The sequence below is a fragment of the Aquimonas sp. genome (assembly GCF_044377145.1).
In the GTDB taxonomy this organism is placed as follows: domain Bacteria; phylum Pseudomonadota; class Gammaproteobacteria; order Xanthomonadales; family Xanthomonadaceae; genus Aquimonas.
Map to the genome: position 1 here is coordinate 57,672 of NZ_JBILJQ010000005.1, position 56,071 is coordinate 113,742.

Consider the following 56,071-nt stretch of genomic DNA (forward strand, 5'->3'; position numbering starts at 1 on the left):
CCCGCGAACACCCAGGCCGTTTGCACCAGACCAATCAGGAACTGTGCGAGTGCGCCGTTGAAGTCCGGGCGCGGCGCGTCGAGACGCAGAACCGGACTGGTATCGATGTCTGCCGTCAGTTCATGGGGCGCGATCAGCCGCGACTGGTTGCGAGAGTCGCGCACTGGAATCCAGCGGTCGGTGAGCAGGTTCATGCAGATCCCCCTGTTGCGAGTTGCCCTTGTAGGGCGACGTAATCTCAATTCCTGAGAATGCTGAATCAGTCAACTGTGAGTCCCGCAGTCGAGCTATACCGCCAGCGCGTCTTTCGCCCCGCACTGTCTTTGGATTGGAACACCCAGCCATGTGTGTCGGGGATCAAGGGCACCAACATCGACCACTTGCCTTTGTCCGGCAGCTCGAGACACGTCCTTTCCACTGCCGCACGGTCTGCTGTGGACAGAACGAGTTCACCGACCATCCGGGCCGGCAACCGAAGGCTGCTGGCCTCCCAAGCGTGGTAGGTCTGCGAGTGAGCTGGCTGCAAGTTGGCGCCTTCCCATCGGGCGAATCTCAACGTGCAGCTCGGCTCCCCCAAGCGCGTCTCTGCACCCGCGCTCCACTCGTCCAGGGCCTCAACGCTGGGGCCGAAGTCATCCGACCACCAGTCGCCAAAGTCGCCGCAGCTATAGCCCTGGGCGCGCTTGAGCTGCCGGCTGTGCGCGTGGTTGGTGTCGGCCCAGTCCCTGCCCTCTTGCTGATCGCTTATGGCGCGCAGCCCTGCAGGGATATCGTCCTGCGCGGCTTCGCCAAACACGCCTTCGATCAGGTCGCGGGCATCCTCGGGCATGCAGAAAGCGCCACGCTGCAACAGGCGCGCGCTCAGCCAGATTTGCCCGGTGTTGGCGTAGACGAAGGACGAGCCTCGCGAGAAGGCGCTGTGCCACGTGGCATCGGGGTTCTCGGTCCAGCGGGGCCCGTACACGATCATGCGTGCACCGCCGCGCTGATCAGGCCCGTCAATACGATCGCCCTTGGCATCGCGCCGGTGTCGCTGCAGGCGGCCAGCGCGCTGAACCAGACGATCGATCGGTGCGAGATCACCGATCAGCAGGTCGAAGCAGACATCCAGCGATTGCTCGATCACCTGGGTGCCGATGACCAACCGCCCGCGACGCTGATCGGCTGTGCTGTCTGGCCCGAAGCCTTCAAGGATCTCTTCCTCGATGCGCAAGCGGTCGCCGAGGGTGAAACGCGCGTGGAACAGGCTCAGCCGATCGCTTGTTAGCTCGCTTGAGAAGCGCCGCCAGGCATCGATAGCCTCACGAACGGTGTTACGGATCCAGCATACGCAACGCCCCGCCTGCAGCGCCGCACGTATCTCGGCGTCCACGGCAGCGCAGTCGTCGAGGTAGTCGATCTCGACGCGCCGACGCACGCTGGGCCGGGTGTCTACGTGCACCTCCAGCGGAATGGTTGAACCCGCTCGGGTAGCCAGCGGGTAGTCCGCCGCCTGCAGCGGCACGGCCTTGAGCCCAAGGCCGCGTTCATACGCGCGCACCAGGGCCTGCCGCATGTGGCGGGGCAGCGTAGCAGAGAGCAGGATCGCGCTGCCGCCTGCCGCTGCATGGAATTCAAGCAGGCACTCCAGCAGGCGCTGCATGTAGGGGTCGCAGGCATGTACCTCATCAACGATCAGTACCTTTCGGAACAGTCCGAGCAGCCGCAACGACTGGTGCTTTGCATGCAGCACCGCCAGCAGCGCCTGATCGATGGTGCCCACACCCACCTGGGCCAGCAGCGACTTCTTGTTGCTGTCAGCCAGCCACGCCGCACAGCGGGCACTGGCGGTGTCTGCTTCCTCCAGCCCGTCGGCTTCAACCACGCCACCGGCGAGGATGCTGGTGGTGTAGGCCTCCACCAGATCACGCTGCCCATGCGCAAGCGTCAGGCTGGGTCGGCTACCGGGCTTGAACAGGCGCGGACTGATCTGCTGGATTCGGCGGTACATCGCATTGGTGGTCGCCATGGTGGGCAGCCCCATGAACACCCCATCCGCCTGCCCGACTGACATCAGGCGGTGCGCCAATACCAGCGCCGCCTCGGTCTTGCCTGCGCCCGTTACGTCTTCCAATAGGTAGAGCTGCGGGCCCTCAAGCATCTCCACCCGTTCTGCCCAGGCCTGCAGCGGCGTGGGCTGAAGCACGTCAGTGCCGGCTCGGGGCCAGTCGAAAAGCTCAGCCAGCGAGTGCGGCGACGCGCTTGGGCATGGCTGCAGCCCGGATCGCTCCAACGCCGTCTGGGCGATTGTCTGCGCCCGCGTCCAGTAGCCCGACATGGGCATCGGCTCAGCGTGGTAGGTGAAGTGCGCAGTGTTTGAGCCCAGCCAATCAGACAGCACGGCAAGGCCGGCCAGCCACCACGACAGCTCCCGCCCCGTGTCTTCAAGCGCCTCGGGGCCAAGTGCGAGAACCCGCGCCAGCCGATCATCTGGCAGCAGTAGTTGTCGCACCTGCCTGATGTAGTCGGCAGCGGCGACTTCGTCGGCGAGTTTGAAGTGCTGATCGCGGTGGATCGTACGCGCCTGCGGCGGCTGACCGTGGTGGCCGGTGACTGCGGCCACCCAGGGCGCGAACGCCCGCCGCCACAGGCTGCGCTCATCGCCTAGGCCGAGCGCGTCCTGGCGAACCAGCAGCGAATCCTTCCAGAGGAAGTCACCAAGGGTGTCGTGACGCACGGTGTACGCGAGCGTGGCGCTGCGCTGCTGCAGACGATTGAGCAGATCGGGGCGAAGGTTCTGGAAGGTGGTCGCGAACTTGCCGAGATCGTGCAGCGCATGCCAGAAGCACAGCCAATCCAGGGTGAGATCGGGCGCGAGATGCATTCTGTCTGCGAACAACCTGAGCAAGCGCGGGTGCGCCTGGAGATAGGTTCGAGCCATCGCCGCCACGTCGAGCGAGTGGTACGGCAGGGGATGCCAGTTGTGCGAATCTGGCAATCGAGGATCTGCCTTGCCCCAGTAGTGAAATGGGTCCACAGCGCTTCTTTCCTGAGCGAGGTGAGCTTGAGCAGTTGCCTGAGACGCAGGTGTGGTCAATGTCTCAGGCCTGTGGTGCCCGTGTCAGCGCGGCGTGCTTGATTCTGCAAGGTGATGCGCCAGGAGCAGCGCTGAAAAACACCCGCGTACTTGCCAAGGTCGTGCCAGCGCCCGGCAAGCTCTGCCAGCGCTTGCGCGCCGAAGCAGGCGCCGAACGTGCCGGCGCGGGAGGCAACGCCATCGAGATGGTCGACCAGCGCTTGGAAGCGCCAAGCGCCTGACTCGGTTTGGCTGGCCCTTGCGTACACAGTCACCGCAGTTCCCCCGCTTCGACGTGCCCCAGAGGGGGCGCATTCGTTCGACCATACGGGGTTCGACCCGGTGCTGCTGCTGCTAGATGTTACAGGCTGGTCTGTGGCGTTGCTGGCGCCGGATCTGCGGGCTCCGCGGTGCTCGGTGTCGGATGCGCTGCGCTTGTCCGACCGACCCGGGGCCGAGTCGCTGGGTGTTGGATGCGCTGCGCTCATCCGACCCACGCGAGCAGGGCTGGGTTGCGCAGGTATGTGCCTGCGTCTGCTGGAACCCAAAAGAAACGGGGCCTGCTTGCGCAGGCCCCGCTTGTTCACCGATCGAACCCTGGGGAGGGTGTGGGTCGGATGTGCTTACAGGCTGTAGTACAGCTGGTACTCCAGCGGGTGGGTGGCTGCGCGGAACTTGGTGACTTCCTGCATTTTCAGGGCGATGTAGCCGTCGATGAAGTCGTCGCTCATCACGCCACCGGCCTTGAGGAAGTCGCGGTCCTTGTCGAGTGCTTCCAGCGCCTGGTCGAGGCTGTGGCAAACGGTGGGGAAGTTCTTCTCTTCCTCGGGCGGCAGGTCGTAGAGGTCCTTGTCGCTGGGCTCGCCCGGGTCGATCTTGTTCAGTACGCCGTCCAGGCCGGCCATCATCAGCGCAGCAAAGGTCAGGTAGCCGGAGTTCATCGGATCCGGGAAGCGCATTTCGATGCGGCGCGCTTTCGGGTTGCTGACGAAGGGAATGCGGCAGCTGGCCGAGCGGTTGCTGGCCGAATAGGCGAGCATCACCGGAGCCTCGTAGCCGGGCACCAGACGCTTGTAGCTGTTGGTGGTGGAGTTGGCGAAGGCGTTGATGGCGCGGGCGTGCTTGAACACGCCGCCGATGTACCACAGCGCCATCTGCGACAGGCCGGCATAGCCGTCGCCGCTGAACAGGTTGACGCCGCCCTTGGCCAACGACTGGTGTACGTGCATGCCGCTGCCGTTGTCGCCGACGATCGGCTTGGGCATGAAGGTGGCGGTCTTGCCGTTGCGGTGGGCAACGTTCTTGACGATGTACTTCAGCATCGTCAGTTCGTCGGCCTTCTTCACCAGGGTGTTGAACTTGGCGCCGATCTCGCACTGGCCGGGGCCGGCGACTTCGTGGTGATGCACTTCGACTTCAATCCCGACCTGCTCCAGCAGGCGGCACATTTCGGCGCGGATGTCCTGCAGCGAATCGACCGGCGAAACGGGGAAGTAGCCGCCCTTGACGCCGGAGCGGTGGCCAGAGTTGCCGCCGTCGTACTTGCGCCCGCTGTTCCAGGCTGCTTCTTCGGAGTCGACCTCGAACATCGCGCCGCTCATGTCGTTCTTGTAGCGAACGGAGTCGAAGATGAAAAACTCGGGCTCGGGGCCGAAGAAAGCGGTGTCGGCCAGGCCGGTCGACTTCAGATAGGCCTCGGCGCGCTTGGCCACGCCGCGCGGGTCGCGGGTATAGCCCTGCATGGTCTTGGGGTCGAGGATGTCGCAGATCAGCACCATCGTCGGGTCCGCGGTGAATGGATCGATGTAGGCGGTGCTCGGATCCGGCAGCAGGACCATGTCGGATTCGTTGATGCCACGCCAACCCGGGATGGAGCTGCCGTCGAACATTTTGCCGTCCTCGAACAGGGCGGGTTCGAGCACGCGCACCGGGAAGGTGACGTGGTGCTGAACGCCACGCACGTCGGTGAAGCGCAGATCGATCCACTCGATCTCGTTGTCCTGGGCCAGCTTCTGTACCTGTTCGAACGACATGAAACGCTCCGCGGGTTGGGGGTGTGCTGCGGTTGCAGCAATCATCGTGCCAACCGGAGCACGGGCTCAAGCCTTTGCTTTATTTGCATATTCCGGTGCGGCCCCGAGGGCGCCGCACCGATTCGGGGATGACCTGCGCGCGTTTCGCACCACCCAGGTGCTTTCGATCAGCCGACGCTACGGGTGTACCAGCCCTCACCGCGGCGGATCATCGTTACCAGCCACAGCATCACCGGTACTTCCACCAGCACGCCCACTACCGTGGCCAAGGCCGCGCCCGAGTGCAGGCCGAACAGGCTGATCGCCACTGCGACCGCCAGCTCGAAAAAGTTGCTGGTGCCGATCAGGGTCGAGGGCCCGGCCACGCAGTAGGGCACCTTCAGCCGATGGTTCAGGCCGAAGGCGATGGCGGCGATCAGATAGGCCTGCAGCACGATCGGCACCGCCAGCATCACGATGATCAAGGGCTGGGCCAGGATCTGGCCGCCCTGGAAACCGAACAGCAGCACCAGGGTTGCGAGCAGGGCGAGTATCGACAGCGGGTTCAAGCGGGCCAGTGTGCTGGCAAGACGCGCTTCACCGCCGCTGGCCAACAGCCAGCGCCGCCAGATCTGCGCGACCAGCACCGGAATCAGGATGTACAGGCCGACTGAGAGCAGCAAGGTCGCCCAGGGCACGCTGATCGCCGAGACCCCGAGCAGCAGGGCGACGATCGGTGCGAACGCCACCACCATCACCGCATCATTGAGCGCGACCTGGCTCAGGGTGAAGTTGGGTTCGCCATCGACCAGGTTCGACCACACGAACACCATCGCGGTGCAGGGTGCGGCGCCGAGCAGGATCAAACCTGCGACGTAGCTGTCGAGCTGGTCGGCCGGCAGCCAGGCGGCAAACAGTCCGTAGATGAACAACCAGCCCAGGGCCGCCATGGTGAAGGGCTTGATCAACCAGTTCACCGCCAGGGTGACGCCGATGCCACGGGCCTGGCGGCCCACTTCACCCATCCGCGCGAAGTCGATCTTCAGCAGCATCGGGATGATCATCAGCCAGATCAGCGCCGCCACCGGCAGGTTGACGTGCTCGACCTCCATCGCCACCAGCGCAGTGAACGCGCCGGGCATCAGCTCGCCGAGGCCGATGCCGACAATGATGCAAAGCGCCACCCACAGGCTGAGATAGCGGCCGAACAGATCGAGCCCGGGCCGCGCTGCGGTGACGGTGCTCATGCGGGTGTGCCGAGTTCGGTCAGCAGGGTTTTGACCCGCTGCGAGATGTCGTCGCGCACTGCGCGGTAGGCGTCATCTTCCATGTGCTTGGGGTCCTGCAGGGCCCAGTCTTCGCGCCGCTTGGCCGGCACCCACGGGCAGGAATCGCCGCAGCCCATGGTGACCACGGCATCGAAGTCGATGCCGTCGATCTCCTCCAGTGATTTCGATCGGTGGCCGCTCAGGTCGTAGCCCACTTCGCCCATGAACCGTGCCGCCTTCGGGTTGATGACGCCAGAGGGCTTGGAGCCGGCGCTGTAGGCCTCGATGTGCTCACCGCCGTGAATGCGCGCAAAGGCCTCGGCCATCTGGCTGCGGTTGGCGTTTTCGACACAGACGAACAGAACTTTGACGGTCATGGCTCAGGCTTCCGGGGCGGTGCGGGGTGGGCAGCTGGCCGCGACGGGGCTGCAGTCGGCGCCGGCGCAGCAGTTTTCGGTGAGGTAGGCGAGCAGGGCGTTCATCTGTTCAAAGTCGGCGCCAAGTTGGATGTGGCGGCCATCGCGCTGATCACGCACCAGGCCGGCCGCGCGCAGCTGGTTCAGATGCGCGCTCAGGGTCGGGCCGGGAATGCCGAGTCGATCACGCAGATCGCCCACGCCCAGCCCGACCGGCCCGGCCTGAACCAGGGCGCGGAAGGCTGCGAGGCGGTGCTCCTGGCTGAGTGCGCGCAGGCAATCGAGGGCGGCGTCGGTGTTCATATGTTTCATATTTTGAGAATTATCGAATGGTAGCTGCAAACAATGACGGCCGGACAGCTGCCTGTCCGGCCGTGAGCGCTGGCTGGGGTGGGAGCCCTGCTCCGAAGCGTTGCTGCGATGCCCTACGGCAACATCGCAACACCTCGAAGCAGCTGCGCTTGGCCATCCTTGGCCGCGGTCGTCGCACCCTCCATGGGCTTCGACCGAAAAGACCAACAGCTCCGGGGCTGTTGATCCGCAAGCCGTCCTGGCCTGCGGTGGGGTGCTCTAGCGGACGCTGAACGGGCTGCAGCGCATGCTCGGCACGTAGCGGCGCGTTTGCGCATATCCGCTGCTGGTGCCGTAGCCGATGCCGAAATCACGTGCGCGGTAGCGCTCGTGCGATTCAGTGTCCGAAGCGACCGGATGACGCAGGGCCTCGGCTGTGACCGGCAGCGAGCGCTGGGGGCTGGGCGGGTGGGCGCTGTTCATGGGTGTCTCCGTGATGTGGTGTGCTGGTAAACTACCACACCAGAGTGGAAACACATAGGCCGAAAGTCCCGGACGCTGCGGAACTCGGATTTCATTGGGTTTCGATTCAGGCAGGCGCCGCGGTGGCGCGCGCAGCCACAGGCTCGCAAAAGCGCGGTATTGGCGGCTTCAGCCGTGTCTACACGGCCAACAGGGTGCGCAAGTGGGGTGCCGCAAGGACTTCAGCCGACGCCGAGGCGCCTGGCCAGCGCGCGCGCGCGGCGGGCGCGGCTGATGACGCCGGTTACCAGATGACGCGGCTGGATCGGCTTGGTGAAGAAGTCGTCGCCGCCGGCGGCGAGCACATCGAAACGCACGTCCTGCTCGTGATCACCCGACAGGAACACGATCGACAGCAGCTCGCTGCCCGGCAGGGCGCGGATGCGCGAGGCGATTTCGATGCCGTCGATGCCGGGCATGTACAGGTCGAGCAGGACCACTTCGGGCTGGAACTCCTGCACCGCCTCGATCGCCAGATCCGGGTCCATGCAGGCCCGCGTCTGTACGTTCTGGCTGCGCAGGACGGCCTCGCAAAACAGAATCTGACTGCGGTCGTCATCGACGATCAGCACCCGGAACGGCCGCGCCTGACCCGGCTGCAGGGCCTCGGCGACCCGCGTGGCCAGCGCCTCCACACCGTCGGCATGGCGAATCACGTCGTCGGCGCCGGCGCGCAGGGCGAACATGCGCTCGTTCGGGTCGGCGTTGCGGGTCAGCACCAGCAAGGCGATTCGGCGATCCTCGCTGCGGTAGGTGTGGCCGAAGGCGCGCGCGCGGCGTGCGTATTCGGGCAGCTCGGAGGCATCGATCAACACCGCATCGACGGCGCCGCTGACCGGCGACTCAAGAGCCAGCTCGACGTTGTCGCGGGTCTGCACCTCGATGCCGGAATCGTGCAGACGCTCCGCCAGCAGCGGGCCAAGCGTCGCGTCGTGACTGATCAGCAGCAGGATCGGGCATACCTCGGACAGGGCCGGTGCAGGCTCAACGGTCAAGGGCAACAGATCGAGCGGCACGCCGGGTGCGAGGTCTTCGCACAATCGGCGTAGCCGCTGACGCTGGCCCGCATCGGGCTGACGCCCCTCTTCCGCGAACGAACACAGGTAGACCGACAGCGCGATCGCGTGCTCACACAGCTCGGCGTCGCCCTCACTGTCGGCCGCGTGTACCAGTTCGTCCAGCTGCTCGTGCAGGTCGAGCGCGCGCTTGGGTTCCCAGTTTCCAAGCAGCACACGGCCAAAATCCTGCACCCACGCGGCAACCCGCCCGGCCGTCGAGGACGCCGGATTCGGGCTGATGTCGAATGGAAGTTGAGGCGCCGAAGACATGGATTGATCCGCAAGCGTGCAACGCCACTGTGGACGGCTGCACCGGTGGGTGAGTTTCGCGAAGTCTAGCAAGGACTTCCGTGTGCCCGGTCGGCGAATTGCCCGCCGGGCCGCATGCGGGGATGCCTGCACACCGTGTGCCACCCGTTCAGCTGGCAGGGAACAAACCCGCCGGCCGCACCCGCATGCTTGCGCGTCCGCGCCACGCGCCATCCCAATACTGGAGAACCCTGATGAGCCAACCGATCCGTGTCCTTCTCTGGATCCTCGGCGTGCTGATCCTGCTGGCGCTGGTGGCCGCCGGGCTGATGCAGCCTCTCAGTGCGGCATTCGGCGCCACGCCGGTGTTCAACGGGGTGATCGTCGCGGTGTTCGTGGTCGGCCTGGCGGTGAACCTCGCCCAGGTGTTGCGCCTGCAGCGCGAGGTGAAGTGGATCGAGAGCCTGCGGCGCTCCGGCCCCGACCGCGCCGCACAGGGCACGCCGGTGCTGCTGGCGCCGATGGCGAAGATGTTCGGCAAGAACGAGCGCAAGCCGCAGAGTTTCTCCACCGCCTCCACCCGCACCATCCTCGACAGCGTCTATCTGCGCCTTGAGGAACAGCGCGATCTATCGCGCTATCTGATCGGCCTGCTGATCTTCCTCGGCCTGCTCGGCACCTTCTGGGGCCTGCTGATCACCATTGGCTCGGTCAGCGAGATCATCGGCGGGCTGTCCGGTGGCAGTGATGCGGCGGCGATGTTCGAGACCCTGAAGACCAGCCTGCAGCGTCCGCTGTCGGGCATGGCCACCAGCTTCTCGACCTCGCTGTTCGGCCTCGCCGGTTCGCTGGTGCTCGGCCTGACCGACCTGCTGACCGGCCGCGCCGCCAACCGCTTCTACAACGAACTCGAAGAATGGCTGTCCGGCATGACCCGGCTGTCGGCCGGTGGCATCGGCAGCGGTGAAGGCGACACCAGCGTGCCGGCCTATGTGCAGGCGCTGCTGGAGCAGACCGCCGATGGCCTGGAGCGGATGCAGCGTGCCATCGTCGAAAGCGAACGCGAGCGTCGCAGCGCCAATGAACAGATGGTCGAGCTCAGCACCCATCTGGCGCGGCTGGCCGAGACCCAGACCGAACTTCGCGGCGCGCTGAAAGCGCTGGGCCAGAACAATGGCCTGAACGAGGACCTGCGCGCCGAGTTCCGTCTGCTAGGACGCACCATCGCGGCGGCCTCGGAGCCGCGTCGAGGCGGCGCATGAGTACGCTTGCCGCGCGCCGCCGCCGCGGCGTCGACTTCTGGCCCGGCTTCGTCGATGCGCTGTCGGCCCTGCTGATGGTGCTGGTGTTCCTACTGCTTGTTTTCAGCGTTGGCCAGTTCGCCCTGACCGACGCACTGTCGGGCCGCGACCGCGCGCTCGACGCGCTCAACCGCGAACTTGCAGAACTCGCCAGCGCGCTGTCGATGGAGCGCGGTGCGAAAACCCAGGCGCTGACCGAAGTCGGTGAGCTTTCAGCCAGTCTGTCGACCAGCGAGTCCGCACGCGCCCAGCTGCAGCTCGACCTCGACAGCACACGCACCACCCTGACCGACAGCGAACAGCAGCGCGCGCAGCTGACCGCCGACGTCAACGCCCTCGCTGAGCTGAAACGCCAACTTGAGGCTGAGCTGGCCTCGCGACTGGCCGAGCTGGAACAGAATACCGAGCGGCTGGTGGTGCAGACCGATCTGTCGGCCAAAGCTGCGGCGCAGGCCGAGCTGCTGAACCGCCAGCTGCTTGCCCTGCGCGAGCAGATGGAGCGCATCGAAGCGGCGCTGGCGACTGCGGAAACCACCGGCAAGCAGAAGGACGTCGAGATCGCCGAACTCGGTGCCCGCCTGAATCTGGCCTTGGCTGACCGCGTCAACGAGCTGACGCGCTACCGCTCGGAGTTCTTCGGCAAACTGCGCGCTGCGCTCGGTAATCGCGCCGATATCCAGATCGTCGGTGACCGCTTCGTGGTGCCTTCGGAGCTGCTGTTCCCAAGCGCCTCCGCCGAACTCAATCTGGCCGGCAGCGATCAACTGATGCGGCTGGCCGCAACGCTGAAGGAAGTCACCGCACAGATTCCCGCCGACATCGACTGGGTACTGCGCATCGACGGCCACACCGACCGCCGCCCGATCAGCACCGGCCGCTTCCCGTCGAACTGGGAGCTGTCCTCGGCACGCGCGATCGCGATCGTGAAGTTCCTGACCAATGCCGGCATCGCCCCGCAGCGCCTGGCCGCCAACGGCTTCGGCGAACACCACCCGCTGGACCCGGGCGGTAGTGAAGAGGCCTTGGCGCGCAATCGGCGGATCGAGATTCAGCTGACGAATCGGTAGCGGTGCGGTTTCGGGATTCGGGATTCGGGATTCGGGATTGCCGAGGGTAGGCAAGTAGAGGCGGTGCGATGCTTGGGTCGTTGAAGGACGCTGGCCGCGGCGCTCGATCCCGCCGCGCATTGCTCCGAATCCCGAATCCCGAATCCCGGCCCTTCAAACCTGCAGCGGCCCGAATTTGCCGGCCTGGTAATCCGCAATCGCCTGGTGGATCTCATGCGCATGGTTCATCACGAACGGGCCGTGCTGGACGATCGGCTCGCGCAGCGGCCGTCCCGCCACCAGAATCAGGCGTGCAGCCGACTCGGGCGCTGCGACCTCCACGGTGTCGCCCTCCGACAGCAGAGCCATCACATCGGTGCTGACCGGCTGCCCGGCCAGCGCGGCCTTGCCTTCGAACACATAGGCGAATGCGGTATGTCCGCTGGGCACGGGCACGCTCAGGCTCGCTCCGGCCGGTAGCGCGATATCGAGATACAGCGGCGAGGTCGCCGCGGCATCGACCGGGCCCTTCACGCTGGCGAACTCGCCTGCCAGCACGCGAACCTTGGCGCCGGCCAGCGGCTCGAATTCGGGGATACGCTCGGGCGCGATGTCCTGGTAGCGCGGCGCCGTCATTTTGTCGCGCGCCGGCAGGTTGATCCACAGCTGGAAGCCCGACATACGGCCTTCCTCCTGCTCGGGCATTTCGGAGTGGATCAAGCCACGACCGGCGGTCATCCACTGCACAGATCCCGAGGTCAGCAGGCCTTCGTTGCCCTGGTTGTCGCGGTGACGCATCCGGCCTTCGAGCATGTAGGTGACGGTCTCGAAGCCGCGATGCGGATGGTTGGGGAAGCCCGCGATGTAGTCAGCAGCCTGTTCCGAACCGAAGTGGTCCAGCATCAGGAACGGGTCGAGATTGCGCAGCTCGGGAATACCGATCACCCGGGTCAGCCGCACGCCGGCGCCATCGGACGTCGGCATGCCGCGGACCAAACGGGTGACACGACGGGGCTGGCTCATGTGCGGTCTCCTGTGGAATCGGTGGAAGACCGCAAAGATGGATGTCGGCCGCGGCGGCGACAAGGCGCATGGATGCAACGCTGCGTTGTGCGCCCCGCCCTGCGCTGCGTGCCAGAGAAAGGCTGAGTGCTGCAGGCGCCTTCATCGGCACGCCCAAGGGGCTCGGCATGGATGCCCTGATCCGGCCGTCACACCCGCATCGTCCGCGCCCATCCTCAGGGTTGGATCTGCGCTAGCGAAACGCGATCTGGCCCATGCGTGCTGCCGCCTCGTGGTACTCCGCCTGCAGCTTGAGCACCAGCGCATGCGTGGACAGCACCGAGTCGATGCCACCGACGCCCTGCCCCGCGCCCCAGATGTCCTTCCAGGCCTTGGCATCGGTGTTGCCGCCCGAGCCGAAATCCATCGTGGTCTTGTCGGCTTCGGGCAGGTTGTCGGGATCGAAACCGGCGCGGGCGATGCTGGGCTTGAGGTAATTGCCCTTGACCCCGGTGAACAGCGAGCTGTAGACGATGTCTTCGGCGCGGGTATCGACCAGCATCTGCTTGTAGTCGTCGACCGCACGCGCCTCGCTGGTGGCGATGAAACGGGTGCCGAAGTAGGCAAGATCGGCCCCGAGCGCCTGCGCGGCGAAGATGTCTGCGCCACTGGCCATCGCACCGGACAGTAGGATCGTGCCGGGATAGAACTGCCGAATCTCACGGATCAGCGCGAACGGGCTCAAGGGCCCGGCGTGGCCACCGGCGCCGGCGCACACTGCGATCAAGCCGTCGACGCCTTGGGCAGCGGCCTTCTCCGCGTGGCGGCGACTGATCACATCATGGAAGACCACGCCGCCGTAGCTGTGCACCGCCGCCACCACTTCCGCCGGCGGCGACAGGCTGGTAATCACCACCGGCGCCTTGTGCTTCACCACCAGGGCGATGTCATCGGCCAGCCGATTGTTGCTGGCGTGCACGATCAGGTTGACCGCGAACGGGGCGATTGGATCAGCCACGGTCGCCGTGGCATGGGCGGCGGCGAGCTCCTCGCTGAGCTGGGTCAGCCACTCGTCCAGTTGCGCCAGCGGCCGTGCGTTCAGCGAGGGAAAGCTGCCAACCACGCCGGCTTTGCACTGTGCCGCAACCAGCTCGGGGCCGGAGACGATGAACATCGGGGCGCCCACCAGGGGCAGTCGGAGGCGGCCTTCGAGCACGGCGGGAATGGGCATGCGGTTCTCCTTCGCAACATTGAGTGAGCCCGTGTGGCTGCCGCAAGGAGTGTCGGGCAGGCTCGGGCCGGGTGGTTGGCGTGTCTGGCGTTCTAGTCCAGACGCTCAAGAAAGTCCTCGACGGCGGCGTTGAAGGCGTCGTTGTCGTCACCCGCAACCATGTGGCCAGCCCCGCGGACATCGACGAATTCGGCCGAGGGAATCAGCCGCAGAAAGTCCTGCACGCCCTGCTCGCTGACCATCTCGCTGCGCGCGCCGCGCACCAGCAGAGTTGGCACTCGCACGGCCGCGGCGGCGGCTTCGAAACGGGTGATTGCCGGTTCGGGATCGGGCACGCGTTCACCGGCCAACAGCTGCGGATCCCAGTGCCAGCGCAGGCGGCCGTCGCTGCCCTCGCGCAGGTTCTTACGCAGGCCGCTGCTGGAACCGGGCCGCGTGCGGTGCGGCAGATAGGCTGAGACCGCCGCGGCGGCCTCGTCCAGATTTGCAAAGCCATCCGGGTGGGCCAGCATGAAGCGCACGATCTGCATCACACCCTCGCGTTCCAGCCGCGGCACCACGTCGACCAGCACCAAGGCGCGCAGCGGCAGCAACGGTGCTTCGCCGGCCACCAGCAGGGCGGTCAGGCCACCGAGCGAGGCCCCGACCAAAGCAGGCGGTTGTTCCTGTGTGGCGATCACGGCACGCAAGTCAGCGACGAAGGCATCGAAACCGTAGTCACCGTCCGGCGCCCACTGGCTGTCGCCGTGGCCGCGCAGATCAAGGCTGATCACGCGCCGACCCGCTCCGACCAGGTCGGCTGCAGCGTGACGCCAGGCGTGCCGGGTCTGTCCACCACCGTGCAGGAGCAGGATCGGCGTGCCGTGCTCAGGGCCACCAATGCTTGCGGCGAGCTGCAGGCCCAGCGCGCCGGCGAATTTCTGGGTTTCCATCCGCGCATGCTCGGGCCTGCGCCACGGCCCGTCAATACGCCAAGGTATGGAATCGCCTCAGTTGGGCAGGTCGCGGAACACCGCAGGCGACTGCATGCGCGCCACTGAGCTGCTTCGCAGCAGCACGTAGTAGCCACCGTTGATCGCGGCATATGCGGAACACTGCGGCGGGTTCGACAGCGGCCAGTTGATCACCCCAGCGATCACCCGATCGAAGGCAGGCACCAGCATCCGTTCGCACCAGTAGGTTTCAATCTTGAGCAGGTTGGCATCCTGGACGGTCATTGGCACCCGCACGCCATTGATCTGGACCTGACGCACGGTGGCATCGCGCCACAGCAGGTTGTCGTTGGGCAGAACATCCTGGCCGCGCTCGTTCGAATCAAGGCTGGTCCGCACGGTCTGACGCTGGCGAAACTGCCGGAATACATCGCGGCTCGGGCTGATGATGCGCACCCCGCCGCCGCCGGTAGCCAATCGCACCTCGGCGCGCCCGTAGGCTGCGAGTACACCGCCTGCATCGCGGCTGCGCGACAGGTGTGGCGCCATGCCCTGGGCGAGGCCTATCCGCATGCGGTCGACGCGAGCGTTGTAAAGCGCGCCCTGCTGGGCGGCCTCGAAGGTAGCGGCATCGAGAATCGCTCGCGCCCGATACAGCATGCTCAGCTCGAACACCCCGCCGACCAGCAGGCCGAATACCGGCAGGATGATGATCATTTCGACCAGCGAAGCACCACTGTGCAAGCGCCTGCCAAAACCACGACGACCTTGGTCTGCGTTCATCTCAATGCCCCTCCGTAACCTCGGCGGCGGTACTGCCGACCACACGGCGTCGGAACGCCTCCAGCTGGGCGGCCTGGGTTGGATCCTTGACGAACTGGACGCTCTGTTCGAGCGTGTCGGACGACATTTTTACATAGGTCAAGGCCAGATTGTTCCAGCAGCGAGCATCCTCGGGGCTGTACTTGATGCACTCGCGGAAGCTCAGTGCAGCAGCATCCAGCTCACTGTTGCGCAGTTGGGTGTTGCCGAGGCGCAGCAGCGCATGCGAGGAACGCGGATGCGCCCTGAGCAGGCGCCGATAGAGCTGCTCGGCATCCAGCAATCGACCTTCGGCATAGGCCTGGTCAGCCCGCTCCTGCAGCTCGATCAAGCTGTCTTCGCCCACAGTGGCGGCCGCGGAGATTGGTGCGGATTGATCTCGCGCCGGTGCGGCAGCGCAGCCAACCAGTGCAGCAGCAAAGCCAAGCACAAGCAGCCGCACCGAAAGCAGCAGGGGACGGTTCATTGGGGGCTCCTGAATTCCAGACGGTCGCCCACACTCAGGCCCGCACTCTCGATTGCGCCAACACACACCTCCAGCGTGGTGTCGGCGCGCGGACACATCCGTGCCTGCAGCGGCTTGACTCGCGCGCACAGTCGGATGACCTCGCCCCTGTTGATGAACACCAGATCCAGCGAATAGCGCATGCCGAACATGTGCACCGCCGAGCAACGGTCGAACCACAGACCCGAATCCGCAGCAAGCGGGGCCGTGCCGAGCAGTCCGCGCGCGCGCGCCGCAAATCCGACCGGCCGACGCACCCGGGCGAACAGGACACCCCGCTGCGGGCAGCGGACCTCGCCGTGCTGGTAGGCGAACATGCCTAGACCTCGTACAGAAACTTCATCGCAATCGGAAAGCCGAGCACGATGAAGGTGGTGGGAAAGATGAAGGCCACCAGCGGAAACACCAGCTTCACCGGCGCTTCGAGCGCCAGCTTTTCGGCGCGCTGGAAGCGCTCTACGCGGCGCTGGTCGGCCTGGATCCGCAGGGTTTGTCCAAGGCTTGCGCCGGTTCGCTCAGCCTGCGCCAGCGCCGATGCAAAAGAATGGATCTCACGGATGTCGAGCCGGTCCGCCATGGCGCGCACTGCATCCATTCGCGACATGCCAGCTTTGACATCACGCAGCACCTTCTGCAGCTCGACCCGCAGCGGCCCATCCGGGCCCTTGTCCACCGCTTGGGCAAATGCGCCCGACAGGTTCATGCCGGCCTCGACCGCCATGGTGATGAAGTCCAGAAACATCGGCAGCGCGCGGATGATTTTCTTCTCGCGGTGCTTGCGCAGGTCATTGACCTTCATCAGCGGGAAGACCCAGCCGAGCAGCACCGCCAGCAGCACATAGAGGACATTGACCTCGCCCAGCAGCCAGGCGCACAGCAGGGCAGCGAGGCCAAAGCCCAGCGCGGAGACGAAGCGCAGGGCGATCATCTGCACCGGCGTCATCATGTATTCCATGCCGGCCTTGCGCATTTTCAGGCGGGTCTGTTCCACCTGTTCAACCGGCACGTAGTCGCCAAACTGCTGCACCAGCAGGTTGACCATGGGCCAGATCAGACGCAGCAGAGGCGGCAAGGGATCGAGGAAGGTTCGATCGTCCTCGCGGATCGAGCGACGGATGTTGCGCAAGGAGACCGCAGCCACGATCACGGCCAGAGCGGTCAACAGGGCGATGAGGGCGCTCATGGGATTCTCACACGTCGATGTTGACGATCTTGCGGATGAAGAAATAGCCGACCGACAGCACGATGATGACGACGGAAACGGTGATCCAGCCGAACACTTCGGTAAACATCCTGCCCATATGGGTCGGCTCCATGTAGTACAGCACGCCACCGAGAAAGATCGGCAGCAGGGTCATCACCATGCCCTGCATCCGCCCCTGCGCCGTGAGCGCGCGGATCTTGCCTTCCATTTCCAGCTTGCGACGCAGCGTATCGGCGAGACGCTCGAGCGTTTCGGCGAGGTTGCCGCCGATCTCGCGTGAGATACGCATGCCGGCGACCACCAGTCGAAGCTCTTCGCTGGGCACGCGGCCCAGCAGGCTCGCCAACGCATCTTCGTAGCTCACACCCACCCGCACTTCGCGCAGGAACAGGCCCCATTCCTGACTGATCGGACCGCGGGTCTCCGCCACCAGAATCTCGATCGCCTGCACCACGCTGGCGCCAGCTTTCATCGCACCCGCCATTGACTGCAGGGCCTCGGGCAGTTGGGTCACGAACTGCTGCAGACGGCGAGCTTTGAGCACGCGAAAGATCACGCCTGGCACGAACCCGGCGATCACCGCGACGATCAGCGCAAGCACGAACAGCCCACTGAACGCCCAGACAATCAGCAGCGCAAAGGCGATCAGGGCAAGATTGATCCGGTACAGCGCGTTCGGATCGATGAACAGGAACAGGTCCCGCATCGAGGCGGTGGCGCTGGTGGTGAACACCTTCTGGTAATCGGTGGCAGCACTGCGGAACGCGCGCACGCCAAGCAGGCCGAGCAGCATGCAGCAGATTGCGAAGCCAACACTGATCAGCAGGGTCATCCCTGATCCTCGGCTTTCTCGAAGATGGTGAGATCGACACGCTCGCCACGCGCGCGCAGCTTTTCGTAGAACTCCGGCACCAGCCCGGTGGGCTCGAAGCAACCCTGCACTCTGCCGCGTTCGTCATATCCGGTCTGCCGAAACCGGAAAATCTCCGCCAGCTGGACGCGACCACCTTCGACGCCAGTGACCTCCGCGATGGACGTCACCTTGCGCTGGCCGCAGGAAAAGCGAGTCTGCTGAACAATGAGATTCACGGCGGAAGCGATCTGTTCACGGATGGCGATCGAGGGCAAATCCATGCCCGCCATCATCACCATCACCTCAAGGCGCGCGACGCAGTCACGTGGGGAGTTGGAGTGGGCCGTGGTCAAGCTACCGTCATGGCCGGTGTTCATGGCCTGCAGCATGTCGAGCGCTTCGCCGCCACGACACTCGCCGACGACGATCCGGTCTGGCCGCATGCGCAGGCAGTTCTTCACAAGGTCGCGGATCCTGACCTCGCCTTTGCCCTCCTGGTTGGGCGGGCGCGCTTCCAGCGACACCAGGTTGGGCTGTGGCAACTGCAGTTCCGCGGCATCTTCGACGGTGACCACGCGCTCGTTGAAGGGAATGAAGCCCGCCAGCACGTTCAGCAGAGTTGTCTTGCCTGACCCGGTTCCCCCGGAAATCACCGCATTGCGTTTGGCCAGCACTGCCGTGCGAAGCACGGTGGCCATGGCATCACTCATGGACCCGAAGCCCACCAGTCGCTCGATGGTCAGGCGCTCCTTCATGAACTTTCGGATGGTGATGCACGGCCCCTTCAGAGCCAGCGGCGGGATCACCGCGTTGACTCGGGATCCATCTCGGAGTCGTGCGTCGACCATCGGCGAGCTTTCGTCGATGCGCCGGCCCAGCGGACTGACGATGCGCTCGATCGCGGCCAGCACGGCCTGATCGTCGGTAAAGGTGACCTTGGATTTCTCTAGACGACCCGCGCGCTCATAAAAGATCTGGTCCGCCGCGTTCACCATGATCTCGCTGACGTCGTCATCGTCGATCAGCTCTTCGAGCGGGCCGAGCCCGACGGCCTCGTCGACAACCTGCTTCTTGAGGGCGGGACGGGACAGCTCCCGTGGCAGGTCGGTCTGCGCCTGCAGGATCTGATCCAGCAGATCTTCGGTCGCCTTGCGCAGGGCCTCGTGCGACATCTGGTTGACGGCCAGACGACGCAGGTCCATCTGCTCCAGCAGGGTCTTGTGCAGGCGTCGTCGCCATTCGACGGTGAGCGCCGAGATGCGCGCCGCTTCCGGACCTTCGGCGTCAACCTCTGTGTCGGCTTCAGCATGCGCAACCGGCTGGGGCGCCGATTGGGGCGATGGTCTGGTCGTGTGCGCAGCGACCGCTGCGGGCTGTTTGGGCGCTGAGACCGCAGCCGGTGCGATGACGGGCGTCAACGGCGGGCGGGCATCGGCTTCGTTGGCCGGCACATAGCGATTGGTCGGCGGCTTGATCCGGATCAGATAGCCGTGAATTTCGATCACGTCGTCGCCGGACAAAGGCCCGAAACTCTGCACGCGATTGCCGTTGACGCGCGTGCCTGCGCCGGTACCGTGGTCCTCGACGAACACATCGGCGCCCACCAGACGCAGACTTGCGTGGCGTTTGCCGACCTGCCATCCGTGCAGAACGATGTTGTTGTCCGAAGACTTGCCGATCCGGCACAGCTCTTCCGAGACCAGCTCATTGCTGATCAAGGTGCCTTTCACCGTGGAGACGCTGATCTGATACACGCAGTTACTCCGCCAGGGCGCCTTCGAGGATCTGCTGTTCGACCAGACCGCGGAGTCGACGCGTGGTCTCCTCGACGCGCTCGCCGGGCTTGTCCGCGTTTTCGACGATCATCGGCGTGACCATCACCACCATCTCGGTCTTGCGGTCCTGGAAGTTTCTGGACTTGAACAACTCGCCCAGCACCGGGATCTGTGAGAGCCCGGGAACGCCGTTCATGTTGCGCACTTCGTCGGCTGAGACCAGACCCGAGATGATCATGGTTTCGCCGGACTTGAGCGTGACCGTCGACTCGGTTTCGCGCTTCAGCAGGCCGGGCACGTCGGCGATGATGTTGGCACGGTCGATCGTGCTGATCTCGGCCTTGACAACGGTTTGGATATTGCCGGCGAGATCGGCCGTCGGCTGGATCTCAAAGCGGATGCCGTAGGGCTTGAACTCCACACCCGGTTGGCCGAACTGGCCGATCACCGGATACGGAAACTCACCGCCGGCGAAGAACACTGCAGGCTCACCGCTGCGGGTGCTGAGGTTGGGTTCGGCCAGGGTGGTGGCCTCGTTGTCGAGCTTCAACATGTCGACGGCGGAGAAGATACGGGTCGTCCAGCCTGCGTAGGCGAACCAGCGCGCGTCGTCCACCCGGATGTTCTGAACCATTTCGCCGAGCCCGTTCGGGACGACCCGGAACCGGGTATTGGCGATCGCGGCACCGGTGCTGCCAATCGAGGGGCCGGCGAAGCTTGCATCCCAGTTGAGGCCAATCCGGCGGCTGGATTCGCGGTTGACTTCAAGTATCCGCAGCGCGACGCGCACCATCGGCGCGGCGGTGAAGCGGGTGGTTCGGACCAAGGACACGGCGTTGGGGAAATCCCGGAGGGCGAGCTGGTAGCGGTTGAATTCCGATTCGGCGACCTCGCCTTCGACAATCATGACGCCATCCACCTCACGCACGCTGACCCCGCTGAAACTGCTCATCACCAGTTCGATGGGTGCGGTGGCCGGTTCGATCAGCGCGACCACGCCTGGAATCTGGGCGATCAGGCTGCGTACCGCGTCCAGCTGGCTGCGCGGTACCCGGCCATCGGCGACCACCACGCCATTGATGGCGCGCACCCGCGCTTCCGGGAACTCCGCCAGCAGCGCACTGACGGTTCCAACCACCACCGCGATATCACGCGGGTGGATGGTGACCGAGTACTGCAGTTCGCGCCCATCGCGCAGCCACACCCGCAGGTCCGTGGTGCCGGGCTCGATGCCCACCAGCAACAGACGACCACCCTCGAGCATAGATGAACCGAGCGAGCGGTCATTGCCCACCACCAGACGCTCGACCTCGCCGATTTGCATCAGCTTGACGCCACCGGCATGCAGCTCCAGGTATTCAGTGGCCAGCGCCTGCGTAGAAACCACCAGACTCAGGGCCAGCGCAGCCAGAATCCGCAAAAATCCATTGCCACGACCACGATCAAACACCTAGCACTCCCCCAATGGTTAGCTGCACCCCAGCAGCAGCCGCAGCGCTGCCAGGTTTGAATCAGTTTGCGGTGGACGGCTCAGCAGATGCCGCTTCAGGCTCGCCCGCGGCCGCATCGGGTGCCGGTGGCGTGGCTGCAGTCGGCAGTCTGCGTTCGGTTCGACCCGCGACCACACGGCTACTGGGCTGCAGTGTCCCACCCTGGCTTTGCGAGCCGGAGAAGTACTCGTAGCCATCACTGCGGCCGCCGCCCAGAACTCCGTCCGCGCTCAGCGTCGAGGCCTGCAGCGGGCCCTCGTCACTGCGATTGCGCAGCAGCACCACCACGCTGCCCATGTCCTTGGCCAGCAGCAGCTGCGTCGCCTGCTCGGCCGACACGCCGACCGTCACGGTCGAGTACATATTGTCAGGATCATCTTCACCTGCAGGCAGGTCAGCGTCACGCGTCGCCAAAGGCGTTTGTCCGGTGGCCAGCACGCGCACGTTTTCAACCAGGGGCACCAGTTGCTGGCGCGCGCCCTCCGAGCCACTGCCGCCTTCCAGCACCAGCAGCAGATCGATTCGATCGCCGAAGGTCAGCATGCCGTCGTTCGATTTGATCGAATCGACAGGCAAGGTGATCGCGCGCTCGCCCTCCTCCAGCAAGTCCGAAAAGCGTTCGGCGTTGATGCCGGAGGCGAAATGGGCCAGCAGCGGCTCACCGGGGGACATCGGCGCCAGCAAAACACGATTGGCGAAGCTATCGAACTGGCTCGGGTCGACTGCACTCATTGAAAGGTGGCCGATCGGCACCGAAGCGACCGCCATGTTCTCGCCCGAGATCACCGCGCCCGCGGCAAGCTCGACGGTTGCCACCACCACGTCGCGGCGCTGCTCCTGCTGACCGAGCAACTCATCGGCCAGCGCCTTCTCGCGCGATTCGAGGTAGTAAGAGCTCGCCATGAACGCCACCGCACCCAGCACAACGGCGCCGACCAGCAAGCCCCAGCTCTGTCCGACCGTCGTGATTTTCTGCTTGACATTCATGGTGTAGCGAATCCTTGTGCCGGGCCCGGATCAGGCCCAGTCGATGCGATGGGAACAGACTGCCTTACTCGTAAGGCGGCGGCGTGAATTGAAGCACCCAAGAGCTACAGACAATGCGCTAGGCGGCAGTCCGTGAGCCCGGCGAAGTGCTCTGCGGTGCAGCGTGCGCTGGGTCGAACAGCCTCAAAAACCAAGACACACCTGGTTGCCCAGCCTTCGGCACGGCCCTTCAGCCCGCGGCCTCGTCGGAACGCACACTATCGAAACCTGGGCAATCCGGCTGCGTAGGCGAAGTTCCCGAAAACGGACCTGATCACATCGATCAGGGTCACGATCAGGGGGCGACCATCGAACGGTGTGACATCGGGCATCGGAACCAATAGGGCTGCCACGATGGCAGCGCCAACAATCGCGTACTCGGTTGAGCTGAAACCCGCCTGCCGTCGCCTGCTCATCGTTCTTCCCAGACCGCAATGGTGCGCGTGACGCCGTCGACGCGGGTGACGGCAAGCTGCAGACGATCGTTGCCGCGGGCAGCACTCAGCGCGCCATCGCCCGAGCGCACCATCGCGGCTTCCTCGACCCGCCAGCCGCGTCCATCCAGCGCCCGGATATACTGCTCAAGGTTCTGCTGAACAGAATGCGTGTTGCTGACGGTAATGGTGCGGCTGTTCCAGCCCGCTTCGTTGGCCTCCAGAACACTCTCGACACTGGTCGAGCCAAGCCGGGGGAAGTCGCGCAGCAGGGTTTCGGGCTGCACGCCATTGCCCTCCAAGAGGTCGGTCACTGCCAGTTGGCCGGCGGTTTCAGCGCCCTGGCGTGTGAGCTGCACGGTGTAGATCAGACCGCGCGTCTCGTCCACATGGGTCAGCAATCGCGATTCGCCAAGGTTCACTTCGGTATAGCCCGGCTCACGCGCATTGCCGGTGCCCCACTGCCGCCGATAGAACGCCAGCACGTCCTCCACGGTTCGCGTGGTTCTGAGATCCCAGCTCGACATGCGCACGCCGTTGAGTCGCATATTCAAGCCGACCTGGCTGATGTCGGCATCGGGGGGCGCAGGGAAGGTGTCGAACGGCCCGGCGGAGGCGGCAACCGAAAAGCAGACGCCGAGCAAGAGGGTCAGGATGCGGTTCATTGGTAGCGCCCCAGTCGATGTGCGGGCGTGCGTTCGGTGTCGACCTTGCCGAACTCCAGATCATCGATCTCCCTGGCGATAAACAGCCAGCTGATGATGTTGAGCGCGCTTTCGACGCCTTGGTTGTTCAGAAGCTGCGTCGGCAACAACGCTCGGGCCTGTGCGGCGGCATGCTCGCGCCGCGCCACATTCCAACCGTCTGCGAGCAGCAACAGCTGACGCGGGCTGCCATTCTCTCGGTCCAAGCGCAGATCGATCGGAGTGTCGGTGTTGTTGACGCTGCGCATGAACTCGTCGTAATGACCCAAGTCTTCGAGGTTGGTCTCAAGGCGAGTGGTGTAGAGGCTGCGGGTTTCCACCTCGAACGGGGTCAGATCTGTGAGCGTCCGCATTACCTGGCCCTGAGTGTTGGCGGCAAGGCCCGACAGCGCGCCTCGGGTTTGCGGCGTTGATCCATAGACCGGCCGCTCATCGTTGTTGCTGCGGCTGACCATCCACGGCCGGTAGCCACGCTGTTGAGCCGTGTGGTTCACCGCTGTCGGTCGGTACAGGATGAAATCTTGCGGGTTCTCCTGTGCGCGGGTGCGGTTGCGATCGTCGCTGCGAATCAGCGCTCGACTCTGGCCGAACACGCGCGACTGGACCTCAATGGCGAGGTCGTTGGACGACTTCACCGCCGGCACATCGACGAAGCGCGGACGCGACTCGTGCCAAACGGTCCGCTCCCAGGCCGCATAGCGAAGCCCTTGCTCGTACTTGTGCTGACCCGCGATCATCTTGCCCAGCACGGGCGTGAGCAGAAGTGCCGGCGCGAGCACGAAGGCAGCAACGATCACGAACTCCACCAGTGAGGCGCCACGCATGCGACCACGAATCGTGTGCAGGGTGCTCACAGTTCCACCCCCACGGCGGCCAAGGCCAGTGTGCGCTCGGCCAATGTCGGCGGCAGCAGCCTCACCTGCCAATACGGGTTGTAGAGATCACCGAAATCGCGCCTGCGTCCAGCGTCGGTTCCACGCAGGTCCACCCGGCTACCGCTGGAGCGGAAGCTTGGGTCGTGATCGCGAGAGAAGTACACGCCCGCCTTGGCCAGCGAGGCCATTCGGTCTCCGACCATGCCGCCACGCTCCTGGCTATTGATCAAGGGCGTCACCGTTCCGCCCGCCGCGACAATCGTCCTTTCCCAGCTGCCGACATCGCCGCTGCCTTTGGTGAGCAGAATCTTTACGTTCAGATCGTCTTGCGGCACGCGTCCACGATCACGCAGGTCGAAGAAGGGGCGTAGGCCGCCGCTGCGCTGCAGGTTGTTGTTGCCGTAGCGGGTCTGGGCGATGTTAGCGTTCATCGGCATTTCACGAACCCCATCGCCCCACACGTACTGGTTCTCGCGACGGCTGTTCCATTGGTTGCGATAGAAATAGGTGTTGCCAGTGGTCAGCGCATGCGCGGCGCCATAGCCGAAGGGCAGCGTCTCCCTCCAGGAGCCCCAGCGGAAGCGACGAAAATTCCAGGTCCGCGTCTCGACGCCAACCACATCCATTGCCGTCCAGTTGAAATTGAAGTTCCGGTCGTTGCTCGGATTGGGCATCAGATCGGAGCCACCGAATTTGCGCACGCGGAACTGCGCCGGCCACAGCCAGGAGACTTCGAACCAGCTGTAGGTGCGACGGCGAGTGAAGCCGTCGCGGCTTTCCTCGGTAACGGTGCGGAACTCTTCCATCCGCTCGCGCGCTCGCCGATCGTTGGTATTGAGGCGGTTCTTGGGCGGCGGCGAGATCAACACCTGTTTGTTGCCCCAGGCATTGAAGAATGAAGTCCACATCGCCGTATTGGTGATCACCGATGAAGTATTGATGCTGGGGTCCGAGCCGGACACGACATCTTCGAGCGCGGCCTGCCCCAGACCCAGGGTGAGTCCATGATGGGCGATCTGCGCCGCAGAAATGGCGGTGAGAACGGCCTCTTCAGCTGCCACCAGAATCGGGGTGATCGCCGCAATCGCTTCGTCGAAGATACGGGTGGTCTGCTCGATGATCTGGCCGAGTACACGGATCACCGCGCCCACGTATGGAATTGCCTGCAGCGGCGTCGTGACTCGATTGAAATTCTGCCCCGCGTTGCGAAGCATCTTGGTCCAGGACGCGAGACCGACGACCTGCGCCACGGCAACTTGGTTGGCCACCATCGCGCGATTCGTGTAGGCCTTGAAGTTCATGTCGCGGGCCACGGCCTGGGCGACGCTGTAAGCTGCGGAATCGGACACCGTTTGCAGCCGGACCTTGTCCGTTGTCATCAGTCCGGTGTTGTACATGCCCACACCGGCCAGCGAGAGCACTCCGAACAGAATGATCGTCAGCATGGTGGCGTGGCCGCGCTCGCGGTTGGATGTGCGCATGGCCGACCTCATTGACTCGTTCACAGCGTTGCCCGCGGACAGGATTCGCGAATCCGGTCTTGGGGCGCTCGGGCAGAAGGCATTCTCATCGATCCAAACGGCCACCCAAGCAGGCAGGCCGAACCACGGTTGCCCGGCGAGGCTGCGCACGCGTAGGCCAGAACCAGCTGGCGTTGCAAAACGAGCAGCGCAGGCGAGCGGACGCGACACGACCACTCTTTCGAGAGGCGATGATTAGACCGACACGGTTACAGATTCTCGGCGTAGCTGCCGCGAGGCGGGGCTTGGGCCCACAACCTCGCGGCATCCGCCTACTGACTTAGTTGACAGCGTTGCTGCCAGCCTTGTCGTAGTTACCCAGCGTCGTCGTCTTGTGGGTGTCGTTGGCGACGCTGGCAGCGGTCTGCGCAGCGGCCTTCGCGTTGCCAATCTGGGCGTTGGCGGAGGTACCACTCATTTCCTGAGCCATACCGGCGACCTGGCTGCGGACCGTGCCGCCGAACAGGCTGGTCACGGCGATGGCAGCGATCGCAATCAGGGCGACGATGATGATGTACTCGGTCATGCCCTGACCGAACATACGCTTGCTTGAACGGAAACCGATGATCTTGCTCATTTGAGACTCCCCTACCGAAGTTGATGTGGCTTTTGGAGTCGACGTGCATCCGTGCAGTCGACGATAGTGCGTGGGCAGCGTCGCTGCTCACGGGATGGATTACAGACGCTTTGCTTGTTGTCGCTTGAGTTTGCCTGCCGATTCCTCTTGCTCACCCCCAGGTGAAGCGCACCGCCGGCGAGGCTGCTGTAGTCAACCATGGGAATACAACGGTTGCGTTACAGTTGGTTGGAATCTAGCCGATGTCACGCAGCGTGACAAGTGCTTGGCTGTGCCTGAAAAGTGTTTCTGTTGATACCTTCATCGCGTGAGCAAGACGCAAGAGCTGCGGCTACAGAAGACTCAGGCATCCGCCGACACGCTAACCCCGGCTCTGCAGAAGCTGCGCCGGCTCTGCACGCGCGCGATGCAAGGACCCGGCAGTCAAGCGCAGTTCGAAACGCTGCGCTTCGTTCAAGCCTTCAGACTTGAGCTGCTGAACGAGCTCGAGCTCCAGACCCTGCTCTCCCTCGCTGCCGTACGCGGCAAGCAGGGCAACATGTGCCAACAGGCGCCGCTCGGAGATCGCAAGGTCGGCCGTCGCCAGGCCCTCGACGAGCGCCAGATCGGAACGCAGGTTCACCCAATCACGCCGCGCCAGGGACGCGAGAACACGCTGAATCGGTGCAACTGCCGCCGGCAAGCTTGCCTCCTCGCAGCGCAACCAATCGGACGCTGACCACAGTGCCAGCAGACGCTCAGGCGGCAGGAACGCCGCGGTCTGGTTGTAGGCCTCGATCAGCATCCGATTGACCGCCACCGGCGTCGCCGAGTGCAGACATTCAGAACCCAATCCACGCAAACGCTCCCCCAGCCCCAGCCAGCGCAGATCCTGCGGCTCATCGCGGCGCGGGCCAGCGGGGGACTCTCCGTTCAAGGCAGCCGCCAACTCCTCGGCATAGCGGCGGTCGTGCACCAACTGCATGCCAACCTTTGGATCGCGCGAGGCGTCGGCGCCGTTGCTGACGTGCGCAGCGGGATCTGCTGACTGAAGCACCCCCATCGGGCTCCTGTACAGACCCAGCACCAGCTCGGCGCGCGCGTGCATGTAGCGATCACGCGGGGCCCAGTGAGCAAGGATCGGCTGGAAATCGGAGTTGACCGGGCCCGCATCGAGATCGAGCAGGGGCCGGATCCGGCTGCGGTCGGCCAGCTTGCGTTCGCGCAGATCCTGGATTGTCCTGATTCCTGACAGATCGGCCAGTGCGCGCAGCTCCGGCTGCAGCAGAAAGCTGCTGTCAAGCTCGGGCAGGGCTCCGGTCGGAGATGCCACGATGATGATGTCGCTGTTGTTGCTGAGGTACAGCGCGTAGTCGTCGAACTCACCGTCGAGCGCGCGCAGCACGGTCAGCAGGGTGGCATCTGAGATTTCATAGGCTTGCACCCATTGCACCAGCAGTCCGTCGGGTTTCAGATGGCGCTTGACGAACGCATAGAACTCGATCGAGAACAGCTTGGCGACGCCGGCCACCCACGGGTTGGAGGGTTCGGAGACGATGATGTCGTAGCGCGCCGCCTGGCCGGAAAAGTACGCGCGAGCGTCGTCGATGACGATCTTGGAGCGTGGGTCGTCAAACGCGGCCGCGACCCGCGACCCGAAACCGCGCGCGGCATCGACCATGCGCGGCTCGATTTCAACCGTAGTGATGCTGGACAGGCGCGGATCGCTGGCGAAAACGTGGGTGGTCAGACCGGAGCCGAAGCCGATGTTGGCGACCTCGCGTGCCTGCGGGTTCGCGGCCAGCCCCAGCAGCGCCGCGATGATCATGGTCGGCTCATCCGGGGTGGGCGACAGCGCGGGATCCATGTTCAACGAGGCGTCAGGCTTGCCGTTGGTAGCGATGGTCAGGGTCTTGTTCGGAATGCCGTGCAGGGCGATCGACGCCGTCTTTCCATCGGCCTGGTAGAGCACGCTGCGGCTGGCATCGAGTTCCGCAACGCGGGTCCGATACACGCCCGAGTGCAGGCGCATCGGATCGAATTTCGCGCTCAGCAGTACCACCACGATGGCGCCAATGGAGACTGCGGTGGCCAGCGCCAGTCGCCGCGGCAGCTGTCGGCCGCGCGCCATCCACAGCAGCAGCAGACCGAGCACCAGATCGATCGAGGCGGCGAACACCATGCCGAGTTTCAGCCCCATCGCCGGCATCGCGAAGTGGACCATGCAGATGACCCCGATGATCGCACCCAGAGTATTGATGGCATACGCGTGGCCGATCGCGCGTTCGCCCGCGCCACGGCGCAGCAGCACGAAAGTCAGCACCGGCAGGGTCATGCCGGCAAAGAAGGCCGCAGGCAGCATGATTGCGATGGCGACACTGGCCGTCGCGAGGTTGTAGAACAAATAGCCGCTGGCCGTGGGTGCCAGCGTGTCCAAGGTGCCGCTGACCAACAGAAACGCGTGGTCGTAGAGGGGCAGCGTCGCCAGCGCCGCGAGGCCCATGGCAAGCTGGATATAGCCGGCATAGCGCATCGGGTCCGCCACCTGGTCCAGCCGGCCACGCACGTACAGACCGCCGAGGGCGAGGCCGCCGATAAAGGCGGCCAGCATCAGTTCGAACGCGTGCTGGCTGGTGCCCAAGGCCAGTGACAGCATGCGGATCCAGCCCACCTCGTACATGAAGGATGAGAGCCCGGTCAGACCGGCGATCAGCAGGACCGCCAGTGCCACGGGATCGCGTCCGCTTCGCGCTGGCGCTTCGGCAGCTGAGGCCCCGAGTTCCTGCAGGGTGGGTGCATTCTCGACCGACCGTGCCGGCACCCGGGCAAACCAGACGCCCGCGAGAATCAACAAGTTGAGGATGCCCGCCAAGCCCATCGCACCCGGCAAGCCACCGGCCGGCACCAGCACAAAGGTGGCGAGCAGAGCACCGGCCGCGGCGCCGATCGAGTTGTAGAAGTACAGACCTCCAAGCACCGCACCCGCCCGCTGCGGCATCCAGCGCATCAATCCCGCACTCATGATCGGGAAGGTCATGCCGAGCAGAATGGTCTGCGGCAGGATCAGAGCGGCTGCAACCACCCAGCGCGAGATTCCAACCGCCTCAGGCGAGCCCAGCGAGGGCAGCCACTCGCTGTACAACCAGGCGCTGACCAGCAGGAACAAGGCATGGAAGGCGACGCCGACAAGACCGACGATGCCCTCAATCAGCCCATAGGCGAGCAGCAGATTGCGGATACGCCCGACGAAATGTGCCGCCAGCCAGGCGCCGGTGGCCATGCCGCCCATGAAGATCGACAACACCAGCGATTGCGCGTAGGCAGAACTGCCCAGCAGCAGGCTCAGGTACTGGCTCCACAGCGACTGGTAGATCAGTCCGGAAACGCCGGAGGCGACGAAGAAGATCAGCATCCAGTACAGGCGCTGCGGCTGCTCGGGCCGGGTCAGGGGGGGCGCTGCAACGACGTCGACTGAACTCATGCGTTGACCTCAAACCGGTGGGCACCACGCGTCGCGCCACATGGCTGCGGCGGCTCGCGGATCGGAAATCACGGCGACTGCGCTCAGCGCACCCCTGCACGCGGGCGAGTCGCAGCCGGATAGCAATGCCGCGGCACATGACTTGCACGCGGCGGCGATGATTCTAGCCCGGAAAGATTGCATCCAGCGGTGCGCGGACCAGATCCGCTCGCTGCGCCAGCGCGAACTGGCGGACTACCTAAGCACCTGCCGCGCGCGCTCGGGACCGCGTCAGCCGCGGCTGACGACCGGGTGTTCGGAGGCGCGATGTCCCACCCACAGCAGGGCGGGCGCGAGCAGGGCGGCCTGGATCGGCCAGGCCAGATAGCGAAACTCGGCACTACCAGAGACGAACACCAGCGGCAAGGCATACGCCAAGGACGACGCTGCGACAGCCGCCGCCAATGCGGCATGCGGCTGATCGCGCAAACAACCGGGAACAGCGGCGATAGCTGTCCCCGCGGCCAGCAACAAGTACAGCCAGCCCATGAAGAATGGCCCGTCGGTATTGCGCATGCCCCAATCGATCCAGGCCTGTCGCCAGGCATTGGGCACCTGTTCGATCGACGGATTACCCTCCATCGCGACAAAGCCCATCATCAGCACCTGATGGTCTGGCAAGGCGGCGTTGTCGAACCCGAACAGCAGCGCAGCCAAGCGCAGGCGATGCGCGAAGTACGGACCAGGATGCTCCAGGGGAAGGCGAAACCAGGCTTGACGCAGCTCAAGGACGTTCTCGTCGGGAAAGTCCTGCCACAAGGTGTGGCTCAGCTGACCGCTCAGGAAGAGTGTGGTGTTTGTCCACTCGTTGAAATGCGGGCGCATCGCCTCAACCCGCGCGCCCGGCAGCTGGAACGGCTTGGGTATGTGCATCTCGCTTTCGACCAGAGAGACCGCGGCCATGTCCCACAGCGCGACGACGGACCACACTGCCTGCGGGTTCTTGACGCCCTCGCCAAGGTTCGGCAGTTGCGCCAGCGCGTGCAAACCGAGTGCCATCACCGTTGCAACCGGCACTGCAATCAGGCCTGGTGAAAACGGGCCTGCTGAAAACGGGCCTCGTGCCAACGCGCCAGGCGGTGGCCGCCGTGTGGCCACACGCGGCAACTGCGTCAGGCTGCGCCAGACAATCCATGTCAGTAGCGGCAGTGCACCGGTCACCGCGTTGTGACGACATGCGCAGGCGAGCAGCAACAGCAGCAGGGCTGCGATCCGCAATCGCCAGCTGGGATGCCGGAGGTCCAGACACAGCATCCACACCGCCAGCGCAAACGCGCCGAGCATCGGGATGTCCTTGAAGATGTGGGCGCTGAGCAGCAGCAGCGGCGGCCACAGACCGATCGCGAGCACCAGCAACGCACGCAGCCCCCAGTGCACATTGAGACTTGCTGCGATGCCGGCCAGACCGGCCCAGATCATGCCCTGCTGCAGCACCAGCATCGAGCCGGGTCCGCTCCAATGGGGCTCGATCCAATGCCATAACAAGGTCAGCAACGGCGGGTGCGTGGAATCGAAAGCGCCAGTCCGCGCCTGCTTCCATTGATACGCCCCGTCCCAGCTCAACCAGCCGGGTGCGAACAAGCACACGGCCAGCGAGAAACCCAGCGCAGCCATCGCCCAGGGCGCGGCCGCACGCGCATTCACGGCCGGTGCTCCCGGCCCAGGTAGTCCTCACTCTGCATCTCGATCAGCCGACTGCAGGTGCGCTCGAATTCATGGCGTAAGCGCTGGCCGACGTACAGATCCAGAATCGGCACCGCGGCGGCGACCACCAGGTTCACGGCGCGGTCGTAGAACTCGTCTACCAGGTGAACAAATCGGCGCGCGGCATTGTCGAGTGGAAGGTCGAGTTGCGGCAGGCCGGACAGCAGCACGGTGTGGAAGTCGCGCGCGATCTCGATGTAGTCATCCACCGCGCGTGGGCCTTCGCAGAGGGCGGCGAAATCGAACCAGGCCACGCCCTCGGCATGGCGGCGACACGGGATCTCGCGGCCATTGATGCGCAGCGGCCCGGCGCCCTGTTCGGCTTCGACGCTGAGCTTTGCGTACAGCGATTCGAGTTCGCGGTCGGCATCGCTGCCATCCGGGACCAGCCAGGTCCGGCACTGGCGCAGATTGCGCAGGCGGTAGTCGGTGCTGCTGGCCATTTCGTGCACCGCGCAGTGCGACTTCAGCTGCGCGATCGCCGGCAAAAAGCGCTCACGCTGCAGGCCCTCGCGATACAGATTATCGGGCGGGGTGTTGGAGGTGGTGACCAGGCACACGCCGCGCGCGAACAGGTGGTGCAGCAGGCGGCCCAGGATCATCGCGTCACCGATGTCGACGACGAAGAACTCGTCCAGGCACAGCAGGTTCGCCTGCTTCGCGAGGTCGGCGGCGACCTCGGCCAGCGGGTCGGCACGGCCGGGCAATGCGCCCAGGCGTTCGTGCACTTCCGACATGAAGCGATGGAAATGCACGCGACGCTTGGCGGTGATGGGCAACTGTTCGAAGAACAGATCGACCACAAAGGTCTTGCCGCGCCCAACGCCGCCCCACAGGTACAGCCCGCGCGGCGGCGGCGGCCGGCGTCCGCGCAGGCGATCGAACAGGCTCGGCGTTGGCCGATCAAGCAGGTCGGTCTGGATGCGCTCAAGCTCACGCAGCGCCGACAGCTGGGCGGAGTCCTGCTGCCAGCGCCCGTCAGCAGCGCCCGCAAGATAAGCACGGATCGGCCCGCTCGGCACCGCGCCGACAACGCTGTGGCTCACGGATTCAGCAGCGGCGGCAGGTTGCTGCGTACACCGTTCTTGACTGCGCCACGCAGGTCCATCAACCGTCGGTGAAAGAAATGCCCGGCTTCCGGCATGCGCACCAGAGTCGGCGGTTCGGGCAGGCTGTCGACCCAGTCGAACACGGCCTGGGGCTCGACCACATCGTCCTCTTCACCCTGCACCACCAACCACGGGCAGGTCGGTGGCAGCACGGCCGAGAAGTCCCAGCGGCCGGCCGGCGGGGCGATCGAAATCATCTGTTTCACCGGCAGATGGCGCGCGCCCAACAGGGCGACATAGCTGCCGAACGAGAATCCGGCCAGCCACAGGGCATCGTTCGGACGCACTGCATGTACCCACTCCGCCACGGCGAGCAGATCGAGGGTTTCACCGCGACCGTCGTCGTACTCGCCCTCGGAGGCGCCAACGCCACGGAAGTTGAAGCGCACGGTACGCAGGCCGAGCTCGCGCAGGCTGCGCTCGACCATGGTGACCACCTTGTTGTGCATGGTACCGCTGTGGAGCGGATGCGGATGGCAGATCACCGCCGTGCCGGCGCGCGCAAGCTCGGGCTCAGGCACTTCGGTCACGGTCTCCAAGGCACCGGCCGACCCGGGCAGCAGCAGCTCGGCCGCGCTTTCAGGAAATTGGGCAGGGGCGTTGATCATCAGAAGATCCGTACAGGCGGTCGGAGGATGATACCGGAGGCCAACTGGCGCACCGGATCTGCGCTCAGGGCGCGCTGGCTGCGCTGCGCAAGATCATGATCAGCGGATCGTGGTCCGAACTGGCCCACGGCTCTGCGCTGTACCAGTCGGCATTGCGTGCGTATGCCGCATAACCGAAGGCTTCGGCCTCGTCCGCATTGATCGCCCAGATCGCCGCATCACGCACATCGGCCGCCAGCGCCGGGCTGGCGAGCGCGTGGTCGAGACTGCCGCCGTAGCCGCGGTAGTTGTAGCTGAACTCGCTGCCGCGGCCGGCCAGCTCAAGCGCTTGCCGATAGCCCGCGCTGCGCAGCAGACGTACCGGATCCTCGTGGCTGTACGCATTCAGATCACCGAGGATCAAGCGACGTCCGGCGTCGGCGCTGCCGATGCCGCTGTCCAGCCAGGCCAGCAGCTCACGGGCGGCCTGAACACGGGAGGCATTCCAGCAGCCCTGGCCATCACCCTGATCGCGGTCACCGCCCTCAGCACCGTCGCAGCCGCCTTTCGATTTCCAGTGATTGACCACGACCGAGAACGGCGCTCCGCCGTCGTGCGGGCGGAATGTCTGCAGCAAGGGCGCTCGGCCGCCCCGCTCGAACGCACCGCTGTTGAGGCTGGCCGGCGCACCTTCGGGGCTGACGGCGCGCGCGCGGTAGATCAGCGCAACCCGGATCTGGTCGCCGCCGAGGGGTTCGGGAGTTTCGATGAAGCGGTAGTCACCGGCAGCGGGATCCGCATCGGCATCGGCGACTGCGGCATTCAGCGCATCGACCAGTTCGGCCAGCGCACTGCGCTTGCCATACCCATCGTTCTCAAGCTCCAGCAGTCCAGCCACGTCGGGGCGTGCCTGCGCGAGGGCGCTGATGATCTTGGCCCGCTGGCGGCCGAAGTCGGCGGGCGTGGCCGCACCGCGCGGGGTCGGGAAGCCAGCGCCGCGGCCGTTGCCATTGAAGAAATTCTCGACGTTGAAGCTGGCCACACGCAGACCCGGCTGCAGCTCAGGCAGGGCAGGCCGCGGCGCCTGCGCGGCAACTGCCAGATCACGCCGCAGCTGCAGTACCCAGCGACCGAAGCCTTGTTCGAGCAGACCTTCGGCACCGCCCAGCTGGCTGCCGGCGCGCAGTGGTGCGGCGTTCGACAGCGGCTCCGACAGGAACCACAGCTTTTCCGGGTACTCGCTGCGACGACCATCATCCAGCAGCAGGCTGCGTCGATCCTGCTCGACGCCCAGCGCGCGCGCTTCCGCCCCAGGCGGGTGCACATCGGTGATGCTGCGCAAGCGCTCGCCGAAGCTCACATGCAGCTCGCCAAAACGCAGCAGACCGTCGTTGCCACTGACCGTCAGCGGAGCGTCGATGCGCACCCACATGCCCTCCAGTCGTTCGTAGTCGGTCGCGCGCGCGGGCGCCTCGCGCAGCACGCTCGCCGCGGCGGCGGCCCGTCCCAGCACTTCGACGCGGGCCTCGACGAGCGTTGTCATCGACGCCCGCTCGGGGCCGATCTCGCGCACTATCGCGCTCACCCGCACGCGGTCACCGCGCCGCACCTTCGGCACAGACTCGCGCGGCCACTCGACGAAGATGCCGTCCGAAGTCGCCGGATCGGCGTCGGCTTCGCCGACCGCGTCCTGCATGAAAAATCCGCCCAGACCGTTGGCGAAGTTACTGGTGACCACGCCCTGGATGCGCAACCTCTGTCCCTCGAAAGGACTGCGATCAGCGCTGCCCTGCAGATCGCCGATGCGACGCGGGGCGATCGGCACGTCCTGGCTGCCGCTGTCGGTGCAGGCGGCCAAGGCCGTGCAGATCAGGGCCATGGACAGCAGCTGCGGGCGCAAACGGAACACACTCATGCGATGCGAGTCCTGCTGAGACGACAACGCCGCCCTTGCGGGGCGGCGTCGGTAGGGAACTTGAGCCGGAGCGATCCCGGCACTGCCACCAAGCCCCCGCGGATTATTTGAGGTTGTCCAACATCCAGCGCACCGATGCCTCGACTTGCTCATCGTTGAGCGAAGGGTTGCCACCTCGCGCAGGCATCACGCCCGCGGCGCCCTGGTAGCCCTCGATCGCGTGCTTGACCAGCGTTTCCACACCCTGCGGGACGCGCGCCGCCCACTCTGCAGAGAGCAGCTTGGGCGCGCCGGCTGCGCCGGAGGTATGACAGGCGCCGCACAGCTGATCGTAGATGTATTTGCCGTCAACGCTGCCGCCATAGGCGACCATGCCGGCCGCCGCTTTGGCTGCAGCTTCGGCCGCCGCAGCCATTGCCGCAGCGCCGGTCTCGCCGGCGTAGACCGCGCCGGCCGGGCGCAGCCTCTCGACCAGACGCTGCTCGGCCAGCGGGCTCGGCTCGGTCGGCGCGCTCAGGTAAAGGGCGCGGGCCCCGAGAATCAACACGATGGTCAACACCGTAAGGGCCGCGATGATCAGCGAGAATCGCTTCAAGAACAGCTGGTCGTGAGTACCCACAGCATCACCTGCATCAGATTCGGTTGAGCATTGGCGCGCACGCCCGAGCCTGCATCGGAGCAGGTCGAGCGTGGCGGGAACCCGCGGAGTATAGCGATGCACCCGCGGTGACGAAAGCCGCAGCCGCCAACATCCGAACTCTGGCTGATGACGCCAACCCACGCAGCCGGTAGGCTTCGTGGCCCACGTCTTGTCCGCTCTGGATGACCCAGCCGCCACTCAGCTCACGCACACCCAGTGATCCCGACGACGGGTCCGGCCGGGCGCGCGTGCGCCGGCATCGGCTCGCCCTGGGCCTGCTGTTCCTCAGCTCGGCGCTGGGCCTGCTTACTTTTGTGGATCGCTACCTGAGCCGCGTCGCCGCCGGGCGCTCGGCTGAGCTGTTGCGGGTGCTGCTTGAGGAAATGTCTGGCGCATGGGCGGCAGCTCTGCTGGTGCCGCTGATGGTGTGGCTGGCGCGGCGCTACCCGGTCAGCGGTATACGCTGGGCGCAGCATTTGCCGCTGCATTTCGGCTTCGCGCTGGGTGTCGGCGTTATGCATACCGCGCTGTCGGCGACGCTGCGAACCCTGCTGGTGTCTGTGCCGGGGCTGGCCGAGTTCGAATACCTGCCCAGCCTGCAGCGATTTCTGCTGTCCCTGCCGAACCAGCTGATCGTGTACGCGCTGGTGATCGCGATCACCCAGCAGATCGACCGCTACCGCGCCGCGCGCAACCGCGAACTGGAAGCCGAGCGCCTGCATGCCAGCCTCACGGAAGCCCAGCTTGAGGCCTTGCGCCGGCAGTTGGAGCCGCATTTCCTGTTCACCACGCTCAATGCTGTGTCCGAGTTGATCTACAGCCGCCCGTCTGCCGCCGAGGAGATGATCCGGCGCCTGTCGGCCCTGTTGAAGCATGCGTTCGCGCCGAGCCCCGAGCACGAGGCCAGCTTGGCTGAGGAACTGCGCGTGCTCGACCTGTACTTGGACATCATGCGGCTGCGTTTCGCCGAGCGGCTGTTCGTGCAGATCGACGTGCCGGAAGGCCTGCGTGGTCTGCGGGTGCCACGGCTGCTTCTGCAGCCCTTGATCGACAGCGCGCTGCGCCGCAGCGATGACCCCGGGCAAACCCTGGTGGCGGTGAAACTGATCGCCCGCGAGGTCGACGGCCGACTGAAGCTGAAAGTGGTCGACCAGGCGAGCAGCACGCCCGACGCCGAGTCCGACGTCGGTCTGCACAACGCCGCTGAGCGCATCCGTCGCCTCTACGGCACCGACTATGGCCTGCGCCGTCGCAGCGAGCCCGAGGGCAGCGCGGTGGAAGTCGAACTGCCGCTGCTTCCGGCCATCGGCGGCGCGCTGGTGAAGCCGCGGGCTACCCCGCAGCTGTAGTCCCACGGGGCCTGCCTGCGCTGTGCGTGCGATTCGTTCGGGGGTGCCCGCGCGCTCGATCGCCCCGCGCTTCAATCAATTGCTGACGCTGGATGGGCTCGTTCGCGAGCTTGGTTGAATCCGCGCTCGATGCGCGGCTTGCGAGCCGCCTCTGTTCTGCGCCGCGATCCATCAGACAGGCAAGCTCATCGAGCCATCTGCGGCGGCGCGGCCAGCTCGCGCGCGTCGAGAAATCCGGAACCATCCACATCCTGCAGCCGGAAGCGTGCGTCCAACTGCGCGTTATGCTCGTCCAAGCTCAGCGCCATGCGGCGACGGAAGCGGGTGCCGGGCGGCAACTCGTGCGGCTGCACAACGCCGTCGCCGTTGACGTCCATCGCGCGGAAACCGCGGCTCATCCAGGCGCGGTACTCGCCCAGGCTGATGCGGCCATCGCCATCGCTGTCCATGCGCTGCAGCTGTTGCTGCGGATCGCTGGCGAGGTTGGCGGCAGTCGCCTGAGGCGGCAGCGTGGCGAGGGCTGCACCGAGCAGGCTGCAATGAAGAACTGCAGCCCACGCTCGTCGCCCGCGCGGGCGACGAGCACGAGCGGCCGAGGCAAAACCCAAACGAAGAAGGAACCGGAAGAGCGTCATGCCGCGGAGCTTAAACCGCCACCGACCCGCGCTCGCCCTCACGCCTGCGAACATTGCGTGCCGCCGCCTCGGCTGCGTGCGCGGCCGGCGGGTTCATGGGCGGGATGAGCGCTGCGTTCGATCAAGCTTGCAGGGCGCTGACACGCCTACCCTCGCCGCCGACTCAGATCCGCACCGGCTGCAGGCTGTAGCCCTTCAATCGCGCCGAGAACTCCTCCAGCGCGCGGATGCCCGAGCGCTCGGCCTCGGCACACCATTCGCGCAGGGCTTCGAGGGTGGCGTCCGAGCCCTGGCTGGTGCGGTCGAACACCTCACGCAGGCGGCGGCGGTAGTCGTAGATGGTGGCCAGATTCGGGTGGGCGGCGATCCAGCTGTCCAAGCGCTGCTGCTGCTCGGGCTTGAGCCAGCGGCCGTGGTCCTTGAGCGCGCGGCGCATGCGGCCGGGCAGCGACTTCAGGCTGGTGCCGGCACCGGCGACGTCCTCGCGCAGGCTGGGCGCCACCACGATGCGGAAGTAGTCGGTCATCACCTGGAAGCGATGCACCAGCACCGCGCGCAGGGTGTCGGTGTCGGGCATCTGGATGTTCGGGCGGATATCGAGTTTGGGCGCGACGCGCAGGATCTTGGCCAGGCGCAGAAAGGCCAGCACACGCAGCACCGCCCAGCCGATATCGAACTCGAACCGGCGCAGCGCAAAGCGCGCCGACGACGGAAAGGCGTGATGGTTGTTGTGCAGTTCCTCGCCGGCAATGATCAGGCCCCAGGGGCTGATATTGGTGGCGCGGTCATCGGTTTCGAAGTTGCGGTAGCCCCACCAGTGGCCAAGGCCATTGATGACACCCGCAGCCAGCACCGGCACCACCAGCATCTGCAGTGCCCACACGGTGATGCCGATGACGCCGAACACGCCGATATCGGCGAACAGCAGCAGGCTCGGGCCGAGGCCAGGAAAGCGCGAATACACGTGACGCTCCAGCCAGTCGGTCGGCGTACCGTGGCCGAACTGGGCGTGGATCGTGCGATCCTTGCGCGCGCTCTGGTACAGCGTCACGCCGTGGAACAGCACCTTGTTGATGCCGAGCACCTGCGGGCTGTGCGGGTCTTCGGCGGTCTCGCAGCGGGCGTGGTGCTTGCGGTGGATGGCGACCCAGTCCTGGGTGACCATCGCGGTGGTGAACCACAGCCAGAAGCGCATCGGATGGCTGACCAGCGGATGCAGATTGACCGCGCGATGGGCCTGGCAGCGATGCAGATAGATCGTTACCGACAGCAGGGTGGCCTTGGCCATCAGCAGGAATGCGCCGACCACCAGCAGCCAGCTGTTGCCGAACAGACCTTCACTGGCCCAGGCGAATAATGAGTTTTCCATCGCGGGTATCGCTTGCTGTTGTTGAGTGAACAGATGTTAGCAGTCTGCCCTGACCCGGTTTTGACGTTCGTCACGAGCCCGCCTCCGCATGCCTGAACTGCCCGAAGTCGAAACCACCCGCCGCGGCATCGAGCCGCATCTGCTGACTCGCCGCATCTCCGCCGCGATCCTGCGCCGGCCGGATCTGCGCTGGCCGATTCCGACCGAGATCCGCGACGAGCTGCCCGGCCAGCGCATCCGCGCGGTCGAGCGGCGCGCCAAGTACCTGCTGCTGCAGGCGGAGACCGGCAGCGCGATCCTGCACCTCGGCATGTCCGGCAGCCTGCGCATCCTTGCGCCCGGCGTGCCGCTGCGTGCTCACGACCATGTCGACCTCGAACTCGACGACGGCCGCGTGCTGCGTTTCAACGACCCGCGCCGCTTCGGCGCATTGCTGTGGCAGGCGCAGGGCGAGGTGCATCCGCTGCTGGCCGGTCTCGGCCCGGAGCCACTGTCGCCGGACTTCTCAGGCGAACACCTGTTCCGGCTCAGCCGCGAGCGCCGCGCCGCGGTCAAGACCTTTCTGATGGACCAGGTGGTGGTGGTCGGCGTCGGCAACATCTACGCCGCCGAGAGCCTGTTCCGCGCCGGCATCGACCCGCGCCGCGCCGCCGGCAAGATCAGCCTGGAGCGCTACCGCGCACTGGCCGACGCCGTGCGCGAGATCCTCGCCTACGCGATCGTCCGCGGCGGGACCACACTGCGCGATTTCATCGCCCCCGACGGCGCCCCCGGCTACTTCGAGCAGGAGTTGCTGGTGTACGGCCGCGAGGGCGAGAACTGCAAGCTTTGTGGGACCGCGCTGAAACACATGAGCCTCGGCCAGCGCGCGACGGTATGGTGTCCGCGGTGTCAGCGCTGATTGCCGGGATTCGGGATTCGCAGGCGGCGAGTTGAGGCGCTCAGTGCTTCACGTGGGTGGTTGCTGACGCAGGCGTGTTCACCGTGAACGCGCCACACGCTCATCGGGCGGTCTCAGCGCGCGAACCAGCCTTGTCACGCGGTAGGTTGGGACAAGCGCAGCGCGTCCCAACGTTGAGCGGCCGTTGCATGGCCCGCTGGCAATGCAACGCCTGCCCGACCAAGCGAGACGGTGAGCCCCAGGGGCTACGTGGCGCTGCTCAGGTCTCGTCTTCAGGCACTTCGACCAGCCGATCGAGGTGGAGTCCGACGATCACACGCCCAGAGCTGGCATCGACCACCACGCAATGCTCCGGCATGTTGGGAATCTCGCCCAGCAGCACGACGGTGTGCGGAAGCTCGTCCTCACGGGGTGCGCCGAAGCGGTTGACGCGGCACAAGCTCAATGGACGTGGCGGCGTCACCCCACCGGCCCCAGCGCCACAAACCGCCCTTCCAGCCGCGCGGCTTCGCGGCCGTCCTGCAGCCGCACGCTGGCGGTCAGGCGCAGCCGGGCTTTGCGGCGTGTGCGCATCGCGCGGATCGCGGCTTCGATGTCTTCACCCTCGGCGAAACGCGCTTCGGCGTGGATCTCTTCCAGCACCGGAACGAAATACTGGGTGCTCGAATCCTGCACGTAGACCTCGGCGCTCAGGCCGGCGCGCTTCAGGTGCAGGCTGAACAGGCCCCAGCAGGAGACCGTCATCAGCCCGGCCAGGCTGCCGCCAAAGGCGCTGCCCTTGTCGTTGACATTGGCCGCCAGCGGCGCCGCCAGCACCAGCCGATCGGCCGCACAGGCGTGGACGCGGCAGCCCATCGCCGCCAGCGGTGGCATCGACAGCAGGACGCGCTGCAGGTCGGCACCAAGTTCGTGTGGCGGGGCTTCGGCCAGGCGGAGGGGTGCGACAGAGCTCATGCGCGTTCGATTTGTACGTGGGCCGGGGAGGCGAGGCAGACTAAGTAGCATGAAGCCACGGATACCCACGAGTACGGACGCCCTCAGCGGCTGGACGATCGTCTGTCTGCGCGAGCGTCGCCAGCAGCCGGCGGCGGCTCGTTTGATCCGCGCCTGCGGCGCCCAGGCGCTGGCTCTGCCGGGACTGAAGCTGACCGCCCTTCCGGCTCAGGCGGCGCTGGATGCAGCATTGAGCACGCGCATCGAGGTCGCGGTATTCACCAGCCCGGCCGCAGTGGAGTTTGCGCATCGACTGCGAGCTGACCTGGCCGCGCAGATCCCATTGGCAGCCGCGGTCGGCGCCGGCACCGCGCAGGCGCTACGCCAGGCCGGATTCACCGCCGTGATCCAGCCTGGCGCCGCATCCGAGCAGACCAGCGAGGGCCTGCTCGGATGCGCCGAACTGGCCACAGGCCACGGCCGCCAGCTGCTGCTGATCAGCGCACCGGGTGGACGCGGCCTGGTGGCGCCCGAGCTCAGCGCGCGCGGCTTCGCCGTGCAGCGGATCGACGTGTATCGGCGCGGCCCGGCGCGACTGGATGCCCGCCACCGACGCGCGCTCGACGCCGCCACGCTGCCGTTCGGCCTGCTGCTGTCGAGCGCCGAGGCGCTGGACAACGTGCTGGCGCAGTTGCCAACAGCGAGCGTGGCCCAGCTGCGTCAGGCGCAGGTGGCGGCCAGCAGCGCGCGTCTGCTGGCGCATGCGCAGGCGAGGGGTTTTGCCGATGTGCGGCGGGCCGCGGGCCCATCCACTGCCGCCTTGCTGGCGGCGCTGTCTGCATGAACGCCTGTGCAGAACAACGGGGTGCCTGCGCTACACTTTGCGCCGCCTCGCAGCCGCTGCGCGCACCGCCTGCAGCAGCCCCAGCCAAACCCGGAATCAACGTGCAACGACGCCTGCTTCCGCTGCTGATCGCCCTGCTGCTGGCCACACCCGTGATCGCCATGCAGGACGCCGAACGCTGGGCGGACGGTGATCCACTGGCGCCGGATCCGCCCAACGAAGTCGCGGCACCTCTGCAGGCGCGCCTGATCGAGGCCGAGCGGTTGTCCTCCAGCGGCGACTTCACGATGGCAGCCACGGTGCTGAAAGAAGCCGCGACTTTGGCCGCCGGCCAGCCCGCCGAGGTCGATGCGGTGGACCGGGTCAGCGCGCAGATCGAGTTCCGCCGCGGCCGCTACCCGGAAGCATTGACCCTGCAGCGCGGCATTCTGGAGCGCGCCTCCGCTCGCGGCGACACCGCCAGCGTCGCCCGCGCCGAAACCGACATCGCCATCCTGTTGCGCCGTCAGGGCGATCTGGCTCCGGCGCTGTCCGGATTCGAGCGCGCACTTGCCCAATTTCGCCAGCTCGACGACCGCAATGGCGTCGCCGACGTGCTGACCCACGTCGGCCTGATCCGCCTCAACCAGGGCCTGTACTCGACCGCGCTGGAGTCGCTGCGCGAAAGCCTGAAACTGCAGCAGGCTGGCGCCCGCGCCGAGATCGAGCGCACGTATCACTACCTCGGCCTGCTCTACGCCGGCATGCGCGAATACGAAACCGCGCGCCGCTATCTGGAGCGCGGCCTGGCCGAAGCGCGTCGGCTGGCCGACCCCTCGCGCGAGGCGCCGCTGCTCGGCAGCATGGCGCGCACCGCCAACCTGGCCGGCAGCTTCAGCGAAGCGCTGACTCTGGCGCTGGAAGCCGAGCGCCTGGCCGAGCGCCTGGGCAGCCCGCCGGGTCAGGTGTATGCGCTGATCGAGAACGGCCGCGCCAAGCTCGGCCTGAACCGCCTGAGCGAGGCCAACGAGGCTCTGCAGCGCGGCGCGTTGATCGCCGAGCGGATCGGCCAGCGCAGCACGCTGGCGCGCTACCGCGCCCTGTTGGCCGAAGCGGCCGCTCGCCAGAACCGCCCGGAAGAGGCGCTGGCGCTGTGGCAACAGGCCTTGCCGGAGTTCCAGTCCGGCGATGACCAGCCGCAGCTGCTGGACAGCTACAAGGTGATGATCCCGCTGCTGCGCGAACAGGGTGACGGCGAGCGAGCGCTGGACATCGCGATTGAGAGCCTCAGCCTGCAGGAACAGATAAGCGGGCTCGACATGAATCGTCGCGTGGCGGTGATGGAAAGCGCCTACCGCGCCGAGGAATCCGAGCGCCAGATCGAACTGCTGCAGCGTGATCTGGAGATCCAGGCGCTGAAGCTGCGGCAGGAAGCGCTGGGTCGCTGGCTGGCCACCTTCGGCGTGCTCAGTCTGCTACTGGTCGCCGGACTGCTCGGCTTCCGCTACCGCGAAAGTCGGCGGCTGTCGCGCCAGCTTGAAGAAACCAACCGCGAGCTGGAGAGCAACCGCACCGCGCTCGGCCAGGCCAACGTCGAACTCGAAAAGCGCGCCGAGGCTCTGGCGCTGGCCGCCAGCGTCGACCCGCTGACCGGCATCGCCAACCGCCGCGCCTTCGTGGAGCGTTTCGAAGTGCACTGGGCCGATGCCATCAGCCGGCACTCTGCACTGTCGATCGCGCTGATCGACGCCGATCACTTCAAACGCATCAACGACACCGCAGGGCATGCGGTCGGCGATGCGGTGCTGTGTGCATTGGCGGTCTGCATCCAGGGCCTGCTGCGCGCCGGCACCCTGTTGGCGCGATGGGGCGGCGAGGAGTTCGTCGTGCTGATCCCCGGCGCCAACAGCCAGGCCGCCGCGGGCCTCGCCGAACGCCTGCGTGCCGCGGTGGAATCGCTGGAAATCGAGGGTCTGCCGCGGGTGACCATCAGCATCGGCGTGGCCTCACTCAGCGGCCGCAGCCGCCTGCGCCCTGAAGGCCTGTTCGATGAAGCCGACGGCGCGCTGTATGCGGCCAAGACGGCGGGACGCAACTGCGTGGTGGTGGCTGATGAGCCTGGGAGTGGGGCGGTGGGCTGAGTTAGTCGGGAGTCGGGAGTCGGGAGTCGGGAGTCGGGGTTCGGGAAGAGCTTGCTTGGCGAGCTTGGCGATTTGTACGAAGACCGAACCCTCTCCCCAACCCCACCTTCGCTCCGCTCGGGCTCGCAGGGCCGTCGGCTGCCACCGGCAGCCGACAAACGGCCCCGACTCGCTCCACGGGGAGAGGGGCTCGAACTGAGGCGCTGCTCCGTCTGCCGCTCCGTGCTTGCCTTCACTCCGGCTTCTAGCTCTGGCTCTGGCTTCGCTCCAGCTTCTGCGGGCAGGAAGCCCGCGCTCTACCCGGGGCCCCTGGGAAGCGGCGGGAGGCGGTCGATCAGCCCGTAGGGTCGCCGGCAAGGATGCCGGCGAGGTTTTTGACAGGCCATGGATGGCCTGTCCAAAAACCCCGACCGACTCCCGCGTACCCGAAGTGCAGGATGCACGTAGGGCGCGGACGAGGGGTGCCCTTCTCTTTGGTTACTTTCTCTTGGGCAGGCAAGAGAAAGTGACTCGGCTGGCCCGCAGGGCCAACCGAAAGCTCTTGCTCCCGCTCACCACCCCCGCCGATGAGGGTGCGAGTGCAAGTATGGGTGCAAACAGCAACACCTCTCACCTCACCCCCAAAATAACCCCCCTCCCCCTCAACCCCTCCATCAGCCCCCGCGCCGGCTCGATCAGCGTCTCGGCCTCGACGCCAGCCAACTGCGCCAGCCGCTGAACAATCTCGCGCCCGCTGGCCGGTGCCTCACGCAGCTGCTGCAGCAGGGCGTAGGCCATCGGATCGATCTTTGCGAACTTCACGCCGAAATCCGGCCGTCGCTGCAGCATGAACAGGCTGGGCTCAGCGGGCGCTTCGGCAGGCTGGAAGTCGGGACGAATGCGATCCACCGGCCACACGTAGGCCAGCGGCCAGGCCAGCGATGACAGCACCGGCCGGCCCTCGATCAGATCGCCGTGTGGATCGATCTCCGCCGTTGGGGCATCCGCAGGCGCGAGTGCGATCGCCAGCTCCGCCCATTCGTAGTGCGCGAGTTCGGGCAGGAAGCCTGGATCACCGCGGTCGGCGGCGGCACGCGTCTGCAGGTAGGCGATGAACTCCTGGCCGAGCTCTGGGAACAGCGGTGTCCGTGCGTGATGTTCACGCAGAAAACCATCGACCAGCTCCGCCCAGGCCGCGGCGCCACGCAGCCGGCGGATCACCGGAAACTGGCTCGAAAGAAGGCCATCGAGGTTGTTGCGGAACAGCTGCCGGTAGATGTTCAGCCGACGCGCTTCGATGCCCGGCGGCGGCGCGTGCGTGGCGGGATCACGGATCCAGTGCGCCAGCGCCAGCTGCTGCGCGCGCAGGCCCTCAGGCGCAGCGGGCATGGGCGGTCACGGTGCGGCGGGTGGCGACGCGCTGCAGGTGCTCATGCTGCAGACGCGCGATAGTGTCGAGCTCGTCCAACAGCTCGGCGATCGGCGGGAAGTTGAAGTCGCGCTCCAGCAGGGTCGGCTGCAGGCCGCAGTGGTCGTAGGCCGCCGCGAGCAGGTTCCAGACCGGGTCGATGACCGCAGCGCCGTGGCTGTCGATGCGTAGATCGACGGCCTCGACGAAATGGCCGGCGACATGGATGCCACGTACGCGCCCGGCCGGCAGCGCCTGCAGAAAGCCCAGCGCGTCGTAGCCATGGTTGATGCTGTTGACGTGGATATTGTTCACGTCCAGCAGCAGATCGCAGTCGGCTTCGGCCAGCACCGCATTGATGAAATCGATCTCGGCCATGGCCTGGAACGGCGCGGCGTAGTAGCTGATGTTCTCGACCGCCAGCCGGCGGCCCAGTGCGTCCTGCACCTCGCTGATCCGCGCGGCCACATGCCGAACCGCTTCGTCGGTGAACGGAATCGGCATCAGGTCGTACAGCTGCCCTTCGTCCGAGCAGTAGGACAGATGCTCGCTGTACAGCGGCGTCTGCAGTTCGTCGAGAAAACCGCGCAGGCCGCGCAGGTAATCGTGATCAAACGGTTCCGGCCCGCCCAGTGACAGGCTCAGGCCGTGGCAGTAGATCGGGTGATCCGCACGCAGCTGCTGCAGCGCTTCGAAGCGCTTGCCGCCGACGCCGATCCAGTTGTCGGGGGCGAGCTCGAGAAAGCCGATGCGCCCGGCCGGCTGCGCCAGCAGTTCGTCCAGCAGCGGGCGGCGCAGGCCGAGGCCGCACAGCGTCGACTCGGGCGATTCGGGTTGAGCTCGCAGTGTCATCGCAGGGTTTCCTTGGCGCGATGGCGGGTCCGCCGGAACGGACCCGCCCGCGCTTCAATGCAGAAACTGGCTCAGGCGGCGCCGCCGCACTTGCCCTCGCCGCACTTGCCTTCACCGCAGCTGCCTTCCTTGTCCTTTTCCTCATCGGCCTGCTCGCCGCAGCTGCCTTCGGCGTCCTTGTCTTCGCCGCACTTGCCCTCGCCGCAGCTGCCTTCCTTGTCCTTCTCGGGTTCGGCCGGCGGCGCGGGCTGGGTGTCATCGACGCGCTGATAGCCCTGGTCGAGGTCGGTCACCTGGAAGGCCTGCGCCAGCGGCGACAGCGCGAGGCTGCTGACCAGGGCAGCGCCGAGGGCGAAACCAAGGGAATTCGAGGTCTTGTTGCTCATGGGGTGACTCCTTGCGGTGGGTTGGGCGGTGGGGCCCGTCGATGCGGAAACAGCGCAGACGCTGTCTCCGGGTGGGTTCGCCGCCAGCACCAGCATCGGCGCAGGCAGCGTGTATCAGAACAGGGAGATTCAGACTGTCGCAAGCGCCATCAGCACGCCCTTGTCGTGGCAGAGACTGACCTTCAGGCCGCGCGCCATGCGCTCGACCGGCGCGTGCGCGATCGCCATGTCCGGCACGCCGCGGTGGCGGGCGGGGTCAAACCGCGCCTGGCAGAAGCCCAGCACGCCCTGCGCGGTTCGGTAACGCAACATTACGGCCGGCACCGCGGCGATCGAGCAGTGGCGGCCGCCGATCAGTTCGGCATCGCCCGGCAGCGCGATCGGCGGCGCCTGCAGCATGAAGCCGACGCTGGCGAAGGCTTGCCGCAACTCGTCCATCGAGCCGCTGACCACATCCATCGGTTTGTCGAACAGATGGTTGTAGGCGACTTCCTCGGCCAGCGCGTCAAGGTTGCTGGCGTTGTTGAACGCGCGCAGGCCGAAGCTGCCCCAGTAGCCGACGGTGGCGGTGGCGGCCACGCTGGCCGCAATGGCAAACAGGCGGCGACGGCTACGATCGGGTGGGGATCCGGCCCCATCGCTGGGCGAAGCGGGCACCGCATCGGCAGGCATCGGAGGCACAGCAGGCTGCAGCAGCGCGCGCAGCTGGGCCAGCTGTTCGGGGCGCAGGGATTCGCCCTCGAAGCGCTCGCGGATCGCGCTTCGCAGCGGCAGTTCGGGTGTACGGCTCATGCCTGTCCTCCAGTCGCCACATTGCCGGTGCCGCTCGGCCCGGGGTCGGCGAAACGCTTGCGCAGCCGATGCATGCGCGCCAGCAAAGTGCCGCGCGGCGCGCCGGTCTGCGCGCTGATCTCATCCACGGTGAAGCCCTCGACCGCCCACAGGAACAACACTTCGCGCTCGGCGACGCTGAACTCGGCCCAGGCGCGCTCCAGCCAGGCGCGCTCCAGGTGGATGTCTTCCATCGCGCGCAGGTCGACCGCAATTACAGCTTCACTGTCCTCGATCGGGCTCCAGCGCATCAGAGCGGCGCGGCGCACATCGGCCAGAAAGCAGTTGCGCACGATGCGCAGGAAATAGGCCAGCGCGTTGTCGACATTCTTTGGCGCCGCCTGCAGCCACTGGGTGACCGCGGTATGGACCACGTCAAACGCGCTGTCGCGGTCGCCGGTCAGGGCCGATGCATAGCGATAGGCACGCTGGAAATCGTCGTCGCTGAGGGTACTCATCGGCGGTGACTGCAGGCTGGAAGGTGCGGCTGGCTCATTCGAGCGCTCCGTCGGCGGTGTGTCCGCGTTCGAGGCCAGAGGATGCGCCTACGGGCGCTTTGATTGCATCCCCGGCAACGGGCGTTCGTCCGGACCGCTGCGGCAATCAGGTCGGGCCGCGGCGACTCTGTGCCGACACTTCCACTCGCACGGTGTCTCTGCATGTTTCCATCCATCACTTCTGTCACCGGCCTGCTGCGCAGCCGCCTCGACGGTCTGCAGCCTTGGCTTGCTCCGTTGGGTCTGCGCCTGATCCTCGCCTACGAGTTCGGCGAGGCCGGGCTTGAGAAGCTGCGTGGCGAAAACTGGTTCGCCGGCGTGCAATCGAAGTTCCCGTTCCCGTTCAATCATGTCGACCCGGAGCTCAGCTGGTGGCTGGCGACCTGGGCCGAACTCGGCGCGGCCGCTCTGCTGGTGGCCGGATTGTTCACGCGCTTCGCAGCCTACAGCCTGCTGGTGTTGACCTTCGTCGCCACCGCCGCGGTGCACTGGCCGGCCGAATGGAGCTCGCTGGCGCAGCTGTGGGAGGGCTATGCGATCCGCAACAGCGGCGCCGGCAATTTCAAGCTGCCCCTGCTGTTCGCCCTGATGCTGCTGCCGCTGGTACTGGGCGGCGCAGGCCGCTTGAGTGCCGATGCGCTGATCGCGCGCTGGCTGCCGGCAGCGGGTGCTGCCCGTGTGGACCGCGTCGCCTGGGCACTGGCCGCGCTCGGCCTGGGCCTGCCGATCGCGATGCTGTTTCCGACGCTGGGCGTGGGCCTGATGGCGCTGGGCGCCGTGCTGGCCGTGCTTGCGGGCGGCGGCTTCTGGCGCGAGCTCAGGCAAGGCTGAAGTACTCAGCGCTGCCGCGCGCTACCGAGCGCGCACGCGGATCAGGCGCCCGCTTGATCCGTGTTGCCCTCAGTCATCACCGGTGCTGAGCCGCACGGCGCGCAGACGGGTGGGCGCCGGCGCGCCGGCGACGGCTGCGCCGTTCGGCTCGGTCCAGGCCAGCACGGCGGTCTGTCCGAGTGCGGCAAGGCGCGGCACGCCGATGCCGCGGCCGGCAGGCAGGGCAGCGACATCGATGCGCTGGCGCTCGCCGAGTTCCGCATCGAACAGGCCGAGCCGCAACACGCTCTCGCCCGGTGCACCCGCACCGAGCCAGCTCAACAGCACGCCGCCGTCGAAGGCCTCGGCATCGACGCGACCGAGCACGGCCGCGCCTTGCTCGATCCGCAACGGGCTCGCGTCGCTGTCCAGTGCGCGCAGGCGCACCGCCATATCGTTCGCATTCGGCATGGTCGACCAGGCCGCGAACACGCGCTCGCCGTGCTGCGCCAGCGCAGGCCCGTTCACCGGACAGGCCTTGATCTTCCAGTTGTCGGCGTGCACTAGTCCGGTCACCTGCCAACCGCTGCGATCGCGCGTGGCCAGTGCGATATCGCGGATCTCGTGCTCGCTGCGGTCGCGCCAGGCGGCCAGATGCGCACCATCGGGCTGGCGCAGCAGGGCGGTCCAGCAGCAGGAGCAGGTGCGTGCATCGAGCTCGATGCCGTCGCTGACCGCGCCGCTCGAATCCAGCACCGCCGCGCGCAGGCTCATCGCGCCTTCGTGGCCGCCGTGCTCGTCCTGCAGATCGGTTTCGGCTGGATGCGAGGCGGCAGCGTGGCGACCGTCCAGCCAGACCAGCCGCATGCGGTCGGCACCATCGGCCGCCATCGACACGAAGCCGTGTTCGCTCAGCGTGCCGTCGTCGTGCGGCGTGATCGGCGCCGACCAGGTGGCGCCCTCGTCCTGCGAATGCGCGACCCGGATGCCGTAGTGATAGGTGCCCCCGCCTTCCTTCTGTAGCCAGAACGCCCACCAGCCGCCGTTGTCGGCGACCGCGATCTGCGGATGGTCGGCCCAGTTCACGAACCAGTCGCAGCCGCGCGCGACTTCATGCGCTTCGCCGAGTTCGCCTGAGATCGAAAGTGTTGCGACCTGCAGCCGCGCGCAGCCTTCGGGCAAGCGCTCCTGCCAGCTCAGCAGGAAGCGCTGGTTGGCGGCATCGGCCACCACATGTGGGGTCAGCGCGTTGGTTTCGATCGGCAGCTCGATCGACACCAGCTGGGCGGGCCCGGCGAGGGCAAGACCCGCGCCGAGCAGACTCAGAAACTGCGCTGCCAGGTGAGTTCGTACCACCGCGGTTCTCCCAACATGAACTGGCCGGCGCCGTAGGGGCGGGTGGCGTAAATGCGATCGTCCAGATTGCGCAGGCGCAGGCTGATGCGGCCGATCGGTGCATCGTAGCGAAGCAGGGCATCGACCGTGGCATAGCCGGGCAGATACAGCGTGTTGGCGGTGTTGGCGGCACTCTCGCCGACGCCGCGCAAACCGAGCCCCAGCTCAAGGTTCTGACTGGCGCTGAAATACGTCCAGAGCGTACCGATGCGCTCGGGGACGGCCACCGGGTCATTGCCGCGACGCGAGACGGCAACGCCGCCGACGACCTCGTCGAAGCGCTCGAACTTCGCGTCCAGCACCGCAGCGCTGGCCTCCACGCGCAAGCGTTCGCCCAGCGGCATCCGCAGGCTGGCCTCGATGCCACGCGCAGCCTGCTCGCCGACCTGGATCAGCCGGTTGGGGTCCTCCGGGTCGCGGCTCAACAGGTTGGTGCGGCTGATGTCGTAGACGGCCAGGGTCCAATCGATACGCTCGCTGCTGTGCTTGATGCCGATCTCGACCTGCTCGCTGTCGGTCAGGTCGAAGTTCGCATTCGCCAGACCCAAGGTGGTGATCTGCGCCGGCGCCTCGCTGGAGGTCGCCAGCGAGCCGTACAGCGTGGTCTGCTCGCTCGGGCTGAAGCTCAGGCCCAGCCGGTAGCTGCCGGCGCTGTAGCGCTTGTCGAAGCGCAGGCCGCTGACCACGTTGAGCGAGTCGACCTCACTGCGGTCGTGGCGCAGGCCGCTGATCAGGCGCCAGCGCGGGGCGAGATCGAGCGCGCTTTCAACGAACACCGAGCGCTGCTCGATGTCGGTCGCAGTGCGCGGCAGGAAGGCATCGAGGCTGGTGTAGACACCGCGCACCGGATCCAGCAGATCGATCGCGTCGTTGAACCGGAACGGGCTGTCGCTGCCGCGGTCGTGGTCGTTGCGATCGGCCTGCAGGCCGAACACGAGCTGATGCTCGCGGCCGAACAGGCGGTGCGTCCAGACCAGGTCGGCGACCGCGCCGCGCAGTTTCTGGTCATGGCTGATCTCCAGATAGTCGCTACGGCGGATCAGGCCGGTCGCCGGCTGCCAGGTGTTGACCTCGGCATTGCGGTAGTAGCGGTCCTCACGGTTGCCGAACAGCACCAGCGAGGCCCGCAAGGACTCGCTGGGCTGCCATTCGGCACGCGCGCGCAGCCAGTCGACGTCCATGCGGATGGCGTCATCGATCACGTTGTAGTTGATGTCGCGCTGGCTGGGCTCGATGCGGCCATTGATCAGCGGCGTACCGAAATAGCCTTCTCCATCATCGAGGAAGTGCTCGAAGGCGAGGCTCAGACGCAGGCTGTCGGTAACCGGCGCAGCCAGCTCGGCATTGATGTGGCGGAACTCGAAACTGGTGTCGCGCGCATAGCCGAAGCTGCCGCGCGCACCCGACTGCTGGTGGCTGGCATCCAGCCGCCAGGCCAGCCCGCCGCCGGCCACGCTGCCGCCGCTGCCGACCGCAGCCGTTGTGGTGCCGTAGCGGCCGTAGCCGAGATACACATTCGAGCCCGCGCGACCATCGGCGCGGCGCGGCACCAGATTGATCGCACCCGCCACCGAGCCCTGGCCTGCGGTGAGCGCCGCCGGGCCGCGCAGCACTTCGACCTGCTGATAGTTCAGGGTCAGCCGTGGCGTCACCTGCCAGCCCGGATAGCGCACGCCGTCGAACAGGATTGGCGAGTTGAACACGCCGGAGAAGCCGCGCCCGCTGATGTTGATCACACCAAAGCTGTAGGCCGGGACCAACCCGGGCGCCTGCTCCAGCGCATCGAGAAACCCGGCATCGCTGCGCGAGCGCAAGCTGTCGGCATCGATCACCTCGGCCGAGATCGGCTGCTGCAGCAGCGGCACGTCCAATCTGGATGCGGCACGCGCGGCGCGCTTCAGCGGGCTCGGCGCCTGCCCCTTCACCTCGATTGCATCAAGCGCGGTGGCTTCGGCGGGCGCGGCCTGTGCGGGCGCGGCCAGCGCAAGCGTCGTCAGCAGCACGGCGGCCGCCAGAGGGTTCAGACGAAGCATCGAAACATCGGATGACATGCGCACACACTCGGGCGAAAGGAACCGCTTATGGTTGCGGTCTGCGCCGCGCGCGGGAATGCGACCGAATGTCGCAGACTGCGTCGCCCTGGCCTCGACACGCCGCTGCCGGCGCCGATGGCATCCTCCACCCGCCCCTTTGAACCCGCGTGCCCGACTGTGTCGACTCTTCCGCTTTCCGTGATCATCCCGCTCGGCCCCGGCGAAACCGCGTGGCGCGCGCTGCTCGGTGATCTCGATGCATTGAGCGCTGAGCACGAGGTGCTGCTGGTCGGCGCGGGCGAACCCGCGCCCGAGGACTTCGAAGAATCGAATCGCCAGCGCGCCGTGCCGCCGCGCTGGCTGAGCGCAGCGACGGGGCGGGCATCGCAGCAGAACGCCGGCGCTGAGGCCGCGCGCGGGCGCTGGCTGTGCTTTCTGCACGCCGATTCGCGGCTGCCGCCGGCCGCGTTGGCACAGCTGGCCGCGCTACCGCAGCGCGAGCCCGGCCTGTACTACTTCGACCTGCGCTTCGCCGCCGATGGCCCGCGCCTGATGGCGCTGAACACCGTCGGCGCCTGGCTGCGGTCGCGCTGTCTGGGCCTGCCCTTCGGCGATCAGGGTCTGTGCCTGCCGAAGGCCGAATTCGTGCGCCTGGGCGGTTTCGATACCGCGCTCAGCCGCGCCGAGGACCACGCCCTGGTCTGGGCCGCGCATCGCGCGGAACTACCCGTGCGCAGCCTGCGCGCGCCGATCCTCACCAGTGCGCGCCGTTATGCCGAGCACGGCTGGCTGCGCACCACCCTGCGCTTCGTCTGGCTGAGCCTGCGCCAAGCGACGGCGTTCTCGCGCGGGCAACGTCTGTGAACGGCGGCATCGCGCTGTTCGTCAAAACGCCCGGCCTATCGCCGGTGAAGACCCGGCTGGCGGCCGGCCTCGGCCGCGCGCAGGCCGAAGCCGTGTTCATCGCATGCGCGGAGGCGACCGCTGAGGTGCTGCAGCGCTGCGGGCAATTGGGCGGCGTTGCGACCTACTGGGCGATCGCCGAGTACGGTCACCAAGCAGTGGAGTGGTGGAGCGCGCGCGGCGGACTGAGCGTGATCCACCAGGGCGAGGGCGGCCTGGGCGCACGCATGGCGCGGGTGCATCAGCAACTGGTGCGCGACTGCGGCTTCGGCCTGCTGATCGGTGCCGACGCGCCGCAGCTTGAGGTCGATGCCCTGCTGCAGGCCGCCGACTGGCTGCGCGCACCGACGCCGCGGCAGGTGCTGGGCCTGGCCGAGGACGGTGGCTTTTGGCTGTACGGCGGCAATCGTGTCGCGCCCGAAACACTCTGGAGCAAGGTGAGCTACAGCCAACCCCACACCGCCGACGAGTTTCGTGCCGCGTTTGCCGCCTATGGCGAGTGGCAGGCGGCACCGCGGCTGTGCGATCTCGACAGCATCGGCGACATCGCCCGGGTGCGCGCCGCACTGGCGGCACTGCCGGCGCCACTGCCCGCGCAGCGGCGCCTGTTCGAGCTGCTGGAGCGCATCGATGCCTGATCCAGTCCACGGCCTGTTGGCCCACGAGGCCTCGTTGCGGCTGGCCGGCTTCATCGGGCTCGGCCTGCTGCTGGCCCTGCTGCAGGCCTGGCGCCCGACGCGCGGCGACAGCCGGCCTGCGTTTCGGCAGCTGAACAATCTGGGCCTGGTGCTGATCGGCACCGGGCTGCTGCGCTTGGCGTTTCCTGTGCTGGCGGTCGGCCTCGCGCTGTCAATCGAAGGCCGAGGCCTCGGCCTGATGCCGGCGCTCGGCCTGCCGTTTGCGCTGGAAATCGCGCTGAGCGTGCTGCTGCTGGACCTGGCGATCTACTGGCAGCACCGGCTGATGCATGTGGTGCCGCTGTTGTGGCGCCTGCACCGCGTGCATCACAGCGACACCGGCTTCGACCTCAGCACCGGGGTGCGCTTTCATCCGCTGGAGATCGCGGTCTCGATGGGCGTCAAACTCGGCCTGGTGCTGGCGTTGGGCGCCGACCCGCTGGCGGTGCTGCTGTTCGAGCTGCTGCTGTCCTTGGGCTCGCTGTTCACCCACACCGATATCGCCCTGCCCGCCACGCTGGATCGCCGTCTGCGCTGGCTGCTGGTGACGCCGTCGATGCACCGCATCCACCACTCGACCTGGCAGCCGGAAACCGACAGTAATTACGGCTTTCACCTGTCGCTGTGGGATCGCGTGTTCGGCAGCTACCGGGCCCAGCCGCGCCAGCCCGAGGCGCAGATGCCGATCGGCCTGGAGCACTTCCGCTCCTCTGAAGAACAAACCCTGCCGGCCCTGCTGCTGCAGCCGTTCCGGCGCACAGCCCACACCGAGACTCGCACCGATGCGTGATACCTGGCCCCGCCTGAAAGACATCGCCTTCCCGGCGATCGAGCGCGACGCGCTCGACACCCTGCAGTTGAACCTCGGCTACCTGTGCAACCTCAGCTGCACGCACTGCCACGTCAACGCCGGCCCGCGCCGCACCGAACTGATGGGCCGCGACACCATGGCGCTGGCGCTGAAAGTTGCGGAGCGCTTCGAGGTGCGCACGCTCGACCTCACCGGCGGCAGCCCCGAGATGAACCCCGACTTCCGCTGGCTGGTCGACGCGGCCGTCGAGCGCGGTCTGCAGGTGATGGACCGGCTCAACCCGACGATCATTGAAGAACCCGGCTACGAGTGGGTCGCCGAGTACCTGGCCGCGCGCCGCGTTGAGGCCGTCGCCAGCCTGCCCTGCTACAGCCAGGCCAATGTCGACGCGCAGCGCGGCAAGGGCGTGTTCGAGTCCAGCATCCGCGCGCTGCAGCGGATCAATGCGCTCGGCTACGGCCAGCCGGGCTCGGGGCTGGAACTCAACCTGGTCTACAACCCCGGCGGCGCCTTTCTGCCACCCGACCAGGTCAAGCTCGAAGCCGACTACAAACGCCTGCTAGGCGAGAACTTCGGCATCGTCTTCAACCATCTGTATGCGCTGGCCAACATGCCGATCCAGCGCTTCGGCAGCATGCTGATCAGCAAGGGCCAGTTCGACACGTATCTCGCCACCCTGCAGGGCGCGCATCGCGACGAAAACCTGGCCGCGGTGATGTGCCGCAGCCTGCTCAGCGTTGACTACCGCGGCTATCTGTACGACTGCGACTTCAACCAGATGCTCGACCTGCCGGCGGCCGGCAGCAGCGACCAACCGCACCTGCGCGACCTGCTGACCGAAGCCCTGCCGCGCCGGATCGCGGTGGCGGGCCACTGCTATGGCTGCACTGCGGGGCAAGGGTCGAGCTGTGGTGGGGCCTTGGTGTAGAAGGCTGCAGTACTGACTGATCGGTTCGCGCGCTACGGCCTCGCGGCTTTGGTCAAGGTGGGTCGGCGGCGCTTGGCATTGCCTCGGTCGGTGACAGCTGGAGTCGGTAATGCCCCGTCACCGGATAAACGAACAGGATGTCGTCCTCGCGCGTGCCGGCGCCGATGTTGTGCAGGATCAAGGGCGTATCGGCGGCACTGCGCCGGTCGGACACGATGCCGATGTGCGGCAGGTTGCCGGGCAGGATCCAGGTCACCAGGTCGCCCGCCCGATAGTTGCTGACGTCCGCGCTGATCTTCAGCTGGGCACCGTGACGTTTGAGCCAGGTCTGCAGGTTGGGTACGCGGCGATGGTCGATGTTGCGGTCGGGTCGGGCCAGGCCCCACAGCGCAGGGTAGTCGGCGAAATGCGCACGCATGTCCTGGTGCACGCGCTGCTGCAGGTCGAGGCCGAGCTGGCGATAGGCGCGGATCACTACATCGGTACAGACACCACGTTCGATCGATACATCGCCCAGCGGGTAGTCGAGACGCTGGTAGCGGCCGTCGTAGATCAGGGTGATGCCTACTTGCTGACGCGCGGCATCGACCAAGGGCTGGCCGCTGGCGCGTGCGGGTGCGTGGCTGGTCAGGGTGAGCAGCAGTGTGAGCAGCAGTCGCATGGCTCTTCGGGGTTCGGGGTTCGGGGTTCGGGGTTCGGGGTTCGGGGTTCGGGGTTCGGGGTTCGGGGTTCGGGGTTCGGGGTTCGGGGTTCGGGGTTCGGGGTTCGGGGTTCGGGGTTCGGGGTTC

General features: G+C 66.3%; 53 protein-coding genes (1 of these 53 running past the window's edge). 12 read left to right on the forward strand and 41 right to left on the reverse strand.

What is annotated here, in order from left to right:
- Both casA and cas3 read right to left on the reverse strand, forming a co-directional pair.
- A protein-coding gene (casA, locus tag ACIQ7H_RS03030; RefSeq protein WP_395788251.1) for a type I-E CRISPR-associated protein Cse1/CasA crosses the window boundary here: on the reverse strand, positions 1-194 show its 5' portion. The gene continues 1,465 nt to the left of window position 1, outside the view; only the first 194 of its 1,659 coding nucleotides appear in the window; its start codon is at positions 192-194; its stop codon lies off the left edge, out of view.
- Positions 195-259: 65 nt separating this feature from the next.
- Positions 260-3,016 (reverse strand): CRISPR-associated helicase Cas3', encoded by a 2,757-nt coding sequence (gene cas3 / locus ACIQ7H_RS03035; protein ID WP_395788254.1) that lies wholly within the window; start codon positions 3,014-3,016, stop codon positions 260-262.
- A gap of 59 nt (positions 3,017-3,075) precedes the next feature.
- Between cas3 and ACIQ7H_RS03040 the strand changes: the two genes are divergently transcribed.
- A complete protein-coding gene (locus tag ACIQ7H_RS03040) occupies positions 3,076-3,297 on the forward strand; it encodes a hypothetical protein (protein ID WP_395788256.1) in 222 nt (73 codons plus the stop codon).
- A gap of 381 nt (positions 3,298-3,678) precedes the next feature.
- Here the strand turns inward: ACIQ7H_RS03040 and glnA are convergent, their stop codons facing one another.
- The 6 genes from glnA to ACIQ7H_RS03070 form a co-directional block, all read right to left on the reverse strand.
- Positions 3,679-5,088, reverse strand: a complete 1,410-nt coding sequence (gene glnA, locus ACIQ7H_RS03045; RefSeq protein WP_395788258.1) for a type I glutamate--ammonia ligase — start codon at positions 5,086-5,088, stop codon at positions 3,679-3,681.
- Positions 5,089-5,255: 167 nt separating this feature from the next.
- Positions 5,256-6,314, reverse strand: coding sequence for an ACR3 family arsenite efflux transporter (gene arsB / locus ACIQ7H_RS03050; protein ID WP_395788260.1), 1,059 nt, complete (start codon positions 6,312-6,314; stop codon positions 5,256-5,258).
- The gene (locus ACIQ7H_RS03055; protein ID WP_395788262.1) at positions 6,311-6,712 is read right to left on the reverse strand and encodes an arsenate reductase ArsC; all 402 of its coding nucleotides are present in this window, start codon (positions 6,710-6,712) and stop codon (positions 6,311-6,313) included. Before ACIQ7H_RS03055 ends, arsB begins: the two co-directional genes overlap by 4 nt.
- A 3-nt stretch (positions 6,713-6,715) precedes the next feature.
- The gene (locus tag ACIQ7H_RS03060; RefSeq protein ID WP_395788265.1) at positions 6,716-7,063 is read right to left on the reverse strand and encodes an ArsR/SmtB family transcription factor; all 348 of its coding nucleotides are present in this window, start codon (positions 7,061-7,063) and stop codon (positions 6,716-6,718) included.
- A 258-nt stretch (positions 7,064-7,321) separates the two neighbouring features.
- Positions 7,322-7,525: a hypothetical protein gene (locus ACIQ7H_RS03065; protein ID WP_395788267.1), complete on the reverse strand. Its 204-nt coding sequence runs from the start codon at positions 7,523-7,525 to the stop codon at positions 7,322-7,324.
- A gap of 221 nt (positions 7,526-7,746) precedes the next feature.
- A complete protein-coding gene (locus tag ACIQ7H_RS03070; protein ID WP_395788269.1) occupies positions 7,747-8,892 on the reverse strand; it encodes a response regulator in 1,146 nt (381 codons plus the stop codon).
- 233 nt (positions 8,893-9,125) lie between these two features.
- Between ACIQ7H_RS03070 and ACIQ7H_RS03075 the strand changes: the two genes are divergently transcribed.
- Entirely contained in the window at positions 9,126-10,133 is a 1,008-nt protein-coding gene (locus ACIQ7H_RS03075; protein WP_395788270.1) for a flagellar motor protein MotA, read from the forward strand.
- On the forward strand, positions 10,130-11,239 hold the full coding sequence (locus ACIQ7H_RS03080; protein ID WP_395788272.1) for a peptidoglycan -binding protein: 1,110 nt from the start codon (positions 10,130-10,132) through the stop codon (positions 11,237-11,239). Before ACIQ7H_RS03075 ends, ACIQ7H_RS03080 begins: the two co-directional genes overlap by 4 nt.
- Before the next feature lie 153 nt (positions 11,240-11,392).
- Here ACIQ7H_RS03080 and ACIQ7H_RS03085 read toward each other — a convergent pair whose 3' ends face one another.
- The 21 genes from ACIQ7H_RS03085 to ACIQ7H_RS03185 form a co-directional block, all read right to left on the reverse strand.
- On the reverse strand, positions 11,393-12,241 hold the full coding sequence (locus ACIQ7H_RS03085; protein WP_395788274.1) for a pirin family protein: 849 nt from the start codon (positions 12,239-12,241) through the stop codon (positions 11,393-11,395).
- Between the two features lie 232 nt (positions 12,242-12,473).
- On the reverse strand, positions 12,474-13,451 hold the full coding sequence (locus tag ACIQ7H_RS03090) for an NAD(P)H-dependent flavin oxidoreductase (RefSeq protein WP_395788276.1): 978 nt from the start codon (positions 13,449-13,451) through the stop codon (positions 12,474-12,476).
- Between the two features lie 92 nt (positions 13,452-13,543).
- Positions 13,544-14,383: an alpha/beta fold hydrolase gene (locus ACIQ7H_RS03095; RefSeq protein ID WP_395788278.1), complete on the reverse strand. Its 840-nt coding sequence runs from the start codon at positions 14,381-14,383 to the stop codon at positions 13,544-13,546.
- Between the two features lie 57 nt (positions 14,384-14,440).
- Positions 14,441-15,166, reverse strand: coding sequence for a TadE/TadG family type IV pilus assembly protein (locus ACIQ7H_RS03100; protein WP_395788280.1), 726 nt, complete (start codon positions 15,164-15,166; stop codon positions 14,441-14,443).
- 1 nt (position 15,167) lies between these two features.
- Complete coding sequence (locus tag ACIQ7H_RS03105) at positions 15,168-15,671, reverse strand: tetratricopeptide repeat protein (protein WP_395788282.1); 504 nt, start codon at positions 15,669-15,671, stop codon at positions 15,168-15,170.
- Positions 15,668-16,027: a DUF192 domain-containing protein gene (locus ACIQ7H_RS03110; RefSeq protein ID WP_395788284.1), complete on the reverse strand. Its 360-nt coding sequence runs from the start codon at positions 16,025-16,027 to the stop codon at positions 15,668-15,670. Before ACIQ7H_RS03110 ends, ACIQ7H_RS03105 begins: the two co-directional genes overlap by 4 nt.
- 2 nt (positions 16,028-16,029) lie before the next feature.
- Positions 16,030-16,893 (reverse strand): type II secretion system F family protein, encoded by an 864-nt coding sequence (locus ACIQ7H_RS03115; RefSeq protein ID WP_395788286.1) that lies wholly within the window; start codon positions 16,891-16,893, stop codon positions 16,030-16,032.
- Positions 16,894-16,900: 7 nt separating this feature from the next.
- On the reverse strand, positions 16,901-17,746 hold the full coding sequence (locus ACIQ7H_RS03120; protein WP_395788288.1) for a type II secretion system F family protein: 846 nt from the start codon (positions 17,744-17,746) through the stop codon (positions 16,901-16,903).
- Entirely contained in the window at positions 17,743-19,485 is a 1,743-nt protein-coding gene (locus ACIQ7H_RS03125) for an ATPase, T2SS/T4P/T4SS family (RefSeq protein WP_395788290.1), read from the reverse strand. Before ACIQ7H_RS03125 ends, ACIQ7H_RS03120 begins: the two co-directional genes overlap by 4 nt.
- A gap of 40 nt (positions 19,486-19,525) precedes the next feature.
- Positions 19,526-20,992, reverse strand: coding sequence for a type II and III secretion system protein family protein (locus ACIQ7H_RS03130; RefSeq protein ID WP_395788292.1), 1,467 nt, complete (start codon positions 20,990-20,992; stop codon positions 19,526-19,528).
- A 61-nt stretch (positions 20,993-21,053) separates the two neighbouring features.
- Positions 21,054-22,019: a Flp pilus assembly protein CpaB gene (gene cpaB, locus ACIQ7H_RS03135; protein WP_395788294.1), complete on the reverse strand. Its 966-nt coding sequence runs from the start codon at positions 22,017-22,019 to the stop codon at positions 21,054-21,056.
- A 451-nt stretch (positions 22,020-22,470) separates the two neighbouring features.
- Complete coding sequence (locus ACIQ7H_RS03140; protein WP_395788296.1) at positions 22,471-23,157, reverse strand: hypothetical protein; 687 nt, start codon at positions 23,155-23,157, stop codon at positions 22,471-22,473.
- A complete protein-coding gene (locus tag ACIQ7H_RS03145) occupies positions 23,154-24,020 on the reverse strand; it encodes a hypothetical protein (RefSeq protein ID WP_395788297.1) in 867 nt (288 codons plus the stop codon). The genes ACIQ7H_RS03140 and ACIQ7H_RS03145 overlap by 4 nt, the downstream gene beginning before the upstream one ends.
- A 26-nt stretch (positions 24,021-24,046) precedes the next feature.
- Positions 24,047-25,552, reverse strand: coding sequence for a pilus assembly protein TadG-related protein (locus ACIQ7H_RS03150; RefSeq protein ID WP_395788299.1), 1,506 nt, complete (start codon positions 25,550-25,552; stop codon positions 24,047-24,049).
- 319 nt (positions 25,553-25,871) lie between these two features.
- Positions 25,872-26,168, reverse strand: coding sequence for a pilus assembly protein (locus ACIQ7H_RS03155; RefSeq protein WP_395788301.1), 297 nt, complete (start codon positions 26,166-26,168; stop codon positions 25,872-25,874).
- A 361-nt stretch (positions 26,169-26,529) separates the two neighbouring features.
- A complete protein-coding gene (locus ACIQ7H_RS03160; protein WP_395788303.1) occupies positions 26,530-29,628 on the reverse strand; it encodes a spermine synthase in 3,099 nt (1,032 codons plus the stop codon).
- A gap of 270 nt (positions 29,629-29,898) precedes the next feature.
- Complete coding sequence (locus tag ACIQ7H_RS03165) at positions 29,899-31,311, reverse strand: hypothetical protein (RefSeq protein WP_395788305.1); 1,413 nt, start codon at positions 31,309-31,311, stop codon at positions 29,899-29,901.
- On the reverse strand, positions 31,308-32,417 hold the full coding sequence (gene zapE / locus ACIQ7H_RS03170) for a cell division protein ZapE (protein WP_395788307.1): 1,110 nt from the start codon (positions 32,415-32,417) through the stop codon (positions 31,308-31,310). The genes ACIQ7H_RS03165 and zapE overlap by 4 nt, the downstream gene beginning before the upstream one ends.
- Positions 32,414-33,088, reverse strand: coding sequence for an alpha/beta hydrolase (locus tag ACIQ7H_RS03175; protein ID WP_395788309.1), 675 nt, complete (start codon positions 33,086-33,088; stop codon positions 32,414-32,416). Before ACIQ7H_RS03175 ends, zapE begins: the two co-directional genes overlap by 4 nt.
- A 64-nt stretch (positions 33,089-33,152) precedes the next feature.
- On the reverse strand, positions 33,153-34,982 hold the full coding sequence (locus ACIQ7H_RS03180) for an ExeM/NucH family extracellular endonuclease (protein ID WP_395788311.1): 1,830 nt from the start codon (positions 34,980-34,982) through the stop codon (positions 33,153-33,155).
- A gap of 103 nt (positions 34,983-35,085) precedes the next feature.
- A complete protein-coding gene (locus ACIQ7H_RS03185) occupies positions 35,086-35,601 on the reverse strand; it encodes a c-type cytochrome (RefSeq protein ID WP_395788313.1) in 516 nt (171 codons plus the stop codon).
- A 203-nt stretch (positions 35,602-35,804) separates the two neighbouring features.
- Between ACIQ7H_RS03185 and ACIQ7H_RS03190 the strand changes: the two genes are divergently transcribed.
- Positions 35,805-36,971, forward strand: coding sequence for a sensor histidine kinase (locus ACIQ7H_RS03190; protein ID WP_395788315.1), 1,167 nt, complete (start codon positions 35,805-35,807; stop codon positions 36,969-36,971).
- Between the two features lie 185 nt (positions 36,972-37,156).
- Here the strand turns inward: ACIQ7H_RS03190 and ACIQ7H_RS03195 are convergent, their stop codons facing one another.
- Together ACIQ7H_RS03195 and ACIQ7H_RS03200 are read right to left on the reverse strand one after the other, a co-directional pair.
- A complete protein-coding gene (locus ACIQ7H_RS03195; RefSeq protein ID WP_395788317.1) occupies positions 37,157-37,606 on the reverse strand; it encodes an EF-hand domain-containing protein in 450 nt (149 codons plus the stop codon).
- A gap of 163 nt (positions 37,607-37,769) precedes the next feature.
- Positions 37,770-38,975, reverse strand: a complete 1,206-nt coding sequence (locus tag ACIQ7H_RS03200; protein WP_395788319.1) for a fatty acid desaturase — start codon at positions 38,973-38,975, stop codon at positions 37,770-37,772.
- Positions 38,976-39,063: 88 nt separating this feature from the next.
- Here ACIQ7H_RS03200 and mutM point away from each other — a divergent pair, with 88 nt between their 5' ends.
- Positions 39,064-39,876, forward strand: a complete 813-nt coding sequence (mutM, locus tag ACIQ7H_RS03205) for a bifunctional DNA-formamidopyrimidine glycosylase/DNA-(apurinic or apyrimidinic site) lyase (protein ID WP_395788321.1) — start codon at positions 39,064-39,066, stop codon at positions 39,874-39,876.
- 259 nt (positions 39,877-40,135) lie between these two features.
- Here the strand turns inward: mutM and ACIQ7H_RS03210 are convergent, their stop codons facing one another.
- Together ACIQ7H_RS03210 and ACIQ7H_RS03215 are read right to left on the reverse strand one after the other, a co-directional pair.
- Positions 40,136-40,321, reverse strand: a complete 186-nt coding sequence (locus ACIQ7H_RS03210; RefSeq protein ID WP_395788323.1) for a hypothetical protein — start codon at positions 40,319-40,321, stop codon at positions 40,136-40,138.
- 14 nt (positions 40,322-40,335) lie between these two features.
- Positions 40,336-40,830, reverse strand: coding sequence for a YiiD C-terminal domain-containing protein (locus ACIQ7H_RS03215; protein WP_395788325.1), 495 nt, complete (start codon positions 40,828-40,830; stop codon positions 40,336-40,338).
- Positions 40,831-40,879: 49 nt separating this feature from the next.
- On the opposite strand from ACIQ7H_RS03215, the gene ACIQ7H_RS03220 reads away from it, so the two are divergent.
- Both ACIQ7H_RS03220 and ACIQ7H_RS03225 read left to right on the forward strand, forming a co-directional pair.
- A complete protein-coding gene (locus tag ACIQ7H_RS03220; RefSeq protein ID WP_395788327.1) occupies positions 40,880-41,653 on the forward strand; it encodes a uroporphyrinogen-III synthase in 774 nt (257 codons plus the stop codon).
- A 101-nt stretch (positions 41,654-41,754) separates the two neighbouring features.
- Positions 41,755-43,773 carry a diguanylate cyclase gene (locus tag ACIQ7H_RS03225; RefSeq protein ID WP_395788329.1) on the forward strand — a complete coding sequence of 673 codons (2,019 nt, stop codon included), beginning with the start codon at positions 41,755-41,757 and terminating at the stop codon, positions 43,771-43,773.
- Positions 43,774-44,382: 609 nt separating this feature from the next.
- Here the strand turns inward: ACIQ7H_RS03225 and ACIQ7H_RS03230 are convergent.
- The 5 genes from ACIQ7H_RS03230 to ACIQ7H_RS03250 form a co-directional block, all read right to left on the reverse strand.
- The gene (locus ACIQ7H_RS03230) at positions 44,383-45,141 is read right to left on the reverse strand and encodes a DUF2063 domain-containing protein (protein ID WP_395788331.1); all 759 of its coding nucleotides are present in this window, start codon (positions 45,139-45,141) and stop codon (positions 44,383-44,385) included.
- Positions 45,125-46,012 (reverse strand): DUF692 domain-containing protein, encoded by an 888-nt coding sequence (locus ACIQ7H_RS03235; protein WP_395788333.1) that lies wholly within the window; start codon positions 46,010-46,012, stop codon positions 45,125-45,127. The genes ACIQ7H_RS03230 and ACIQ7H_RS03235 overlap by 17 nt, the downstream gene beginning before the upstream one ends.
- 71 nt (positions 46,013-46,083) lie before the next feature.
- Positions 46,084-46,398 (reverse strand): hypothetical protein, encoded by a 315-nt coding sequence (locus tag ACIQ7H_RS03240; RefSeq protein ID WP_395788335.1) that lies wholly within the window; start codon positions 46,396-46,398, stop codon positions 46,084-46,086.
- A 129-nt stretch (positions 46,399-46,527) separates the two neighbouring features.
- Positions 46,528-47,190, reverse strand: coding sequence for a hypothetical protein (locus ACIQ7H_RS03245; protein WP_395788337.1), 663 nt, complete (start codon positions 47,188-47,190; stop codon positions 46,528-46,530).
- Complete coding sequence (locus tag ACIQ7H_RS03250; protein WP_395788339.1) at positions 47,187-47,687, reverse strand: RNA polymerase sigma factor; 501 nt, start codon at positions 47,685-47,687, stop codon at positions 47,187-47,189. The genes ACIQ7H_RS03245 and ACIQ7H_RS03250 overlap by 4 nt, the downstream gene beginning before the upstream one ends.
- Positions 47,688-47,888: 201 nt before the next feature.
- Between ACIQ7H_RS03250 and ACIQ7H_RS03255 the strand changes: the two genes are divergently transcribed.
- Entirely contained in the window at positions 47,889-48,557 is a 669-nt protein-coding gene (locus tag ACIQ7H_RS03255; protein ID WP_395788340.1) for a DoxX family protein, read from the forward strand.
- A 69-nt stretch (positions 48,558-48,626) separates the two neighbouring features.
- Here ACIQ7H_RS03255 and ACIQ7H_RS03260 read toward each other — a convergent pair whose 3' ends face one another.
- A complete protein-coding gene (locus tag ACIQ7H_RS03260; protein WP_395788342.1) occupies positions 48,627-49,892 on the reverse strand; it encodes a sialidase family protein in 1,266 nt (421 codons plus the stop codon).
- Positions 49,859-51,982: a TonB-dependent receptor gene (locus ACIQ7H_RS03265; protein WP_395788344.1), complete on the reverse strand. Its 2,124-nt coding sequence runs from the start codon at positions 51,980-51,982 to the stop codon at positions 49,859-49,861. Before ACIQ7H_RS03265 ends, ACIQ7H_RS03260 begins: the two co-directional genes overlap by 34 nt.
- 180 nt (positions 51,983-52,162) lie before the next feature.
- On the opposite strand from ACIQ7H_RS03265, the gene ACIQ7H_RS03270 reads away from it, so the two are divergent.
- The 4 genes from ACIQ7H_RS03270 to arsS are packed head-to-tail and all read left to right on the forward strand — an operon-like array spanning position 52,163 to position 55,283.
- A complete protein-coding gene (locus ACIQ7H_RS03270; protein ID WP_395788346.1) occupies positions 52,163-52,828 on the forward strand; it encodes a glycosyltransferase in 666 nt (221 codons plus the stop codon).
- A complete protein-coding gene (locus ACIQ7H_RS03275; protein ID WP_395788348.1) occupies positions 52,825-53,505 on the forward strand; it encodes a DUF2064 domain-containing protein in 681 nt (226 codons plus the stop codon). The genes ACIQ7H_RS03270 and ACIQ7H_RS03275 overlap by 4 nt, the downstream gene beginning before the upstream one ends.
- Positions 53,498-54,334 (forward strand): sterol desaturase family protein, encoded by an 837-nt coding sequence (locus tag ACIQ7H_RS03280; protein WP_395788350.1) that lies wholly within the window; start codon positions 53,498-53,500, stop codon positions 54,332-54,334. Before ACIQ7H_RS03275 ends, ACIQ7H_RS03280 begins: the two co-directional genes overlap by 8 nt.
- Positions 54,327-55,283 (forward strand): arsenosugar biosynthesis radical SAM (seleno)protein ArsS, encoded by a 957-nt coding sequence (gene arsS / locus ACIQ7H_RS03285; RefSeq protein WP_395788352.1) that lies wholly within the window; start codon positions 54,327-54,329, stop codon positions 55,281-55,283. The genes ACIQ7H_RS03280 and arsS overlap by 8 nt, the downstream gene beginning before the upstream one ends.
- 52 nt (positions 55,284-55,335) lie before the next feature.
- Here the strand turns inward: arsS and ACIQ7H_RS03290 are convergent, their stop codons facing one another.
- The gene (locus ACIQ7H_RS03290) at positions 55,336-55,944 is read right to left on the reverse strand and encodes a DUF1287 domain-containing protein (protein ID WP_395788354.1); all 609 of its coding nucleotides are present in this window, start codon (positions 55,942-55,944) and stop codon (positions 55,336-55,338) included.
- Positions 55,945-56,071: the final 127 nt, after the last annotated feature.

Bases quoted from the DNA above. Each gene is read 5' to 3' on its own strand.
- ACIQ7H_RS03075 (WP_395788270.1), top strand. From the start codon at position 9,126: ATGAGCCAACCGATCCGTGTCCTTCTCTGGATCCTCGGCGTGCTGATC.
- ACIQ7H_RS03265 (WP_395788344.1), bottom strand. From the start codon at position 51,982: ATGTCATCCGATGTTTCGATGCTTCGTCTGAACCCTCTGGCGGCCGCC.
- ACIQ7H_RS03180 (WP_395788311.1), bottom strand. From the start codon at position 34,982: ATGAGTGTGTTCCGTTTGCGCCCGCAGCTGCTGTCCATGGCCCTGATC.
- ACIQ7H_RS03080 (WP_395788272.1), top strand. From the start codon at position 10,130: ATGAGTACGCTTGCCGCGCGCCGCCGCCGCGGCGTCGACTTCTGGCCC.
- arsB (WP_395788260.1), bottom strand. From the start codon at position 6,314: ATGAGCACCGTCACCGCAGCGCGGCCCGGGCTCGATCTGTTCGGCCGC.
- ACIQ7H_RS03120 (WP_395788288.1), bottom strand. From the start codon at position 17,746: ATGACCCTGCTGATCAGTGTTGGCTTCGCAATCTGCTGCATGCTGCTC.
- ACIQ7H_RS03085 (WP_395788274.1), bottom strand. From the start codon at position 12,241: ATGAGCCAGCCCCGTCGTGTCACCCGTTTGGTCCGCGGCATGCCGACG.
- ACIQ7H_RS03255 (WP_395788340.1), top strand. From the start codon at position 47,889: ATGTTTCCATCCATCACTTCTGTCACCGGCCTGCTGCGCAGCCGCCTC.
- ACIQ7H_RS03245 (WP_395788337.1), bottom strand. From the start codon at position 47,190: ATGAGCCGTACACCCGAACTGCCGCTGCGAAGCGCGATCCGCGAGCGC.
- ACIQ7H_RS03140 (WP_395788296.1), bottom strand. From the start codon at position 23,157: ATGAACCGCATCCTGACCCTCTTGCTCGGCGTCTGCTTTTCGGTTGCC.
- ACIQ7H_RS03110 (WP_395788284.1), bottom strand. From the start codon at position 16,027: ATGTTCGCCTACCAGCACGGCGAGGTCCGCTGCCCGCAGCGGGGTGTC.
- ACIQ7H_RS03070 (WP_395788269.1), bottom strand. From the start codon at position 8,892: ATGTCTTCGGCGCCTCAACTTCCATTCGACATCAGCCCGAATCCGGCG.
- ACIQ7H_RS03060 (WP_395788265.1), bottom strand. From the start codon at position 7,063: ATGAAACATATGAACACCGACGCCGCCCTCGATTGCCTGCGCGCACTC.
- ACIQ7H_RS03235 (WP_395788333.1), bottom strand. From the start codon at position 46,012: ATGACACTGCGAGCTCAACCCGAATCGCCCGAGTCGACGCTGTGCGGC.
- ACIQ7H_RS03155 (WP_395788301.1), bottom strand. From the start codon at position 26,168: ATGAGCAAGATCATCGGTTTCCGTTCAAGCAAGCGTATGTTCGGTCAG.
- arsS (WP_395788352.1), top strand. From the start codon at position 54,327: ATGCGTGATACCTGGCCCCGCCTGAAAGACATCGCCTTCCCGGCGATC.
- ACIQ7H_RS03115 (WP_395788286.1), bottom strand. From the start codon at position 16,893: ATGAGCGCCCTCATCGCCCTGTTGACCGCTCTGGCCGTGATCGTGGCT.
- mutM (WP_395788321.1), top strand. From the start codon at position 39,064: ATGCCTGAACTGCCCGAAGTCGAAACCACCCGCCGCGGCATCGAGCCG.
- ACIQ7H_RS03220 (WP_395788327.1), top strand. From the start codon at position 40,880: ATGAAGCCACGGATACCCACGAGTACGGACGCCCTCAGCGGCTGGACG.
- ACIQ7H_RS03195 (WP_395788317.1), bottom strand. From the start codon at position 37,606: ATGACGCTCTTCCGGTTCCTTCTTCGTTTGGGTTTTGCCTCGGCCGCT.
- ACIQ7H_RS03040 (WP_395788256.1), top strand. From the start codon at position 3,076: ATGTCTCAGGCCTGTGGTGCCCGTGTCAGCGCGGCGTGCTTGATTCTG.
- ACIQ7H_RS03090 (WP_395788276.1), bottom strand. From the start codon at position 13,451: ATGCCCATTCCCGCCGTGCTCGAAGGCCGCCTCCGACTGCCCCTGGTG.
- ACIQ7H_RS03290 (WP_395788354.1), bottom strand. From the start codon at position 55,944: ATGCGACTGCTGCTCACACTGCTGCTCACCCTGACCAGCCACGCACCC.
- ACIQ7H_RS03105 (WP_395788282.1), bottom strand. From the start codon at position 15,671: ATGAACCGTCCCCTGCTGCTTTCGGTGCGGCTGCTTGTGCTTGGCTTT.
- ACIQ7H_RS03230 (WP_395788331.1), bottom strand. From the start codon at position 45,141: ATGCCCGCTGCGCCTGAGGGCCTGCGCGCGCAGCAGCTGGCGCTGGCG.
- glnA (WP_395788258.1), bottom strand. From the start codon at position 5,088: ATGTCGTTCGAACAGGTACAGAAGCTGGCCCAGGACAACGAGATCGAG.
- ACIQ7H_RS03175 (WP_395788309.1), bottom strand. From the start codon at position 33,088: ATGATCAACGCCCCTGCCCAATTTCCTGAAAGCGCGGCCGAGCTGCTG.
- ACIQ7H_RS03145 (WP_395788297.1), bottom strand. From the start codon at position 24,020: ATGCGTGGCGCCTCACTGGTGGAGTTCGTGATCGTTGCTGCCTTCGTG.
- ACIQ7H_RS03160 (WP_395788303.1), bottom strand. From the start codon at position 29,628: ATGAGTTCAGTCGACGTCGTTGCAGCGCCCCCCCTGACCCGGCCCGAG.
- ACIQ7H_RS03215 (WP_395788325.1), bottom strand. From the start codon at position 40,830: ATGAGCTCTGTCGCACCCCTCCGCCTGGCCGAAGCCCCGCCACACGAA.
- cpaB (WP_395788294.1), bottom strand. From the start codon at position 22,019: ATGAATGTCAAGCAGAAAATCACGACGGTCGGACAGAGCTGGGGCTTG.
- ACIQ7H_RS03095 (WP_395788278.1), bottom strand. From the start codon at position 14,383: ATGGAAACCCAGAAATTCGCCGGCGCGCTGGGCCTGCAGCTCGCCGCA.
- ACIQ7H_RS03065 (WP_395788267.1), bottom strand. From the start codon at position 7,525: ATGAACAGCGCCCACCCGCCCAGCCCCCAGCGCTCGCTGCCGGTCACA.
- ACIQ7H_RS03100 (WP_395788280.1), bottom strand. From the start codon at position 15,166: ATGAACGCAGACCAAGGTCGTCGTGGTTTTGGCAGGCGCTTGCACAGT.
- ACIQ7H_RS03200 (WP_395788319.1), bottom strand. From the start codon at position 38,975: ATGGAAAACTCATTATTCGCCTGGGCCAGTGAAGGTCTGTTCGGCAAC.
- ACIQ7H_RS03240 (WP_395788335.1), bottom strand. From the start codon at position 46,398: ATGAGCAACAAGACCTCGAATTCCCTTGGTTTCGCCCTCGGCGCTGCC.
- ACIQ7H_RS03250 (WP_395788339.1), bottom strand. From the start codon at position 47,687: ATGAGTACCCTCAGCGACGACGATTTCCAGCGTGCCTATCGCTATGCA.
- ACIQ7H_RS03150 (WP_395788299.1), bottom strand. From the start codon at position 25,552: ATGCGCACATCCAACCGCGAGCGCGGCCACGCCACCATGCTGACGATC.
- ACIQ7H_RS03190 (WP_395788315.1), top strand. From the start codon at position 35,805: ATGACCCAGCCGCCACTCAGCTCACGCACACCCAGTGATCCCGACGAC.
- ACIQ7H_RS03280 (WP_395788350.1), top strand. From the start codon at position 53,498: ATGCCTGATCCAGTCCACGGCCTGTTGGCCCACGAGGCCTCGTTGCGG.
- ACIQ7H_RS03055 (WP_395788262.1), bottom strand. From the start codon at position 6,712: ATGACCGTCAAAGTTCTGTTCGTCTGTGTCGAAAACGCCAACCGCAGC.